This is a genomic window from Sphingomonas sp. STIS6.2, from assembly GCF_000732685.2.
In the GTDB taxonomy this organism is placed as follows: domain Bacteria; phylum Pseudomonadota; class Alphaproteobacteria; order Sphingomonadales; family Sphingomonadaceae; genus Sphingomonas; species Sphingomonas aerolata.
Genome location: NZ_JPDP02000006.1, coordinates 28,050 through 82,986, shown reverse-complemented (window position 1 = coordinate 82,986; position 54,937 = coordinate 28,050). Strand labels below are relative to the sequence as shown.

62 protein-coding genes and 2 pseudogenes (1 of these 64 running past the window's edge) are annotated in these 54,937 nt (G+C 65.9%); 24 read left to right on the top strand and 40 right to left on the bottom strand.

Going from position 1 to position 54,937, the window contains the following annotated elements; genetic code table 11:
• From sphst_RS01345 to sphst_RS01225, 26 genes are all read right to left on the bottom strand, one after another.
• A protein-coding gene (locus tag sphst_RS01345; RefSeq protein WP_267895097.1) for a phage tail length tape measure family protein crosses the window boundary here: on the bottom strand, positions 1 to 1,684 show its 5' portion. Its footprint begins 1,274 nt before the window's first position; 1,684 of the gene's 2,958 nt are visible here — the first part of the coding sequence; its start codon is at positions 1,682 to 1,684; its stop codon lies beyond the left edge, outside the window.
• 182 nt (positions 1,685 to 1,866) lie between these two features.
• Entirely contained in the window at positions 1,867 to 1,992 is a 126-nt protein-coding gene (locus sphst_RS21600; RefSeq protein ID WP_159043449.1) for a phage tail assembly chaperone, read from the bottom strand.
• Positions 1,992 to 2,414, bottom strand: coding sequence for a GTA-gp10 family protein (locus sphst_RS20160; protein ID WP_159043448.1), 423 nt, complete (start codon positions 2,412 to 2,414; stop codon positions 1,992 to 1,994). Before sphst_RS20160 ends, sphst_RS21600 begins: the two co-directional genes overlap by 1 nt.
• Positions 2,414 to 2,701 (bottom strand): hypothetical protein, encoded by a 288-nt coding sequence (locus tag sphst_RS01335; protein ID WP_031392993.1) that lies wholly within the window; start codon positions 2,699 to 2,701, stop codon positions 2,414 to 2,416. The genes sphst_RS20160 and sphst_RS01335 overlap by 1 nt, the downstream gene beginning before the upstream one ends.
• Before the next feature lie 49 nt (positions 2,702 to 2,750).
• Positions 2,751 to 3,176 carry a hypothetical protein gene (locus sphst_RS01330; protein ID WP_031392992.1) on the bottom strand — a complete coding sequence of 142 codons (426 nt, stop codon included), beginning with the start codon at positions 3,174 to 3,176 and terminating at the stop codon, positions 2,751 to 2,753.
• A 67-nt stretch (positions 3,177 to 3,243) separates the two neighbouring features.
• A complete protein-coding gene (gene gp17 / locus sphst_RS01325) occupies positions 3,244 to 3,633 on the bottom strand; it encodes a tail completion protein gp17 (protein WP_051916184.1) in 390 nt (129 codons plus the stop codon).
• The gene (locus sphst_RS01320; protein WP_159043447.1) at positions 3,626 to 4,063 is read right to left on the bottom strand and encodes a hypothetical protein; all 438 of its coding nucleotides are present in this window, start codon (positions 4,061 to 4,063) and stop codon (positions 3,626 to 3,628) included. Before sphst_RS01320 ends, gp17 begins: the two co-directional genes overlap by 8 nt.
• 44 nt (positions 4,064 to 4,107) lie before the next feature.
• Positions 4,108 to 4,464, bottom strand: coding sequence for a head-tail adaptor protein (locus tag sphst_RS01315; protein ID WP_031392990.1), 357 nt, complete (start codon positions 4,462 to 4,464; stop codon positions 4,108 to 4,110).
• Positions 4,464 to 5,000: a hypothetical protein gene (locus sphst_RS01310; RefSeq protein WP_031392989.1), complete on the bottom strand. Its 537-nt coding sequence runs from the start codon at positions 4,998 to 5,000 to the stop codon at positions 4,464 to 4,466. Before sphst_RS01310 ends, sphst_RS01315 begins: the two co-directional genes overlap by 1 nt.
• A 2-nt stretch (positions 5,001 to 5,002) precedes the next feature.
• Complete coding sequence (locus sphst_RS01305; protein WP_031392988.1) at positions 5,003 to 5,572, bottom strand: hypothetical protein; 570 nt, start codon at positions 5,570 to 5,572, stop codon at positions 5,003 to 5,005.
• A gap of 50 nt (positions 5,573 to 5,622) precedes the next feature.
• On the bottom strand, positions 5,623 to 6,858 hold the full coding sequence (locus tag sphst_RS01300) for a phage major capsid protein (protein WP_031392987.1): 1,236 nt from the start codon (positions 6,856 to 6,858) through the stop codon (positions 5,623 to 5,625).
• A gap of 13 nt (positions 6,859 to 6,871) precedes the next feature.
• Positions 6,872 to 7,591 carry an HK97 family phage prohead protease gene (locus sphst_RS01295; RefSeq protein WP_031392986.1) on the bottom strand — a complete coding sequence of 240 codons (720 nt, stop codon included), beginning with the start codon at positions 7,589 to 7,591 and terminating at the stop codon, positions 6,872 to 6,874.
• Complete coding sequence (locus sphst_RS01290) at positions 7,591 to 7,866, bottom strand: hypothetical protein (RefSeq protein ID WP_031392985.1); 276 nt, start codon at positions 7,864 to 7,866, stop codon at positions 7,591 to 7,593. Before sphst_RS01290 ends, sphst_RS01295 begins: the two co-directional genes overlap by 1 nt.
• Positions 7,867 to 7,868: 2 nt before the next feature.
• Positions 7,869 to 9,254 carry a phage portal protein gene (locus tag sphst_RS01285; RefSeq protein WP_107045040.1) on the bottom strand — a complete coding sequence of 462 codons (1,386 nt, stop codon included), beginning with the start codon at positions 9,252 to 9,254 and terminating at the stop codon, positions 7,869 to 7,871.
• Positions 9,254 to 11,023, bottom strand: coding sequence for a terminase large subunit (locus sphst_RS01280; protein WP_031394127.1), 1,770 nt, complete (start codon positions 11,021 to 11,023; stop codon positions 9,254 to 9,256). Before sphst_RS01280 ends, sphst_RS01285 begins: the two co-directional genes overlap by 1 nt.
• 11 nt (positions 11,024 to 11,034) lie before the next feature.
• Positions 11,035 to 11,514, bottom strand: a complete 480-nt coding sequence (locus sphst_RS01275; protein ID WP_031394126.1) for a hypothetical protein — start codon at positions 11,512 to 11,514, stop codon at positions 11,035 to 11,037.
• Between the two features lie 78 nt (positions 11,515 to 11,592).
• Complete coding sequence (locus sphst_RS01270; protein WP_031394125.1) at positions 11,593 to 11,949, bottom strand: HNH endonuclease; 357 nt, start codon at positions 11,947 to 11,949, stop codon at positions 11,593 to 11,595.
• A 164-nt stretch (positions 11,950 to 12,113) separates the two neighbouring features.
• Entirely contained in the window at positions 12,114 to 12,596 is a 483-nt protein-coding gene (locus sphst_RS01265) for a hypothetical protein (protein ID WP_043156851.1), read from the bottom strand.
• Between the two features lie 286 nt (positions 12,597 to 12,882).
• On the bottom strand, positions 12,883 to 15,642 hold the full coding sequence (locus sphst_RS01260) for a phage/plasmid primase, P4 family (protein WP_234387250.1): 2,760 nt from the start codon (positions 15,640 to 15,642) through the stop codon (positions 12,883 to 12,885).
• 140 nt (positions 15,643 to 15,782) lie between these two features.
• Positions 15,783 to 16,268, bottom strand: a complete 486-nt coding sequence (gene ssb, locus sphst_RS01255; RefSeq protein WP_031394122.1) for a single-stranded DNA-binding protein — start codon at positions 16,266 to 16,268, stop codon at positions 15,783 to 15,785.
• Positions 16,268 to 16,513 (bottom strand): DUF2312 domain-containing protein, encoded by a 246-nt coding sequence (locus tag sphst_RS01250; RefSeq protein WP_031394121.1) that lies wholly within the window; start codon positions 16,511 to 16,513, stop codon positions 16,268 to 16,270. The genes ssb and sphst_RS01250 overlap by 1 nt, the downstream gene beginning before the upstream one ends.
• Before the next feature lie 233 nt (positions 16,514 to 16,746).
• Complete coding sequence (locus sphst_RS01245) at positions 16,747 to 17,445, bottom strand: hypothetical protein (RefSeq protein ID WP_081877553.1); 699 nt, start codon at positions 17,443 to 17,445, stop codon at positions 16,747 to 16,749.
• Positions 17,446 to 17,501: 56 nt separating this feature from the next.
• Complete coding sequence (locus sphst_RS01240) at positions 17,502 to 18,074, bottom strand: hypothetical protein (protein WP_031394119.1); 573 nt, start codon at positions 18,072 to 18,074, stop codon at positions 17,502 to 17,504.
• Entirely contained in the window at positions 18,071 to 18,370 is a 300-nt protein-coding gene (locus sphst_RS01235; RefSeq protein ID WP_031394118.1) for a hypothetical protein, read from the bottom strand. Before sphst_RS01235 ends, sphst_RS01240 begins: the two co-directional genes overlap by 4 nt.
• Positions 18,367 to 18,840, bottom strand: a complete 474-nt coding sequence (locus sphst_RS20155; RefSeq protein WP_031394117.1) for a hypothetical protein — start codon at positions 18,838 to 18,840, stop codon at positions 18,367 to 18,369. Before sphst_RS20155 ends, sphst_RS01235 begins: the two co-directional genes overlap by 4 nt.
• Entirely contained in the window at positions 18,837 to 19,082 is a 246-nt protein-coding gene (locus tag sphst_RS01225; RefSeq protein ID WP_031394116.1) for a hypothetical protein, read from the bottom strand. The genes sphst_RS20155 and sphst_RS01225 overlap by 4 nt, the downstream gene beginning before the upstream one ends.
• Positions 19,083 to 19,084: 2 nt before the next feature.
• Between sphst_RS01225 and sphst_RS01220 the strand changes: the two genes are divergently transcribed.
• The 7 genes from sphst_RS01220 to sphst_RS01190 all read left to right on the top strand — a co-directional run bounded on the left by sphst_RS01220 (position 19,085) and on the right by sphst_RS01190 (position 23,703).
• Positions 19,085 to 19,894: a S24 family peptidase gene (locus sphst_RS01220; RefSeq protein WP_031394115.1), complete on the top strand. Its 810-nt coding sequence runs from the start codon at positions 19,085 to 19,087 to the stop codon at positions 19,892 to 19,894.
• 90 nt (positions 19,895 to 19,984) lie between these two features.
• Positions 19,985 to 20,359: a hypothetical protein gene (locus sphst_RS01215; RefSeq protein WP_031394114.1), complete on the top strand. Its 375-nt coding sequence runs from the start codon at positions 19,985 to 19,987 to the stop codon at positions 20,357 to 20,359.
• Positions 20,359 to 20,760 carry a hypothetical protein gene (locus sphst_RS01210; protein ID WP_031394113.1) on the top strand — a complete coding sequence of 134 codons (402 nt, stop codon included), beginning with the start codon at positions 20,359 to 20,361 and terminating at the stop codon, positions 20,758 to 20,760. Before sphst_RS01215 ends, sphst_RS01210 begins: the two co-directional genes overlap by 1 nt.
• A complete protein-coding gene (locus tag sphst_RS01205; protein WP_159043446.1) occupies positions 20,757 to 21,071 on the top strand; it encodes a hypothetical protein in 315 nt (104 codons plus the stop codon). Before sphst_RS01210 ends, sphst_RS01205 begins: the two co-directional genes overlap by 4 nt.
• Positions 21,071 to 21,472, top strand: coding sequence for a hypothetical protein (locus sphst_RS01200; protein ID WP_159043445.1), 402 nt, complete (start codon positions 21,071 to 21,073; stop codon positions 21,470 to 21,472). Before sphst_RS01205 ends, sphst_RS01200 begins: the two co-directional genes overlap by 1 nt.
• Complete coding sequence (locus tag sphst_RS01195) at positions 21,469 to 22,002, top strand: hypothetical protein (RefSeq protein ID WP_031394110.1); 534 nt, start codon at positions 21,469 to 21,471, stop codon at positions 22,000 to 22,002. Before sphst_RS01200 ends, sphst_RS01195 begins: the two co-directional genes overlap by 4 nt.
• 120 nt (positions 22,003 to 22,122) lie before the next feature.
• On the top strand, positions 22,123 to 23,703 hold the full coding sequence (locus tag sphst_RS01190) for a recombinase family protein (RefSeq protein ID WP_031394109.1): 1,581 nt from the start codon (positions 22,123 to 22,125) through the stop codon (positions 23,701 to 23,703).
• A gap of 29 nt (positions 23,704 to 23,732) precedes the next feature.
• Here the strand turns inward: sphst_RS01190 and sphst_RS01185 are convergent, their stop codons facing one another.
• Both sphst_RS01185 and sphst_RS01180 read right to left on the bottom strand, forming a co-directional pair.
• Positions 23,733 to 23,972, bottom strand: coding sequence for a hypothetical protein (locus sphst_RS01185; protein WP_031394108.1), 240 nt, complete (start codon positions 23,970 to 23,972; stop codon positions 23,733 to 23,735).
• Positions 23,973 to 23,974: 2 nt separating this feature from the next.
• Positions 23,975 to 24,304, bottom strand: coding sequence for a hypothetical protein (locus tag sphst_RS01180; RefSeq protein ID WP_031394107.1), 330 nt, complete (start codon positions 24,302 to 24,304; stop codon positions 23,975 to 23,977).
• A gap of 430 nt (positions 24,305 to 24,734) precedes the next feature.
• On the opposite strand from sphst_RS01180, the pseudogene sphst_RS01175 reads away from it, so the two are divergent.
• From sphst_RS01175 to sphst_RS01155, 5 genes and pseudogenes are all read left to right on the top strand, one after another.
• Positions 24,735 to 25,493, top strand: a pseudogene (locus sphst_RS01175) (glycosyltransferase family 2 protein); the annotation flags it as partial.
• Complete coding sequence (locus tag sphst_RS21015; RefSeq protein ID WP_234387249.1) at positions 25,459 to 26,676, top strand: hypothetical protein; 1,218 nt, start codon at positions 25,459 to 25,461, stop codon at positions 26,674 to 26,676. The pseudogene sphst_RS01175 and the gene sphst_RS21015, both read left to right, overlap by 35 nt.
• A 43-nt stretch (positions 26,677 to 26,719) precedes the next feature.
• Positions 26,720 to 27,634 (top strand): sulfite exporter TauE/SafE family protein, encoded by a 915-nt coding sequence (locus sphst_RS01165; protein ID WP_037529957.1) that lies wholly within the window; start codon positions 26,720 to 26,722, stop codon positions 27,632 to 27,634.
• Positions 27,635 to 27,672: 38 nt separating this feature from the next.
• Positions 27,673 to 28,392 carry a TIGR02186 family protein gene (locus tag sphst_RS01160; RefSeq protein ID WP_052149151.1) on the top strand — a complete coding sequence of 240 codons (720 nt, stop codon included), beginning with the start codon at positions 27,673 to 27,675 and terminating at the stop codon, positions 28,390 to 28,392.
• A gap of 96 nt (positions 28,393 to 28,488) precedes the next feature.
• Positions 28,489 to 30,180, top strand: a complete 1,692-nt coding sequence (locus sphst_RS01155; RefSeq protein WP_107045036.1) for an ATP-binding protein — start codon at positions 28,489 to 28,491, stop codon at positions 30,178 to 30,180.
• A 43-nt stretch (positions 30,181 to 30,223) separates the two neighbouring features.
• Here the strand turns inward: sphst_RS01155 and sphst_RS01150 are convergent, their stop codons facing one another.
• Entirely contained in the window at positions 30,224 to 30,868 is a 645-nt protein-coding gene (locus sphst_RS01150) for a BLUF domain-containing protein (protein ID WP_159043444.1), read from the bottom strand.
• Positions 30,869 to 31,075: 207 nt separating this feature from the next.
• A complete protein-coding gene (locus sphst_RS01145) occupies positions 31,076 to 32,614 on the bottom strand; it encodes a M23 family metallopeptidase (RefSeq protein WP_234387248.1) in 1,539 nt (512 codons plus the stop codon).
• Positions 32,615 to 32,847: 233 nt separating this feature from the next.
• Between sphst_RS01145 and sphst_RS01140 the strand changes: the two genes are divergently transcribed.
• From sphst_RS01140 to sphst_RS01115, 6 genes are all read left to right on the top strand, one after another.
• A complete protein-coding gene (locus sphst_RS01140) occupies positions 32,848 to 35,340 on the top strand; it encodes a helicase-related protein (protein ID WP_107045035.1) in 2,493 nt (830 codons plus the stop codon).
• A 7-nt stretch (positions 35,341 to 35,347) separates the two neighbouring features.
• The gene (locus sphst_RS01135; protein ID WP_081877494.1) at positions 35,348 to 35,650 is read left to right on the top strand and encodes an RNA-binding S4 domain-containing protein; all 303 of its coding nucleotides are present in this window, start codon (positions 35,348 to 35,350) and stop codon (positions 35,648 to 35,650) included.
• Between the two features lie 119 nt (positions 35,651 to 35,769).
• Positions 35,770 to 36,111: a ferredoxin FdxA gene (gene fdxA / locus sphst_RS01130; RefSeq protein WP_031393648.1), complete on the top strand. Its 342-nt coding sequence runs from the start codon at positions 35,770 to 35,772 to the stop codon at positions 36,109 to 36,111.
• Between the two features lie 218 nt (positions 36,112 to 36,329).
• Positions 36,330 to 36,863 (top strand): CarD family transcriptional regulator, encoded by a 534-nt coding sequence (locus sphst_RS01125; protein ID WP_031393647.1) that lies wholly within the window; start codon positions 36,330 to 36,332, stop codon positions 36,861 to 36,863.
• Positions 36,864 to 37,010: 147 nt separating this feature from the next.
• Complete coding sequence (locus sphst_RS01120; protein ID WP_031393646.1) at positions 37,011 to 37,742, top strand: head GIN domain-containing protein; 732 nt, start codon at positions 37,011 to 37,013, stop codon at positions 37,740 to 37,742.
• Positions 37,743 to 37,794: 52 nt separating this feature from the next.
• The gene (locus sphst_RS01115) at positions 37,795 to 38,487 is read left to right on the top strand and encodes a GIN domain-containing protein (RefSeq protein ID WP_159043443.1); all 693 of its coding nucleotides are present in this window, start codon (positions 37,795 to 37,797) and stop codon (positions 38,485 to 38,487) included.
• 9 nt (positions 38,488 to 38,496) lie between these two features.
• On the opposite strand, the gene sphst_RS01110 is transcribed toward sphst_RS01115, so the two are convergent.
• The gene (locus sphst_RS01110; RefSeq protein WP_031396430.1) at positions 38,497 to 38,913 is read right to left on the bottom strand and encodes a DUF1489 family protein; all 417 of its coding nucleotides are present in this window, start codon (positions 38,911 to 38,913) and stop codon (positions 38,497 to 38,499) included.
• 43 nt (positions 38,914 to 38,956) lie between these two features.
• The gene (gene mgtE / locus sphst_RS01105; protein WP_031440994.1) at positions 38,957 to 40,366 is read right to left on the bottom strand and encodes a magnesium transporter; all 1,410 of its coding nucleotides are present in this window, start codon (positions 40,364 to 40,366) and stop codon (positions 38,957 to 38,959) included.
• 109 nt (positions 40,367 to 40,475) lie between these two features.
• Here mgtE and sphst_RS01100 point away from each other — a divergent pair, with 109 nt between their 5' ends.
• On the top strand, positions 40,476 to 40,931 hold the full coding sequence (locus tag sphst_RS01100; protein ID WP_056406711.1) for a peptidylprolyl isomerase: 456 nt from the start codon (positions 40,476 to 40,478) through the stop codon (positions 40,929 to 40,931).
• Positions 40,932 to 41,113: 182 nt separating this feature from the next.
• On the opposite strand, the pseudogene sphst_RS01095 reads toward sphst_RS01100, so the two are convergent.
• A pseudogene (locus sphst_RS01095) lies at positions 41,114 to 41,997 on the bottom strand (LysR substrate-binding domain-containing protein).
• A gap of 276 nt (positions 41,998 to 42,273) precedes the next feature.
• Between sphst_RS01095 and sphst_RS01090 the strand changes: the two are divergent.
• Positions 42,274 to 44,547 (top strand): CDC48 family AAA ATPase, encoded by a 2,274-nt coding sequence (locus sphst_RS01090; protein WP_031396435.1) that lies wholly within the window; start codon positions 42,274 to 42,276, stop codon positions 44,545 to 44,547.
• Positions 44,548 to 44,852: 305 nt separating this feature from the next.
• A complete protein-coding gene (locus tag sphst_RS20150; RefSeq protein ID WP_156360363.1) occupies positions 44,853 to 45,137 on the top strand; it encodes a hypothetical protein in 285 nt (94 codons plus the stop codon).
• Positions 45,138 to 45,164: 27 nt separating this feature from the next.
• Here the strand turns inward: sphst_RS20150 and sphst_RS01085 are convergent, their stop codons facing one another.
• Complete coding sequence (locus sphst_RS01085) at positions 45,165 to 46,487, bottom strand: MFS transporter (RefSeq protein ID WP_056406713.1); 1,323 nt, start codon at positions 46,485 to 46,487, stop codon at positions 45,165 to 45,167.
• Positions 46,484 to 46,807, bottom strand: coding sequence for an antibiotic biosynthesis monooxygenase (locus tag sphst_RS01080; protein WP_031394391.1), 324 nt, complete (start codon positions 46,805 to 46,807; stop codon positions 46,484 to 46,486). The genes sphst_RS01085 and sphst_RS01080 overlap by 4 nt, the downstream gene beginning before the upstream one ends.
• Before the next feature lie 181 nt (positions 46,808 to 46,988).
• Between sphst_RS01080 and sphst_RS01075 the strand changes: the two genes are divergently transcribed.
• Positions 46,989 to 47,603, top strand: coding sequence for a class I SAM-dependent methyltransferase (locus sphst_RS01075; RefSeq protein WP_031394390.1), 615 nt, complete (start codon positions 46,989 to 46,991; stop codon positions 47,601 to 47,603).
• On the opposite strand, the gene sphst_RS01070 is transcribed toward sphst_RS01075, so the two are convergent.
• Positions 47,582 to 48,169 carry a septal ring lytic transglycosylase RlpA family protein gene (locus sphst_RS01070; RefSeq protein ID WP_082446884.1) on the bottom strand — a complete coding sequence of 196 codons (588 nt, stop codon included), beginning with the start codon at positions 48,167 to 48,169 and terminating at the stop codon, positions 47,582 to 47,584. The genes sphst_RS01075 and sphst_RS01070 overlap by 22 nt on opposite strands.
• Positions 48,170 to 48,289: 120 nt before the next feature.
• Here sphst_RS01070 and sphst_RS01065 point away from each other — a divergent pair, with 120 nt between their 5' ends.
• A complete protein-coding gene (locus sphst_RS01065) occupies positions 48,290 to 50,299 on the top strand; it encodes a putative bifunctional diguanylate cyclase/phosphodiesterase (protein WP_107045033.1) in 2,010 nt (669 codons plus the stop codon).
• Between the two features lie 19 nt (positions 50,300 to 50,318).
• Here the strand turns inward: sphst_RS01065 and sphst_RS01060 are convergent, their stop codons facing one another.
• On the bottom strand, positions 50,319 to 51,245 hold the full coding sequence (locus tag sphst_RS01060) for a crotonase/enoyl-CoA hydratase family protein (RefSeq protein WP_042466417.1): 927 nt from the start codon (positions 51,243 to 51,245) through the stop codon (positions 50,319 to 50,321).
• Positions 51,246 to 51,456: 211 nt separating this feature from the next.
• Between sphst_RS01060 and sphst_RS01055 the strand changes: the two genes are divergently transcribed.
• The gene (locus tag sphst_RS01055) at positions 51,457 to 52,854 is read left to right on the top strand and encodes a hypothetical protein (RefSeq protein ID WP_043158442.1); all 1,398 of its coding nucleotides are present in this window, start codon (positions 51,457 to 51,459) and stop codon (positions 52,852 to 52,854) included.
• A gap of 15 nt (positions 52,855 to 52,869) precedes the next feature.
• Here sphst_RS01055 and sphst_RS01050 read toward each other — a convergent pair whose 3' ends face one another.
• The 3 genes from sphst_RS01050 to sphst_RS01040 form a co-directional block, all read right to left on the bottom strand.
• The gene (locus tag sphst_RS01050; RefSeq protein ID WP_043158438.1) at positions 52,870 to 53,892 is read right to left on the bottom strand and encodes a lactonase family protein; all 1,023 of its coding nucleotides are present in this window, start codon (positions 53,890 to 53,892) and stop codon (positions 52,870 to 52,872) included.
• 73 nt (positions 53,893 to 53,965) lie between these two features.
• Positions 53,966 to 54,238 carry a CsbD family protein gene (locus sphst_RS01045; protein ID WP_031396253.1) on the bottom strand — a complete coding sequence of 91 codons (273 nt, stop codon included), beginning with the start codon at positions 54,236 to 54,238 and terminating at the stop codon, positions 53,966 to 53,968.
• A 119-nt stretch (positions 54,239 to 54,357) separates the two neighbouring features.
• Positions 54,358 to 54,937 (bottom strand): TonB-dependent receptor domain-containing protein (locus sphst_RS01040; RefSeq protein WP_159043442.1); only part of this gene is annotated, 580 nt, incomplete at its 5' end.

Sequence of the window (54,937 nt, the reverse complement as noted above, 5' to 3'; positions counted from 1 at the left end):
CGCTGTCGTCGGTCAGTACCTTCTGCCGGGCGCTCTCTTCCCGCTTGGCGACGGTCTCACGAGACGGGCCGGCCTTGCCGAAGGCGACATGGATAACGCGTTGCGCCGGTTCGTCGATAATCTGCCGCAGGGAGACGCCCTGCTTGCGGAAAGCCTCGCGCAGGCTGGCAATGCTGATCCCGGGACCATAGGCGACATCGACGGCCTGTCCGCGCTCGTGGTCGCTGGTACCGGGCTTCGCTACTGGACCCTTGTGCCGACCAGCGAGGAAGTCGGCATATAGCTGTGACTGACGTTCGGTGCTGCGGGTACCGCTGGTAACACGGCCCCCGATCGATGCGACGATCGAGCGCGCCTCGTCGACATTGACCGTGCGGCCCAGCTGGTTGTTGTTCGGCGTGCGCTTCGAGGCGCTCTCGCGCGCCTGGGCAGCTTCGACAGCCGTCTTCTTCTCCGCCTCCAGTTGGCGGAGGCGGAGTTTGGACTCCGCACCGATCTGTCGACCTAGACGCGCCTCTTCGCGCTGCTGATCCTTCAGCGCCTTGATACGATCGTCGTAAAGCTTGGTGACGCGCCGGATCGGGTCGATCGAGATCGCCGCCTGTTCGGCTGCCAGATCAACGCGAGTGACGTTCAGTTGGCGCTCGGCGTCCGCAACTGCCTTGTTCGCCGCGACGCCTTGCTTGCGCAGATCGACGACGCGCGCCGCCTCTGCCGACTGCTGGATCGATACGGACGATGTGCCGCCCGTGGTGATGCTGAAGCCGTCGCGTGCAGCGATGGCATCAGCGAGGCGCGCGGCGGTCGTCTGCCTGATCGCCAGCGCCTCGTCGCGCTTTGCCCGTGCCGCGATGTTCGCGCGTTCGGCCGACGAGCGTTCGTTTGCCGCGGTATCGCGCAGCGCCTTGTCCTGATCTTTCAGCGCAGCTGTCAGGCCGTCTACCGATTCGGCGAACCGCTTTTTGGCGCGCGCCGTGATCTCGCTCTCCGCAGCGTCCTCTTTCAGCTTGTCGACCGCCTTGTCGGTCGCATCCCCGAACTCGAACATGCCCTTGGTCACCGGCCCCAGCACGAGGAGCGCGGCAGTGAGGGCGAGACCGTAAGGGCCGATCATGAAGCGGGCGAAGCTGCCCGCCTTGCCTTCGATGTTGGCGAACTGACCGGCCAGCTGGCCACCTTGGATGGCGACAACCGACAGGACATTCGCGCCCATGCTCAGCTGCGTGAAGGTGTCCTGGACCTGATAGGACACGCCCTGCATCGCCGACCGCATTGCGCCCGCGCTGTTCGACGCGCCGCGCTGGCGAGTGGCGAGCAGCTGCGCCCCGGCGCCCGCCTGGTTCAACTCGATTTCGACGCGCTCTAGCGCCCCGGCCTCGCGCGCCAGTTCAGTGGCATGATGATCGGCTTCGAGGGCAGCGGCCCGCGCGGCCTGGACGTAAAGGCGCGTTCGCTCGGTTAGTTCGCCTTGGCCGACCGACGCGCGCTCCGCGGCTTCCGCCACCAGCCGGGTCGCAAGCGCCTGCCGCTGCGCATTGTCAGCAGCCGCACGCGCATCAGCCGCACCGATGTTGACGCTCCCGCGAACGGTGGGCGCCTCGATCGCCTTTGCGGCCAGCTTCTGGATGTCGCTGAAGCTTTCCTCGAACGCACGCTGCGCGCGATTCGCGGACTCCTCCGCCATCTTCGCAAACGGCCCGAACCGCTTGCCCATGTCATTGACCGAACGGTCGACATTGTCCGCCATCTTGGCGGCACGCTGTTCGAATTTGGCAAGCGGCTGCTCGCCCTCGGCGAGGTGGCGCCGCAACAGTTCGGTCGCAGCGTCCACCTGAAGGAGGAGCCGTTCGGTATTGTCCGCCATGGCTACCCTTCTTCATCGGGTACGCGGTTCATCCGCTCATACCCATTCATCGCGTCCCAGAATTCGGGCGGGGTCGCCGCCCAGAATTCACGCGGCCGCCACCCGAGAGCAGCGGACGCGGCGCCCATCAGCCGCCGGCGGGGGCTTCGTCGGTCGTCGTCGTCGTCGCCAGCGGCTTCAGGTTTCCCTCGGTGTCGTACCCGCCGTTGACCGCGATCGCGAGGACGCCCCCGACCGTCTTCATGGCCTCCAGCAACCCGCCGTCGCTCGCCATGATCAGCTTGGTCACGCGCGGAGCATTCGAGCGGGCGGCACCGTCGTTCTCGGTCTCGCGGCCGAACGCGCGGATAAGTTCGCATGCGATCTGCCCCGTTTCCGACATCGAAAGTTCCTTACGGATCGCGGCGCCGGCAAGGTCGACGAGGCCGCGACCCAGCGTCTTCTCGATGGCGTCGAGCGCCTCGAACGACGGCCGCAGCCCCATCACGGTACCGTCGAACACGAGCGATGCTTCGCCCCGGTCGCTGACCGGGGCACGATTGCCGTCCATCACTCGCCTTCGCCACCCGCTGGAGCCGCCTCGTCAACGGGTGCCGCGTACAGCTGCCGGATGGCGTCGATCGCGGCCGGATCGGCTGCGATGGCACGCGGCAGTTCCGGCCCCGGCAATACGCCGTCTTCGAGGAAGGGCCGCAGCGCGCGTGCGGCCCGATCGGGGCCGGCGCTCAACAGCATCTCGATTTCCTTCTCACCGCAGCCCGTTGCCGCGATGAGTTGCTTGTCGAGATCGTTGGGACGGGTCGTCTTGCGGGACTTGCCCGCCAGTTTGATCGGCATCGGTGTTTCCTAGGTTGAAAAGCGACGGGGGAGGGTGGTCAGGCGCGGATCAGGTCAGCGCGTCGACCGTTGGCGCTTCGGCGAGCGTCAGGGTGACACCGACGGTCACGCTCGTGCCCTGATTGAAGCTCGTGTCGTCGAGGCCGGTGTACATGACCGCTTCGAACACGACGTCGCCGCTCGCGAACGGCTTCTTGCGGATCTGGTACATCTCGGTGCCGTTCGCTTTGTCGAGCGTCTCCATCCGGGTGTAGCCGGTCGGATCGGGCAGGGACGGGATCATGTCCTGCTTGAGCGTCAGCGTCCGGAGACCCGGCTGCTGCGTGTCATAGCCCTCGGTGTCCTTCGTCGCGTTAGACGAGAAGTTCTTACCGCCATTGCGGGTCAGGTTGCCCTGTCCGGCCGGCTGACTGAACGTGGTGCCGTCCGCTCCGCGAACGAACAGTCGATAGTCATTGCCGAGTTTCTTCGCCATGCGTCTTCTCCCATACGAAAAGCCGCGCCGGCGAGAGCGCGGCGGGCTGTTGAAAAGTTGTGAGCGCTCAGTCTGCGAGCGCGAGAAACGTGAAAGACGACAGGCCCGAATAGGTGCTGCCGTCATCGGCGAGCACTGCCTCGTCGTCGTCAAACGAACCCGACAGCGTCCAGCCATCGGCCTCGAAGGTGACGCCGTCGAGCGCACCCTCGATCTCGTCCATCAGCGCCAGCAGCGGCGCGCGCTCCTGCGCCTCGATCAGCGTGACGATCGCGACGGTCACTGAACGGTCCGGCGAGGCAGCCTTACCGCCGAGGCGCGCACTGCGCATGTCACCGATGACGACGATCGGCAGCGGAGCATTGTCTGGTGCGTCCTGATACACCGTCGCGGTGCTGACCGCTTCAGCCAGGGCGCGAAATACCGCTGCCTCGACTACGGATTTCGCGTCACTCATCGCCACCACCTGCTGCGTTTGCCAGCGCGCGACCGAAGATCCCGCGCAGGTTCTGATTGAGGGTGCGGCGAAGTTCCGGGAAACGGCCCGTCACGAACCGTTTCCCCTCGCTGCCGCGCACCTTCATCCGGTACCGTTTGGTCAGTTTCGAGCTGGCCCGGCGCAGGCGACGCTGCACAAGCACGACCTGCGCCTTGCGGCCAAGATCCTGAATACGCCCGTAGAACAGCGGGTCGGCGCCGCGACGGGTTTGGAGCAGGCCGATTTGCAGGCGCAGCGTCCGCGGAAAAACTTTGTACGACTCTCCAGCGACGAGCCGTCCCGACTTGCGCGGCGTGCGTGCCGCCATCACCGCGGCGATCTGCCGGCCTGTGACGTTGAGTTCGACGATGATCTCGCCGCGCACCGTACCGGGCAGCTTCTTGAGCAATCGCCGCGTACGGATCAGGCCGCGGATGTTTGGACGGCGTGCCATCAGACTTTCTTCGCCTCAACGGTCATCACCAGCCCGTCGCGTTCCTCATTCGGCGCGAGGCTCCGGATGTTGCCTACGACCTTGCCGATCAGCGCATCGGTCCATGTAATGCGCATCTCAGTCGTCAGGCCGGGGCGGGCGCGAACGGTGACGCGCCAAAGCTGGGTCGAACGCTCGACGAGGTTTGCCAGCGCCTCGCCGCCACGCAACGCGATGCACTCCGCCCACACGGTTCTGACCGGCTTCCATGCGTCCTGACCGGTCGCCTGCGTCCGGCCCCCGCGGCCGTTGTCGATCAGATTGGCCTGTTCGAACGTCACGCGGGTGCGCAGCGTGCCTTCGTCAAGCCCTGCCATCAGCGATAGACCTCGAAGGACGAAAGCAGCATTTTAGCGGCTGCGAACGATGCCTCGCCGGAACCGCGGTTCCGGTAAAGCTCGGATGTCATCATGAGGATCGCGGTGCGGATTGGCGCCGGGACATCATTATAGCCGGCACGGTACCGGATGCGCAGACCCTCCGGTGCGGCAGCTGTCAGCGTGGTCGAGCGGTACCGGAAACTGACGGCGATGCCACTGAGCGAATAGGCAGCCGGCTCCATTGCTTCCCATCCGGCGCTCGCCTGCGTTTCAACCGCCAAGAGATCGACGATCGGTCGGTAGGGAAGCTGGACGACGGCACAGCGCAACGGCATCGGCAGATAGGCTTCTAGCGTCTGCATGCCGATGGCCCGGCCCAGCCAGCCCTCAGGGCCGTCGAGCAACCCCGTCGCCGTTGCGATCAGGCCCTCGACATAGTCCTTCTGCGTATCGTCGCCGTCGAGCTTCAGATGCTGTTCAGCCATCTCCCAGGTCACAACTGGGGCAGGGGCTTCGACGACGACGACACGCATGATCAGCTCTTCGTCTTCGGGGCGGGGGCCTGCTTGTTATCGTGCGTTGGGGCCTGCTTGCTCTCCGGCGCAACGGCTTCCTTCTCGCCACCGGCAGGCGAGGTCGACGTTTCGACGGGGACCGCGGCCCGCGCCTGATCGCGTTCTTGGGTAAGCTTCACGATGTTTTCCTCATGCTGCTTGTTGAGCCCGACGACCGTGCCAAGCTCAGCCTTCAGGCGTTCGATCTCGACGTTGGCGCCCTTCAGCAGGTCGACAAACTCGACCACACGAGCGCGGGCGGCGTCGCGTTCGTCAGTCAGCACCACGATCGTGTCGGTGTGCTTCGTGACCGACTCGCGAAGCGATTGCAGGTCAGCGATGTCGACGACGATGGTGCGGACGGGATTTTCGTCGGCCTCGGCTTCGAAGCGGGGCTTCCACTCCTTGATCTCGGCAGCAGTGGCGGCGCGGACGATACCGACCTTTTCCAGATCCTCGAACCGCTGCGTCGTCAGGTCGGGGATGATGTCACCCTCGTCCTTGCGTCCCCGATCGCCGACATGAGCGACCAGAACATAAGCCGTTTTCATTTCACGTTTCTCCCGAAGGAGGGGGGCGCATTGGCGCCCCCCTCGTCAGATCACAGCAGGGTGCCGCGAACCATTGCCGCCGCACGCTTCACCGCCATCGCGAGGCGCTTCTCCGCGCGGATGGTGAGCATGTTGCGGATGAAGTTGTCGCGGTCCTGATCCGAGATCCGGACCTCGGTCTCCATCCGATCGAAGATCTGGGCGGCGAGCTTGAATGCGCCGACCAGGAAGTTTGCCGCGCCGATGCCCTTCGTCGGCACGACGGGACGGCCCCAGAGCGTCGGACCGGCAATCCCCTGCGGGTTGGCGAAGATATACCCGCCAGCCGCATCCTTGGTCAGTTCGATACCCGTCCATGCGGCCGGGTGCAGCACGATGCCGTCCGGATCATAGTCGGCCAGTTCGACCTGAAGGATCGCGAGGCGAAGCTGATCGATGCGGGTCGCACCGGCGACCGTGATCGGTGCCGAGTAAGGCGTCGCCTGCGGATAAAGCCCGTAGACGTTCTGGCCCTGACCATCGCCGAGCAGCAGCTGCAGATCCTCGGCGTCGTCGAGACCGTAGCGCAGATCGCCATCGATCAGGCTTTCCAGCTGCGGGATGTCGTCCATCGCCTGACGCGATGCCGGCACCCAGTGCGCGATGGTGCGAACCGGCGCGTTCGCCACTTCCCAGGCATAATTCGACTCGGGCTTCAGCGCGCCTTCGGCGACAGGCGCGGCACTGTTCGTGCGCGTGATCTGGCGGGCGTACTCGATCGAATTGCTGGTCGTACGGCCGGGCGTCAGCAGATCGCGGATCCGCAGCTTGCGCTGTGGCATGCCGACGATCCCGGCCTGACGATCGGGCACGATGAGGGCGGCGCCCGAACCGGTCGCGCTGGTCACGGCCTTGACCGACAGAGTGACAGTGCCTGAGGCACCATTGTCAGCGAACGACTTCAGTTCGGGGCTTTCGCCGACCTGCTGACCGATCGACTTGTAGCCGTGATCTTCGTCGTTCGGGCGGCGCGCATCGAACTTCTGCGCAAGTTCGGTGACCTCGGCACGGATACCGGCCAGATCGACCAGCGCCTTGTCAGCCTTTTCCTTGGTCTCGGTCGAGATCTTCTCGCCGGCTTCGCTCTTGGTTTTGAATTCGGTCGCGAAGCCCTTCACCTCTTCGAGTGCGCTGGCGAGACGCTGATCGAGCGTCGCACCGGTGCCGGGACCTTCCTTCTTGCCGAACTCGCGGGCGAGCGGGATCGAAGCCGCGGTCATGGCCGCAGCGGAAGTCATCATGTTCATGCGGTAATCCTTGTTAGGCGGACTTCAGGGAGAAGCCGGCCAGGGTGTCCGTCAAAGCCTTGAGCTCTGGTTGTTCGTCTGGTTCGCGATCGGACTCCCTCCGCCGCAATTCGGTCAGGCCGTGGGCGACGACGCCCGCGGCTCGAGTTTTGGAGAACCCTAACTCCCTCAGGGCCTTCTCCATTTCGCGCTCGGTCGGCAGTTCGCCGTGGGCGAGCTTGAATTTGACGGCTTCGACGCGTGCGTCGTCGTTCGCCGGGAACGTCACGAGGCTGATCTCGACGAGGTCGAGTTTGGTCAGCGTCCGGATGCCGGTCTTCTCGTCGTAGCTGCTCTCGCGAACCCAGTAGCCGATGCTCAAGCCGGTCACGATCTTGCGCTTGACCAGCGCATGCGCCTCGCGAGCTTGGGCGACATCAGCGATCAGCAGTTCGGCCTTGCCGGCGAGGCCCTTCTCGTCCTCGCGCAGATTACTCCATGCGCCGATCGGCTCGCCCGCGCGATGCTGCCACAGCACCGGGACCGGCCGGCCCTTCGCCTCCAGTTCCTTCAGGCTGTCCGTGAACGCACCGGGTGCGACGATCTCGCCGTAGCTGTCGACGACGCCCCAGACGGAGCCGTAACCGTCGAACGTGCCGTCATCACCGATGGCCTTGGTCGTGAGATCGAAGTCGCGGACCTTCAATGCTCCGCTATGTTTACGCCCGAAGGCGGCGGGAGTGTGCAGCAGCATCAGTTGTTCTCCGAACGAACGAAGGGATCTGTACCTGTGATCCACATCGGGGAATGAGTTGCGCCCCAGCAATTGAACCAAAGATCGCCGCCACTGGCGACAACCGCGGCCAACTCTTCCGGCGACAGCCGCCACTTGCTCAACACGTTGGTTTGACCGTCTAGGTCGCGATAACGGTGAACATAGAGATCATAGACCGTTCCGGCCGCCGCATCCTCAGGCGTGGGCGCGGTCAGAACAAGGTTGGCCTCGGGAAACGGTATGGCGACGGCCATTGTCAGCTCTCCACTTGCGGGCCGCTGATCTGACCCAGCATCAAATTGACCTTAGCCGCGATCAGCGACTCCAGATCGCCGCCCTGGACGCCAAGCATGCCGAACAGCGCCGATCGCAGCTGCTGCTCGGACGAACTCCCGCCGCCCGCGCCCAGCTGATCGAGCCGGACGAGATTGGATTGCACCGTGAGGAACTCGCCGCCTGGACGATGATCAAGGTTCTCGCGCGACCGCATCTCGTTGCGGTCCATCACGCCATTCTGCCCGAAGGCTGAATAGAGGGCGGCACGGGCAGCGCTGTCCGCCGCCAGTCCGGCCTCACGATTGAACTCGGGATACACCTTGCGGCGTTCGGCGACCGGCAGCAGCTGCTTGCGCGTTTCCTGCTCGATGCGGCGCAACAGCGGGTTGAGGCGCAGCGTCTGCCAGCCGAGCAGCAGCTGCTCGATGCCGGATCCCCACATCGTCTGCCCTTGCGCGGCGTGACCGATGAGGACCGGCAGCATACCGAACCAGCGACACATTTCCTCGACGTCCCAGCGACGGCTTTCCAGCAGCTGCGCATCGGCGGGCTTCATGGTCAGCGGGACGAATTTGAAATCCTTCTCCAGCGGCAGGACCTTGCCCGCCATGTCGCCGCCGGTGAATTCGCCAAAGATATCGACCAGATCGCGGCGCTGCTCGGGCGTCAGCTTTGCGGCGCCGGTCTCCATGAAACCCGAGACCTGAAGGCCGTTCGAGAATGCCGAGTTGGCGACCCGGTTCGCTGCCAGGGCGGCACCGATCGTCCTGCGCCCGAATTCGACCGCCGACAGGCCAACGTCACCGCCGAAGTTCATGCCCTTGATGTGGAACACCTTCTCGGCAGGCAAATCCTCGGTCCGGCCACGATCCCGGTACCGGTACATCTTCACGCCGTCTTTGCGGAATGGCTCCATCTGAGCCGGGTGGACCCGCAACAGCGACGTGACGCGCTGACCTAGCCGCTCGATCAGCGCGTAGCTGTTGCCCCACAGGTCGATCGATGCCGTCTGCCCGGCCCAGAAGTCGAACGGCGTCTGATCCGCGTTCGGCGACTCATGCAGGAGATCATAAAGCCAGTGATCATCACGCGATACACGCCCGCCGGTCGGGCTCTTGCTGTACACGCCGCAGCCCATCGAACCGACCAGTTCGGACTTTAACCCAATGCAGGCCCATGCCGTCGACAACCCTAATGTGGTCTGCGCGTTGACCGAGCCTCCGCCAAGATCGCGTCCTAGCTCGATCTTGATGCGCGTCGGCTCGTCTTCCGGTGCGCCGCTCAACTTCGCGGATTCGCCGTCCGAGATATACGCGGATGACGCACCCGTCACATACGACCAGGCGGTCGAAAGCCAGCTACTCATCAGGCCGCTTTCAGCGCGGCAATAAAGTCGTCCACGCCGTCGCCTCCTATAGCTTCCGGATTAAGTATCATGAGCGTCGCGGCCGACATCATGGCCGCGAACGGGTCGATCTTGGCACTGGCCGACTGCTTCGTGATCGCCACGCCGCTCGTGCCGCGCGGCTCCTGCTTCACGTTGCCGATGCACCACGTCATCAGCTTCGATCCGCCATGCCGGACGGTCCGCGCTGCGCACTTGCGCGCAAGCCCCTTGATCACGCTGGTGAGGCGCCAGCCTTGCTGGATCGCCTTCATCTGCGCGTCCTCGAAACCCTCGCTCGCAAGTTTGTCGACGATCGCCGCGACCCCGGCGGGATCAAGCCCGACAGCATCACGGTCAGGCAGCAGACCAGCGTCACGCACCGCCACGAGAACGGCGACGACACCTTCAACATCGGCGCTAAGGTCTTCTTCCTCGGTCTCGTCGTCGCCCTCGCCAATCAGGCCAAGGTCGGCTTCGTCGGGCATCTCGCACCGGGTTAACGTGCCCTCGGCGACAAGCTCGTCGAGGATGGTGACGATATCAGGCCGACGTTTCCATACGATCGACCATGCCCACGCATGACACCAGATCAGCCAGCGCTTGCTGCCCTTCTCCCGGCCGATCAGGCACAGGCCCAGAAGATCGTCCAAACCGCCACCATCGACGCCCGCAACGATGACCTCGCTACGGGCGATAAGGTCGTGGAGCGAGAGCGCCGGTACCGCGCAGCGCGGCCAGAACTCGGCACCCTGCCAACGATCGCGAGAGAGCCGCTGACCGATCTCGACGTTAAGATACTTCGCCAGCACGATTTGCAGCGAGGTATCCCCGTCCTCACCCCGGCCCTCTTTGACCTGCTGGATTTTGCGCTGGATGAAACCGACCGACTGCGACCGGCCCAGGTTGGGGTTCGTGACGTAGTAATTGGCAGGATCGAGATAGGACTCGTCATCGCGCATCGCCTCGGGCCACTCGTAGAGCATTCCGAAGCTGCGCGGATCCTCGATCTTCCCGTCACGGATCCCGCGAAAATAGTCGAGCTTATCCTTGAAGACGCCGCGGGGCCTCTCGTCGCTATGCGTCGTCAGGTAGATGACGAAGCCTTCGGGCCGCGACGCAAGGCCACCGGTGCCCTCTTCGAGCATCGACTCCGCGTTGTTCTGCTTGCCGAAGATCCATAGCTCGTCGACGAGCACGAACCCGGCCTTGCTGCCGCCCACCGTGCCGGTGTCGGCCGCGATCACGCGGAGTTCGGCGCCGGTGACCCGGTGCTTGATCATCCGCTGGTTGTCGACGACGTGCAGCAGCTTCTTCAGCTTCGGGTCGATCCGCACCATGGCAGCGGCCGGGCCAAAACTGTTCGCAGCAACCTTCTGCGTAGGCGCAAGGATGCTTAGCGCCGCGTCATGCCGCCAGTTGCGAATGAGCGCGGTGAGCATGATGCCTGCGGCGATCGTCGACTTACCGTTCTTCTTGCTGATCAACAGCAGGAATTCTTCGATCAACCGCTGTCCGGCGTTCGCGTCGTAGGCCCCGAAGATCGCCCCGACGAGGTCGAAGACGAACTGTTCGCATGCCTCGCCGAACGTCGGCTGGCCAGCCACGTCGACCATGCGGAGCGACTTGAAGATGTCGAGCGCCGCTTCAGCCTCAGCTGGGAACAACGGCGCGAATGGCACGAGCGTTTCTCGCTCGACGATGCGCCTTTCCCAGTCAGGGCATGCCGTCGTCCAGAGCGGCGGTGGCAAGATTAGACTGCTCAATTGAGCAAGCCGGGCGGCGGGGCAGGCGGTTCATACAACCCACGAACGTTCTGCGCATCCTCCAACGCCTCTTCCTTTTTGCCGCGCGGCTTCACGCGGGGCGGACGGGCGTGGTTCGATACGCGATCCGACAGGTCGTCGAGGCGTGCCTTCTCCAGGCGGCGGGCCAATTCCTTCTCAGCCGCCACGCTGCCGGACTTCGCCAGCTCATTGAGCCGGCTGAACTGGACCATCTCATAGCGGATGGCGGCAGCTTCCCGTTGTGCAAGCTCGGAAGAATAATGCTTGCGCAAAGTGGGGACCGACACCCCGATTGCCGTTGCCGCCTGTTTGACCGTCAGACCGCGCACGAATGCCAACAGCACCTTGTTGGAGTTCGCAGCGGACCACGAATGTTCGGGCCGCCCACGGCCTTCCTTGGCCGGAAGAACGGCGTCGCCAAATAGGTCGACCTCCGAAAACTTCGCTGCGGCCAAAAAAAACCTCCAAATGAGAACGATAGCGGTCTAGCGGCCGGCGCCCTTGGCGACTTTCGACCCCCCCCTTCCCTCGGATCAGGCGAGGCCGCGCCGCTCCTGCCGCTGCTTCGTGCTGTCGTGGCACGGCTTGCACAGGCACTGGAGGTTGCCTTCATCCCAGAACAGCCGTTCGTCACCGCGGTGCGCACGACGATGATCAGCGACCAGTTGCGACGTGTCGCCCTCGACCTTGCCGCATCCCGCCATCTGGCAGGTGAACATATCGCGGACGAGCACCGACATGCGCAGCTTCTGCCACCGCGCCGTCTTGTACCACCTGCGCCAGCCCTGCCGATCTCGATCCCGATCGAACGCCTGACGATCACCCGGCAGGTACGTCAGCCGGGAGGCAGGCGCGGACAAACGCGGGGGCAGGCTCTTCAGTCGGCCCATGCGCTTGCACCTAAACAGCGAAGGGCGGCGAGACCGAGGTCGCGCCGCCCTTCGAGGGAACCGGTAGGGATGCTACGTTGAACCCGAAGGCCCAACCCAGCGTGTCAATAAATAGGTGGTTTTGATGCGATAGGACCACAAAAGAATGTTGCCGCTACGCACTTTCAGCCGGTTGACACACCAACACTAGGGTTTCTGCGGTTCACAGCGTGGCAAATGGCAGTGATGGTGCGCGAATAGCGCATCTGGACGCCAGTGACCCCCATGCGGATGCCCAACAGCGGCATAAGCGAGCGCCATGGTATCTCCCGACGCCCGCGCGCCAGTTCACGGATAGCCAGCCCGATCAGCTTGCGATCGTTTGGCGCGACCGCATCGAGCCAGCCGAAGGCTTCGTCCATCTCGGCGATCTCAGCGCGCGTCTGCGATGCAGGCCGAAGCGTGACGTCGCCACTGGTCCCGTCACCACCGCGCGCGTCATAGTCGCCAGCCCAGACATCGCGACTGATCTCCGGCCAGGCGCAACGCAGCGTCTGCCAGCCGCGTTCGCGATCGGGATAGCGCCAGCATGTCAGCATCGCCTCGACCAGCCGGTCCTGCACGTCATCGAACGACATGAAGCCCTGTGGAAGGACGGCTCCTTCCATCGGAGAGATCGTGTCATGCCTCGGTCCTTCCATTGCAACGGTCCTTTGTGTTTGCAGAAACGGCGGATTTCCGCCGTTTGATGATTGTCTGAAGTAAGTAGTGAGAGAGATTGGAAGGGTTGGAAGGATAATTCAGGGTCTTTCGTGTGCGCATGCGCGCACACACGCGCACATGACGGGGGGACCAAGCAAAGTCATTCCACCCCTTCCAAACCCGCACAAATCCGCCATTTTCGTCCTTCCAATCGTACTTCCAGCTGGAAGGCAAACCCCTTCCAAATGTAGCCTACAGCGGCATATCGTCCGGGTAGGGTCCGGGATCGCCGGCATATTGCGAACGCCCAGCATCCGTATCGGCATAGTCAGCAGGCGATTTCGTCATCTCGATGTCGAGCCACTGCATCCCGTTCGACGCTTTCTTCTCGAAACCGCGATCCTCCATCGCCTTCGAGAAGCCCACTGTCTGCCATTCGGCCGCGCCCGTTTCCTTCGACCATGCCTTGAACAGTTCGAAGAGCGTCGACGACTTGGACCGCGCGCCATCGACCGGCTTGGTGCACTCATCCAGGAAGCGGCCCAGCTGATCGCTCTGCTCGCGGTATTTGGCCGTAGCGGCCAACACGCTTTCAGGCTCGACCAGCCCGTGCGCGCGCCAGTCCAACAGGCCCTCGATCAGCCGATTCAGGATGCCGGAAGCTTCTCTTTTCAGTTTCTCCGGTAACGCTTTGTCGACCGCCTCTTTCGCGATCTGCACGTCCCACGGCACAAGCATGACGCGCCGCCAGATCCCGTCGTCATGACCGGTGATCTTCGGTTTGTGGTTGCCAGAGATCGTTACCTTGAAAGAGGGGAGGAACGAGAAGAAGCCCTTGTTCAGATGCCGCGCGTCAATGAGTTCGCCGCCCGTGATCAGCTTGATCAGCGCCTCAGCAAGCTTCGCCCCCTTTTCGGGTTCCGACGTCCGCAGGAAACGGATGCCGGGCAGGCGCGCCAGATCGGGCGTCGCCTCGCCGCCTTTGCGGCCACGGCCCTGATCGAGGAACGTCTCGATCCCGACCGAACCGCCATAGTCGCCGGCGATGTAACTCCACGCGTCGACGAGCGTCGATTTACCGTTGCGGCCCTTGCCGTGGAAGAACGCCAGCTTCTGCTCGCTGATGTCACCGGTGATGCTCAGACCGCCCCACTGGTGAAGGAAGCGCCGCATTTTGTCGTCGGGCTGCACCACCGCCAGGAAGGTATCGTAATCCGGGCAGAGTGCCTTCGGATCGAACACGACATTGGCGATCTTGCTGATCAGATCCTCCGGGCGATGATCGTCCATTCGCATGCCCCAGCGATCACCCGTCGTAATCGGCTTGAGGACACCTTCGACCATCACCCATCGCTTGCCCTCTTGGGTCAGTCGCAGCGTGCCGTTGAGCAGGTTGATAGCCATGCGGTCGGCGTCCATTGCATCTGCGCGAATCGCCACGTCGACGAACGATTTGACGAGGCCGGCTATGCATCCGAGGCGCTGCGAGCCTTCGCTCGATTTGGCGTGGTCGCGCAGCATGTCGCTGTAATAGATCGGCACCTTGTTATCGCCGCTGCCCTTCCAGCGGACGATGAAGTCGAGCGCGGCAGTGCGCTGCTCGTCGGTAGCATCCTCAGGCAGATCCTCCTTCAGCCCGCTCGCCGCGACAAGATCCGCTTCGTGGCGTATCGAGCGCACGGTATCGAAAACGGCAAGACTGACCTTCCCCGGGATCTTATCCTTTTCCTCGGACAGCAGCTCCCAGCGCTTCCCGTCCCACACGAACCACCCCAGTTCGTTGCAGAAGCGAAAGCGCCATGCGTGCCGCGTCCTAAATCGTTCGGCGTTCCCCAGGTCGGTAGCCTGATACAACGCGCATTGGCGATCCAGCGCATCGTCCTTAGCGGGCGCAATGCGCCCCCCTGACCCCCCAGCCTGTGCCGGGGGGCTGATGGTTCCGGTTTGGAAGGGCTCGGAAATTCCATCTTCGCCGGGTCCGGGCGCGGGTTCGAACTGACCGACATCCTCGGCATAGGCATCGAGAGGCGGAACCTCAGGCGCGTATGGCGATGATGATGCTGCCCGTCCGCTGTCGCGGCCGCGTGCGGTCTGTGCGCCTACGGCGCCGAGATCGCGGGGCTTTGCATTCGCGAAGCCGTTGTCGATCGCCCTCAATGCGCCCGCCAGATCGTCATTCTGCGGCATGGCCCGCACGACCGATTCGAGGCCAGCACGAACGAAGTTCTCGGCGATCGCGCCCGCCATCACCAGACCGCCCATTTTCAGCGCGGCATGATAGATGCCCTGATTACGGCCACCCCAGCGACCACCGCCGATCGGCGTAGCGGCGAGTTCGTCCATCTCCTCCTGAAGAGCGATCTGGGCGTACCGTTTGTGACGCGCATCGACGTCGACCGGGAAGACGTCGCGCGGTACGTAGCCCGACGTCGGTTTGCCGGCATCGGCAGCCTTGCGCTTGCCGGTGGGCGACCGCAGCACGGCGACCAGTTCGACCGGCATCGGCACGATCGCCGCGTCAGCATCACCACGCAGCCAGCGATATGTCCCGGTCGCGTTCTTCCCGTCGCCCTCGCAATGGCTGGGCGGCACGATCGTATAGCCGCCGAGACCGCGGACATCGATGTGATCGGGCAGGTTGCCGCGGTTGCCGATTGGCTCACCTTCAGGCATTTCGAAATAGACGTGAACGCCGCCCGATGGCGTGCGAACCGCAAGGCTGGTTGGCAGCGCACAACCGATCTGTTCTTCGAGATCGGCCTTCAGCTGCTCCAGCGTCCATTCTTCACCGGTGGCGTTATCAATGCGGGGGTCGAAGTCGATCACGATCAGGTTGGCCTTGCCGACCGAGACGCCGATCATCGCCTTGGGCCACTTGCGCCACCAGGCGCGGATCTGATCCTCGTCGCAGGTCGCCTTAGATACGCCGCCCGACCCCTTGATCGGGTTGCCGTCGCTATCGCGGTCCTGCGGTACCAGCGGCCGCTTGTTCTTGACCGAGCACGGAAACACCGGCCAGCCACGGCGCGCGAAAGACAGCGCCGACTCAAGCTGAGACGGCAACGAAGTGGAAACGCTCACAGATCATGCCCCCGGCAGAGTTGGAGGCAGACGACCGATACCGGTCTGCCAGCGGCGCGACGGCGCGTCCGTTAGAAGGGCACGTCGTCGTCCAGGTCGTCGGTGAAGGTACCGCGCGAGCCGCTAGCGCCGGCACCGGCGTTGCCACCAGCTGCGCCGCCACGCGTGTCGCCGTAGCTCGAATAGTCGGTGCGACCGGGATCCGCCTCGCGCCGATCGAGCAGCACCAGCATCGAATTGAATGTGCCGAGCACGATCTCGGTCGACCAGCGATCGTTGCCGGCGCTGTCCTGCCATTTACGCGTGCGCAGGGTGCCTTCGATGTAGACCTTGGAGCCCTTCCGCAAATACTGCTTGGCGATCTTCACCAGCCCCTCGTTCACGATCACGAGGTTGTGCCATTCGGTCCGCTCTTTCTGATCACCAGACGTGCGATCCTTCCAGCGTTCGGACGTCGCGAGACTCATGTTGACGATCTCGCCACCGTTCGGAAACGTCCGGGGCTCCGGGTCCCTGCCCAGGTGCCCGACGAGGATAACCTTGTTCACGCTGCTCATCAGATCATCCCCAGTGCTTGCAGGTAGACTTCGAGGATGGCTTCCTCTTCCTCATACTCTTCCTTCTTCTTTTTGCGGATGGAGAGTATCTTGCGGATGGCTTTCGGGTCGTATCCACGCCCCTTGGCTTCGGCCATGACATCCTTGATGTCGTCGGCGATGCCCTTCTTCTCTTCTTCGAGACGCTCGGCGCGCTCGACGAGCAGGCGGAGTTCATCGGCCGCGATGTTGTCGCCCTCGGGAATTGGATCGTCGCCCTCGGGTGCGTCCGGCCGGCGATAGATGACCGTGCCAGCGCGCGTGCGGCCAGCCTTCCATCCTGCGGCCATGACCGCACGGACGATGGCTTTACGAGAGGGTGCAGCGGACCTGATGTGCGAGGGCAGACCATCGAGGACGACCTCGACCGTTACCTCTTCTTCGCGGCCGTCCAGCAGCTGCTGCACAGCAAGCTCCACTTGTGTGTCGAGCTTCAGCCTCACGACGCGAGTGCCGCCTTGATCCGTGCAAGCGCCGCCTCCGCCGCATCGGCCCGGGCTTCCGCAGCGCCAGCGCGCGCCACAGCTGCCGCGAGTTCGCTGGACTGGTGGTGGCCGGCACGCTGGACGTGCTGCCGGATCATTTGGAACAGGCCATCGAGCGTCGGCGCAGAGTCTGACGTTGGATTCGTCGCCGTTTCGATGGGCGGGGTACTCGGGACAGGCTTTTTCAAGGGAACGGCTACCTTAGTCGGGAGCGTGGCAACCGACGCCTTCGGCGTCGGATTGACCGCAGGAGCTTTGGAAGGCGCAGGTTTCGTCCGGACGGTCTTGAGCGCATCGGCAGCCTGCGCAGCGCGCGCCGATCCGGCATTGCCGCCACGCGCGACGATCGCCGCAATCTTGGCGACGCCCGCGTCAATCACCGGATCTGGCCTTTTCGCAGTCGGCACCGGGCGCGGTGCGGGCGTAAGCGTCGCCTTCGTCCGCCCCAGCGTTATTATACGTGTCTCGCCATAGCCCTTGATCGTGATCCGACCGGCGTCAGCCAACTCGGCAAGCAAAGTGCGCGCACTTTCTGGGCTGTCGAAGCCGAACCGCTCCATGATCTGCGCATCGGTCGGCAGAGCAGTATTGTGCTCGATGTTGCGCTCGATCCAGTCGTACATGCGCGCCACGTTGATTTTAGCGTGGGCCATGACTCAGCGGCGCCCTTGATGCGCGCTGGGCTTCGCGGCGCGGTCGATGTTCATCGTCATGACTTCGCAAATCCCGTGATTGCGCCGGTGCCGAGAATGACGACACGCCGATACGTTGGCGCCGCGCAGCCGAGCACTTTGATCAGGTGAGCGGCGACCATCGCCTCAAGTCCGGCTTTCACCGCGTCCTCGGTCAGCCGCGCTTTGTCAGCCAGTTGCTTGTCGGTCGGGCAGGGGCGGGCATGCGATGCGAACCGCTCCAGCACCGGGAGCAATGCGTCGACGATTGCGGCCTCGTCGTCGACCAGCTTGGCAGACGGCGCGGTCAACACGGTCCGCACCGGCCGCGTCAGCGGCGTCGGCTTGCCAGTCCGTTGCGCTCGATAGTTGAACACGGTCGGATCGATGTTTGATCGCGGACGCGTAAGCACGACCAGCCCGAGCGCTGCGAGGTCGCGCATGCGCTTCGCCCCGGCCGAATTCACGGGCAGGCATAGCCGGGTGGCATACGTGAAGACGTCGCCATGCTTGGCGACTTCCATCCACGCGTCGATCCGGGTCGGACTGGCGACAACGCCAGGAGCCTCGTCATGGGCAGCGAGCATCTGCATAGTTGCCATCGCGATCACGCAGCCCTCCGCTCATGCTCGCGCTGTGCAACTCGATCGAACCAGCCGCCCTCGGGCTTCGCGTCCCAAGCGTTGATAGGTACGGCGCAGCGCGTGGCTGCGAAGATCTGATAGGCGAGCGGCGCATCGGGCACGACGTCGCCCGACATCATGCGCTCCATCGAGATCTGCCCGATACCTGTCTTGCGCATGAGCTTACTCAAAGCGCCGACCGGCTGGTGCTGGATCCAATGGGCAAGACGTCGCGCGCCCTCGTTCGGCACGGCGACGCCGAGCCGCAGAAGTCCCTTTTTCATGCTGCAACCCCTCGTTCGATGCGGTCAATTCGGCCGAGCAGGGCGCCGAGCGCGTCAAAAGCCGCGCGAATATCCGGCTTGGCTTCAAGCAATTCGATGCGGGTCAGTGCCGCACCACCGTCCGATGACGAGGCCGCAGCAACGACCAGCTTGTGAACGGCGCCCGTCATCGCTGGCAACGCATCGGTATCGCAGACCGCATCGGCAGGAACGGAACGCCGACCAAAATGGGCAAGGAAGCCGTCCAGGGCGTGCGGATCGAGCGACAGCAGGTTCGCAGCGGTGTCGAGACATAGCATTGAACGCTCGTCGCGGGCGTTGCGCACGGTCTTTTCATCAATGCCGCCCAGTGCTTTGGCGACACGGGTTGGGCCGTGGTCAGAACAAAGCGCGCGGAGCGGCCGCGACAAGATCTCGCGGGCGTCCTCTTCCGTCAGGAGCGCAACAGGCGGGCGGACAGGAGCGCTCACTGTACCGTATCCATTTCGTTATGGACGACATCACTCATTTCAATCGAACCATCGGCAGCGGCCATAAATTCGCTGATCTTCGTCATCACGCGCAGCGTGGGAGAGCTACCCGCACGAAGCCGTTGCAGCAGACCGGGCTCTCCAGTGGCAGAACGGCCGAACTTCGCTTCACCGATCTCGGGATGGCGGTTGAGGAACGCATCGATCGACGCGATCAGCTGTGCATGCGACGGGACAATCATGCATGATGAATGCGTTAGATTTGTCTAACGGTCAACCGTATTTGTTAGATGCTTCTATCGTTGCCGCACGAGCGGCAATGTTAGAAAATTCTCACATGCCAAAACCTGACAACGACCCGCCAACTTACGCCGCTTTGCTTGCGCTGAAGCCCGACGACCTCGCCTTGGGTCGCTGGGCCTCGGAGGCAAAGCTGGCCCGCAATTATTTTAACGACCTTCGCGGCCATGGGAATCCGGGCGAAGAAACGCTGCGCAAGCTGCTAGCGGTGATCGGCAAAACGATGGCTGATTATGACCGGGAAAAGGCTCGGATTGCCGGCACTGTTTTGTCCGAGGTTGAGTCCATCCCCGGCTCGGCACGATCTGTGTTCCACGGCGAAAGGTTACCCGATTTGGAAGTTCGTGGAACGGCGATGGGAGGTGAGTTTGGCGATCTGGACAGCGATATTGAGCTAACCGAACTGCATATGGACGAGGTGATTGACCGAGTTGCCCGTCCTATCGCTCTTGCAAACGATCCGAGGGCATACGCGCTTAGGATCATAGGCGACTCTATGGCGCCACGGTTCAAGCCTGGCGAACGGGTATCCGTGAATCCTAAAGCCACAGTATCGATCGGCGACGACGTCATCGTCCAGCTGCGCGGGGACGACGGCAACGACGGTGAACGGATCAAGATGGTGCTGATTAAGGAGCTGGTTCGGTTCACATCGACGTTCGTCGAACTTCGACAGCATAACCCGTCCACGGTTTTTCGCGTTGAGAGGAAACGTGTCGCTCACATACACGTGGTGCGGGCCAACTATTTTTGAAGATAGTTTAATCTAACACGATAGTTGACTGTTAGATTGATCTAACGCATCTAGCTTCCATCAGGGCACCCCGCCCGATGGGAGTTGCAAATGCGCCTCGACACCAAACCCGGGCAGGCTGACCAGCCGTGCTCCTTCGCATGTTTTCTCGCGGTTCTTGGTAATCCCGCACCGGCCTTTGCCGGGACACCACAGACCCTGCGCCGCCAGATTGCCGCACGGCCGTTTGCTGCGTTTGACAATGTCTTTGCGATCGAACGGAAAGAACCGAACGATCTGGCACAGCGCGTCGCACGCTTGCGCGCGATCCAAGGCAAGCCCCGGCCTGATTTGCCGCTGCTTGCCCGCGACGGGCAGTCGAGCCGCCAGCGACGCTTGTTGTTCGCGATCGGCGTGACCGCGGCCAGCTTTTGCGCGTGGATCCTGTTCGGCCTTGCGGTCGCCTACATTGCCGGGCGGTTCTGATGCCTTGGTATCATGCACCAGCCGCGGCGTCGGAATTCTGGTTTGGTCCATCGGAAACGCGCGACGCTGCTATCGGGAAGGGCAGGGAACGGCACGGCCCCCGATTCTGGATCGCCGAAGGCAAGCCCTTCGAGAACGACCTCAATGTGTTCGAGCCCAACGTCGCGCCCGTCATCGATCACTTCGACACGCTTAACGAACAGAACTTCGGCGAGGACGGCGAGGGCGGGCCGCTGCATTGGGACGAGGACGCCTGCGCGGATCTCTCGCGCCGGCTGAACGCCGTCTTTGCCGCCTGGGCCACGGAGCACGGCTATCAGCGCGGCTGGCAGCTCGATCTGGGCGACAGCGAAGAGATCCGTCCAGTCCTGACACTCGCGCGTGCAGGAGGCTGCCCATGATCGTGCCGTCTATGGCGACCATGGATCTGGTCGCGCGTCGACTTGGTGCCCCCGACCACAAGACGTTTCTCGCTGTCGCTCCCCGCTCGATGCAGGATTGCTTCAGGCTGGCGTGCGAACTCGCGGAGGCAATTAAGCCCTTCGCAACCGCCCGGATCGACGACGACCACGGTCGGCGTCTCGCCGACTGGCACGCCCAGCACGACAGCGACGGCGTGTCGCTTCGCTGGGACCCGGAGTTCGACGACGGCTCCACACTGACCATCGGTCAATTCAAGCGCGCACGCGCTGCATTCCAAGGAGCGGCATGATGTCTCCATTCATCCACCCGACGATCGCAGAGATGGATGCTGCTCGGCAGATCGTGGACAGCCCTCCCGTCATCTCCACCTACGCCGCTTGCGCATGGGACGAAATGCACGAAGACGGAAGGGTTTGGCTCGCCGCCATCGTGCGGGAAGCAGCCCGCAATGCGGGCGGCAAGTCACCGCGGCATGTCGTCGTAAGTATGGACGCACAGATCAAGTGGTCGGTGCGCACGTTCTTTCGCGCGACACGCAATCACGCAGGCGGCGTCGTCCTTGGCTTTGCACCGACGTTTTTCGCGATCGGCGCGGAGTTGATCACTGGCAGCACGCGCGGGATAGCATTGATGATAGGCCCGTTCTGGCTCGGGTTTGCAGTCAACAGATTTGATCAGGGGCCACAATGATGCGCCCCCGGTTCATCTACGCTGACGCCGAAATGGCGTTGGTCGCCGAAGACGTCCGGAGGAACCGTGCGGAAGGCGATCCCGGGCTCGTAGACGCGGGAAAGCTGACTAGGGAGGCGGCCGCAAACAGGCTGCGCATTTCGACCGCTATCGCCGTCGACTGGAAAGCATATGCGGCCATGGAGCTACCCCCGGTCGATCGAACGACCGACGCGGAGAAGATCGCAGACCTAAAGGCCGTGCTAGCCGGGGCCGAAAAGCGACGTGATCAGGCCCGGGCAGCGATGGCTAATGAGTATGGCCCGTCCGTAGATGCCCTATCGCTCAACGAGCTTTGGACGATCCACGATTCGCACGACACGAGGTCGCTGCGCGTGCTGCCGTATTTGCGCTGGGAGAGCTACGCGGCCGCGATTGAGGCGATGCTATGGTGGCAGGAGCGTCCGCGCTACGAAAGCCGACGCTTCATCACAATGGTCAATCAGCAGCTGCAAGGCATGGGCTATGTTGCGGAGCGTGCCGCCGCGTGAAACACGTTTCGATCCCCCTTCAGCGGTCATCATCGCCGCCGGAACTGATCGAACTGGCGAAGGCGCTTGCACGTCTCGCGGTAAAGCGTGACATAGCAGCTGCTCGCAAGGACAGAATTGGTGCGAACCCTCCTCTACGCCCGCTATAGTAGTCAGCTACAAAACGCCCGGTCGATCGAGGATCAAATCTCGCTTCTCCGCGCCCGCTCCGAGCGCGAGGGCTGGCCGATCGTCGACGTGTTCACCGATTATGCTATCAGCGGCGCTGCCGGCGTCGGCGCCGAACAGCGCCCAGGTCTGCATGCCATGCTCGCGCGCGCTGAGGCTGGCGGGATCGATCAGATCTTCACAGAGTCGACCGACCGCATAGCGCGGCATCAGGGTGATGCGTTTGGCATTCGCGAGCGGCTGCGCTTCGTCGGCTGTCGGCTGTTCACCTTGCTCGATGGCGAGGTCGACGAACTGACCGGCACCATCAAGAGCCTGATGGACTCGCGCATGCGCGAAGATCTCGCCGCGCGCGTTCGCCGCGGTCACCGCGGCGTCGCGACCAGCGGCCGATCGCCAAGTTCGGTCGCGTTCGGATACCAGCGAACTCCAAAGCTGGACGATCGCGGCGAGCTTGTCCGTGGGTTGCGCGAGATCGATGCCGACGAGGCCGCGATCGTGCGCCGCATATTCGTAGAATTCGCGGCGGGACGCAGTGCCATGGCCATATCGCAGGGGCTAAACATGGAGGGAGTGCTTCCACCGCGGCGGGGGTTCTGGCGGGCGGGAACCCTACTCGGCAATGCAGCCCTCGGTACCGGCATCCTTCGGAACCGTTTGTACGTCGGTGAGCTCGTGTACGGCCGAACGATCGGCGTTCAGTCGCCGACCACGCGCAAGCAGACCATACGCCCGGCCGTGGACCCGGTATCGGTCGGCGCCGTGCCAGCGCTGCGAATCATTGACGACGTGTTATGGAGCGCCGTTCAGCTGAGGCTGGAGCAGAACACCGGCGACCGGCCCGAGAAGCATCGCCGGCCCAAGCACGTTCTGTCAGGCTTAGGCTTTTGCGGCGTCTGTGGCGGAAACTGGATCATCACCGGGAACAACGGCAAGGCCGGCGCCCGGCGCTGGGGATGTGCAAGGGCGCACGAGAAAGCCTGCACCAATACGCGGCTGATTTTAGGCCATGTCTACGAGGCCCGCGTGCTGGCGGATCTTAAGGGTCAAATGCTTGCGCCCGACGTCGTGGCCGCATTCGTGCGGGAGTATCACCTTGAACATGCGCGCGAGAGCAAGAAGCTAGGCCGCGATCGTGATCGCGCCGAACGCCAGCTGGCCGAAGCCGGGCGCAAGCTCGACAGGCTGGTCGCTGCCCTGAGTGAGGGTGGATCCAGCTTTCCGCAGATTCGCGCGGCAATGACGGCCGCGCGCGACGATCACGACCGAATCAAGCGCGCTCTAGCGTCTATGGACGCGTTGCCGGTGCTTACGCTTCACCCCGGCCTTGCCGATAGCTACCGTCGCGAGATGGACGATCTCGAAAGGCTGCTGATGGAACCCGACGCCCATCTAGAAGCGATCCCGCAGATCAGGAGCATGATCGACCGCGTCGAACTGCTGCCTAAGGCTGACAAGCTGCGCGGCGTCGACCTCGTCGTGCATCGTCGGATCGACCAGGTGCTGGCCATCGCTACGCGGCAGCGCGCATAAAAAAGGCCCGGCGTTAACCGGGCCTTTTCTCATTCTTTTGGGACCGCCTTGTCGCCCGCTCCAGCGCCGGTCAGCAGAATTCCCTGCCCCCCTGCCTGATGCGCGTCCGCCGTGCTCTCGAACCAAATGCGCGGCGATTTTTTCTGCACACGCATTTTACCCTTTCCCGGCATATCGTACCACAGAAAGTGTTCTTCCTCATGAAGAAGCTCAATGTTAAAGAGCGATAGCACAAAGAGCCGGTCAGGGGCGAGGCGGACCCACGGCACTATCAGGCAGCCTCAGCGAACACAGGCTCAAGGTTTTGCGCTGAAAGGACACGCTCGATTGGCAGCTTTTCTTCGGTTTCCGCGCCCACAATGCGAAAGTCGACTTCAAAGCCGTCCACGTCATGGAAGTGCTTTGCATAAGATCTGAAAGTATCGATCACTAGCGAACGAACCTCATCGATCGAATTCGCGTCATAGCAGAACAGCGGCTCGCTTTCCGTGAACACGGTAAACACGCGCGCATCCGCATCGGTATGTGCAACGGTCACGTTTGTGTCACGAACAAGCTTAGTCAGCCCGTTGTAGTCCAACTTGACGATGTTGTCGGTCATATTTGTTCTCCTGCGCACGCGCAAAAACACACCTCTTTCCTCAAGAGGGTGAAGCACGGCGATGTTTGTTCATTGTGCAGCCGCGATTATGCGCAGCGAAAACCCGGCATGCGATCACGCGTCGTGATGGCGCGAGCCCGGATGGAGCGCATGGGCACAAGCTGTACGACATTCCAGACCATCTGCACCTCCTACCTTCATCGAATTAACAACTGCCTATGATATAGGCGATGTAACCCGTTGCACAAGAAAAGCGCTGATCCCTTGGGACAGCGCAGTCCGAGGTGTAATACGCACGAAAACGTAAAACGCCTAGCAAATTTAAAAGTAGGACGATTTAGCCATGCTTTTAACGGTAGCGCTCGGAAAGAGCTGCCTCGCATAGCAGGCTACGAAGGGCTGTTAGCACGCTAGTTGTGGTAACGCGCAGTTAGGCGAAGCGCATATGAAGCAGCTGGTCATCCGTACCGCGCTCGGTGCGGGGATGCCGCTCGCGGGGACGGGGTGTGCGATGTCCACCGCGATCCTCGATACCGTGGCGGCGACCCGCGACGGCGATCCGTTCGACGCGTCCAGCCTGACCGAGGATTATGAGCTCGGGCTGCGGATCGCCCAGCTCGGCGGGGCCGGACGGTTTGCCCGCATCGTCGACGATGCGGGCGCGCTGATCGCGGTGCGGGCGTTCTTCCCGGCGACCTTCGACGCCGCCGTCCGGCAAAAGGCGCGCTGGATGACCGGGATCGCGCTGGCCGGCTGGGACCGGACCGGCTGGGCTCGTCCGCAGGCGCTGGCCGACCACTGGATGCGGATGCGCGACCGGCGGGCGCCGCTCAGCATGGTCGTGCTGGCCGCCGCCTATGTCGGGCTGACCGCCTGGATCCTGACGTTCCTGGTTCATGCGATGGTCCCCGCCGCGCAGGGCTGGCCGGCGATGCCGGTCGTCTGGCTGGCGGGGGCGAATATCGGGCTTCTCGTGTGGCGGCTCGGCATGCGGATGGCCTTCACCGCGCGCATCTACGGCTTGGCCGAGGCATTCTGGTCGCTGCCCCGCTTCGTCGTCGGCAATGTCATCAGCCTGATCGCCGCGCCGCGCGCCGTGGTCCGCTATATTGCGATGCTCCGCGGCGCGGCGCTGGTCTGGGACAAGACCCGGCATGAATTTCCCGATCTCCGATCGTCGGGAGGGTGAGCGGGACGCGCACGCTGCGCTACGGGTGAAGGGCGGGCGGCCGCTGCGGTTTCTCGCCGCCGCGCTCGGCGGATGGGTCGCGATGCGGATCCTGGTGCTGTCACCCTATGCCGCGGGAGTGCTGACGCCCGGCGGATCTGGCAGCCTGCAGCGTCCTACTGTCGTGGCGGGCACGCGGCACGGTCGGCAAGCTTCGCCCGCAGCCCGCGCCGTCGGTATCGCCGCTACCGACCATCGTCGCGCCACCGCCGATGCGAACATCACTGCTGCCGCGGCCCACCGCCCCGACCGGCGTGTCACGCCGCCGCAACCGCCTTACGGGGCCATCGGGCACGGTCCCCGCGCGTCGCCCGGTCATGCCCGCGCCGCGCCGATGCTTGCTGCGGTCATCCTAAAACGGCCTGCGCGCGCTGCCTACGTTCGCATGAGGCCCGCAGACCGTGACGCCACATTCGGGATGGACGTCCAGCCCGACCTTGCGCTTGACCGGCAGGGCCGGATCGCGATGCTCCCGCCGCTCGGTCCGGCCGCGATCGGCGCGACCCGTGCAACTTCGCACGCGCCGCTGAGCGTCAGCGGCTGGCTGCTCGCGCGCGGTGGCGCGTCGGGTACGGTATCGGGGGGGCAATTGGGCGCATCGCAGGCGGGGGTGCGGGCCGTCTACGGAATCGACCCATCGCGGCGGCTCGGGCTGACCGCGCGGCTCGCGGCGCCGCTCGAGGGGCGCGGACGCGAGGCGGCCCTCGGCATCGAATGGCGGCCGACCCGCTGGCCCGTCCGCCTGATCGCCGAACAGCGCTTCGTCCTCGACGGGGGCCGCGGCGGCCCGACGGTCGGCGTGATCGCGGGCTACGGCCCCGCCGAGATCGCACCTGGTGCGCGCATCGAGACCTATGGTCAGGCAGGGGCGATCATGCGCGACGGCGTCGAAGGGTTCGTCGACGCCGGTGCGCGCCTGACGCACGGCGTCGCGGAACGCGGCAGGCTCCGCCTCGACGCGGGGGTCGGCGCATGGGTGAGCGCTCAGCGGGGGGCGACACGGGGAGATATCGGTCCGTCGCTCGGCCTAGCAGCGCCGCTCGGCCGACGATCGGTCCGTCTCGCGCTCGACTGGCGCCAGCGTATCGCCGGCACCGCCCGCCCCGGCTCGGGTCCCGCACTCTCGGTCGGCAGCGACTTCTAGCCGGCCGCTAGCCCCCGCGGCCGGTTTGCGTATAACGACGCGCGTGGACCTGTATCTTCCCATCGCAAACCTGTCGGTCAATGCGCTCGTCATCATCCTGCTCGGCGGCGGTGTCGGGCTCCTGTCGGGGATGTTCGGGGTCGGCGGCGGCTTTCTGACGACGCCGCTGCTGATCGTCTATGGCATCCCGCCGACCGTCGCCGCCGCCTCGTCTGCCAGCCAGGTCACGGGGGCGAGCGTGTCGGGCGTGTTCGCGCATTTCCGCCGCAACGGCGTCGATGTGAAGATGGGCGGCGTCCTCGTCGCAGGCGGCATATTGGGCGCGTTCTTCGGCGCCTGGCTGTTCCGGCTGCTCCAGCAGAGCGGCCAGATCGATACCGTGATCGCGATCGTCTATGTCGTGATGCTCGGCTCGATCGGCGGCATGATGGCGAGCGAATCGATCGGGACGATCCGCCGCGCCCGGACCGGCCGCCCCGCCAAGCCGCGCAAGCGACGCCATCACCCGCTGGTCGCCGCGCTGCCGCTGCGGACCCGCTTCTACGCCTCGGGCCTGTATATCTCGCCGCTGGCGCCGCTGCTGCTCGGCTTTTCGACCGGGATCCTGACCATGTTGCTGGGGATCGGCGGCGGGTTCATCCTGGTACCGGCGATGATCTACCTGCTCGGCATGGCGACGTCGGTGGTGGTCGGGACCTCGCTGTTCCAGACGCTGTTCGTCACCGCGGTGGCGACGATGGTGCATGCGACGACGACCAAGGCGGTCGACATCGTGCTGGCCGGGCTGCTGCTGATCGGATCGGTCGTCGGTGCGCAGATCGGTGCGCGGTTCGCGACCAAATTCCGCCCCGAATATCTCCGTCTCGGGCTCGCCGTGATGGTCCTGCTTGTCGGCGCGCGGATCGTGCTCGGGCTGGTGTGGCGGCCCGAGGAGATCTTCTCGGTCACGCTGTCGTGAAGCCGGGCGCGCCGCTTCTCCTGCTCGCGCCGCTGCTGATGGCACAGGCCAAGCCGGTGCTCGTCCCCGACGTGTCGCAGCGCAATATCGAAATCGCCTACAGCTTCACCGGCGCCGAACTGCTGCTGTTCGGCGCGATCCTCTATCCCGGCGGGCGCCTGCCGAGCGGCGAGAGTCCCACCGACATCGTCGTCGTCGTTAAGGGGCCGACCCAGTCGATCGTGATGCGCGAGAAGGAGAAGGTCGCCGGCATCTGGGTCAACACGTCGCGGCTGCGCTATCGGTCCGCGCCCAGTTTCTATGCGATCGCCTCGTCCAAGCCGATCGGGCGGCTGGTCGACGACCGCACCCGGGCGATCTACGAACTCGGCCTCGACAGCCTGCAATTGTCGCCCGCCTCGAGCGCGCCGATTCCGACGCAGGACCGATTCCAGCGCGGCCTGGTCGACCTGAAACGGCGTGCCGGGCTGTATTACGAGGCGCCGGGCGCGGTCGAGATCACTGATGACGTGCTGTACCGTGCGCGGGTGTCGGTGCCCGCGCGCGTACCGGTCGGGCGCTTCACCGCGGAAACCTTCCTGATCCGCGATGGCCGCGTGCTGGCCGCGGCGGTGCGCGACATCGACATCCGCAAATCGGGGTTCGAACGTTTCGTCGCGCGCGCGGCCGACCGGTCGGCGATCGCCTATGGCTTGGTCGCGGTCTTTCTCTCGATCTTTCTCGGCTGGGCGGCCGGCTGGATCGCACGCCGGGTCTGAGGCCAGCACGCGCGCGGGCGCTCACGCATTCTTTACCCGTGCGCGGCATGGATGCGGACATCTGGCAAAAGCCGGAGGATCGAGGACCGACCGCCTATGACCGACATGCCCGCCGCCCATCTGTTCCAGCGGGCGATTGCCGCCGCGGCGATCGTGGACGGCGCGGGGCCGGACGCATCACCGGGGGGACAGGCTGACGCCCCGATCGGCGTCATATCCGCGATTGCCGGTGCCAGCAGCCGGGTCCTGCTCGATCGGGCCGCGATCGCGCCGCTGCTCGCGCACCCCGACGCGGTGCTCGCCGCCGCCGGCCAGGTCGGCAGCCAGGTCAAGATCCGGGTCGGCACGTCATGGATCATCGCCAATGTCCGCTCGCTCGCGCTCGAGGCGGCGATGGGCAGCGTCATCGCGGGCGAGATCGATTTCCTTGGCGAGGGGGACGAGGACCGGGCGACTGGCGCGTTGTACGGATTCCGCCGCGGCGTGACGCGCTATCCCATGCCGGGCTGCGAGGTGTTCGCGGTCACGACGCGCGACCTGCGCGAGGTCTATGCCGCCGAGGACCGCGCGAACATCGCGATCGGCACCGTCTATCCGACCGCCGACGTTCCCGCCGCGCTGTATGTCGATGCGATGCTGGGCAAGCATTTCGCGCTCGTCGGCTCGACCGGCACGGGCAAGTCGACCGCTGCCGCGCTGATCCTGCACCGGATTTGCGACCTTGCGCCGCAGGGGCATATCGTGATGATCGACCCGCATGGCGAATATGCCGCGGCCTTTGGCACGAACGGCGCGATCCACGACGTCTCGAACCTGCAAATGCCCTATTGGCTGATGAATTTCGAAGAGCATTGCGAGGTCTTCCTGACCAGCACCGGGGAACAGCGCCAGTTCGATGCAGACATCCTCGCCAAATGCCTGCTCGCCGCCCGCGCGAAGAGCCGGCTCGGCCAGGCGATCGCCAAGCTGACGGTCGACGCGCCGATCCCCTATCTGCTCAGCGACCTGACCGGCATCATCAGCCTTGAGATGGGCAAGATGGACCGCGCCGGCGACACCAGCCCCTATTTGCGGCTCAAGGGCAAGATCGACGAGATCAAGGCGGATCCGCGCTATGGCTTCATGTTCTCGGGGATGCTCGTCGCGGACACGATGGCGGCGTTTCTCCAGCGTATCTTCCGCCTGCCGGGCGACGGCCGGCCGATCTCGATCATCGACGTGTCGGGCGTGCCGTCGGACATCACCGCGGTCGTCGTCGCGATGCTCGCACGGATGACGTTCGACTTCGCGATCTGGTCGCGCAACGAGCCGCAGCGACCGATCCTGCTCGTCTGCGAGGAGGCGCATCGCTATATCCCGAACGATCGTCAGGCGGAGAGCTCGGTCGGGCGGATCCTCGGACGGATCGCCAAAGAGGGTCGCAAATACGGCGTTTCGCTCGGGTTGATCACGCAGCGCCCGTCCGATCTGGCGGAAGGCGTCCTGTCGCAGTGCGGGACGATCGTCGCGATGCGGCTCAACAACGAACGCGATCAGGCCTTTGTCCGCGCGGCGATGCCCGAGGGCGCACGCGGCTTTCTCGAATCCATCCCCGCGCTGCGCAATCGCGAGGCCATTATCTGCGGGGAGGGCGTGACGATCCCGATCCGCGTCGCGTTCGACGATCTCGAGGACACGCGCCGCCCCGCCTCGAGCGATCCGCTCTTCTCGGCGCTGTGGCGCGATGTCGGCGGCGAGGAGCAGATCATCGACCGGACGATCCTGAAATGGCGCGCGCAGGGCAAGTGAGCCGGCTGTCGGTCGTCGTGGCGGGTGCTACTCGCGGCGGCGCCTAGGCGGCGTAGTCGGTTTCGGTGATCTCGTTGTCCGCCATCAGCCGCAGCCGGTTGATCAGGCGGCATGCGATCTCCGGCTTGCCGGGCCCGTTCGGGGTGGCGAGCATCGGGATGAGCTGCTGGTCGACGAACGTGTCGGGACCCGAATAGGCCAGTGAAAAGCGCCGGAACCCCCGGTCGAGGCCGATCATGTCCGTGATGATCGTCACGTCGCTATGGCGCCGGTCGGCGCTCAGCCGCGCGAGCAGATTGGAGATCGCCGGATCCGGTCCCTCGACCAGCTGGACGAAGTGCAGATCGGTGATGATCAGCGCACCGGTGATGCCGGCCTGCGCGTTGCGCGCGCGGGAATCGTTGACGATGTCCATCAGCGCGCGCTGATCCATCGCGATATCGGGCTTGATCTTGCTCAGATACAGCACCGTCCGCAAGGCCGGCACGGGCGTCGCGCGGGCGGGCCGGATCGCGGTGACGGGTGTCGGGCGCGGTTGCGGTCGGCTGGCACCGCGCAGGGCCCAGTCCTGCTCGCGGCGCATCGCGCGTCCCGGAACATAGCCCTGGATCGAGATCAGCCGTCCGGTCGCGGTCGAGGAGAGCCCTGTCTGCATGATCGTCACATATCCGGTAAAGCGATGGTGCATCTCGCCTAGCATGGTGCATGACAGCACTGTAATATCGTAGAACTACGAACCGGACTTTAGTATGGGCGCCGCATCCGTGATCAGGATCGACAGCGGCCTAGTCTGCGAGAATTTGAAAAGATGATCGATCAATAGTGCGCGCAGTTGGTACGGCCATCTGCGGGGACTCGACGCCGGGTGCAGACACGTACGGCGCGGCGCGCGTCGCTAGGTGCCGGTGCGGACCGCGAGCAGGCGGGCGACCCGCGCCTTGAACGCGCGCAATGCCGGGCCGGACAGCCGTGCCGCGCTCGCCAGCGATACCGATCGCGGATTGATCGCGCCGCCGTTCCTCCACACTTCCCAGTGGAGATGCGGCCCCGTCGACATACCGGTCGAGCCGACATAGCCGATGACCTGGCCCTGGCGTACGCGCGTGCCCGATGCGACCGCGATCCGGCTCATATGGCCATAGCCGCTCGCCAGACCGCCGCCGTGGACGAGCTTGACGAAATTGCCATAGCCGCCGGTCCGGCCCGCGAAGCTCACCACCCCGTCGGTCATCGCATGGATTGGCGCGCCCCTCGGCGCCCCGATGTCGAGTCCCTTGTGCATCCGCGTGAAGCCGAGCAGCGGATGCACGCGCAGGCCGAAACCGGACGTGATGCGGCCGATCACCGGCATGCCCGACACGGCGCGGCGTTCGGTCTGGCCATTGGCATCGAACCAGCCGCCGCGACCGGCGTCTTCGCCCTCTGCAGTGGCGAGATCCGACTGGTTGTTGGTCGCAGCGGCCGGTGCGAAGCGGACGAGTTGCAGCGTGCGCCGTCCCTGGTCGATCCCGGCGAACAGCAGCGCGCCGATCCGCGTTTCGCCGGTCGCGGCGCGTTCGCGGGCAACGATCAGGTCGAAACGGTCCGTCGCGCTGACGTCGCGACCGATCGACAGCCGCGTCGCGATCGCCTTGATATAGGTCTCGACCGCCTTGGCGGGGACACCGGCGGCGCGCATCGACCGGTAGAGGCTCGATCCGGCGAGCCCCTGGATCCGCAGCGGGGTGCGATCGACCGCGATCGCCGCGCGCGTCATCGCCAGACCCGCTGCGGTGCGGTGCAGTGATACGTCGAGGTCGAACCGTGCGCGCACCGCGAGCGATTCGAGTGGGCGGGCTACCGTGCGATCCGCGCGCCGGCCCAGCGTCAGCGCGATCCGCGTGCCCGCCGGGATCGCGCCGGGATCGACCGTCTGCGCGATCAGCGCCGATGCAGCACTGGCGTCACGCCGGCTGACGCCCGCGCGGATCAAGACCCGGTCGAACGCATCGCCCTGACCCAGTGTCGCGGCAAGGTCGACGCTTGGCCGTTCGGGGGCCTGCGCGAGCGGTACGACAAGGTCGTTCGCCGCCATCCGCCGCCCCGTATCCGCGCCCTGGCCGAGCGGCGCGATCGCCAGTGCCCGCGCCTGCTCGCGTGCCGAACCGGCCAGCGGTGCGGGGACGCTGCCGGTCAGCGGACGAAAGCCGGGGGCGAGCATGACGGTTGCCGCACACAGCGCGGTGCAGGTCGCGAGGCCGCGCCACCACGTCGCACTACCGATCGCGCTGCCCAGATCGGGCACCCAGTCGATCCGTGCTGCGGCGTCGTGCAACCGCGTGACGCCCCGGGGAATTGCGTCGGAACCGGTGGCGGCGGCGCGCCCGAAACCTCGGGCGTCGATGCCGCCTGCCAGCCCCAGTTCCTGCTCCGTCCCTAGATACACGTCGCGCACCTCGTGGCCCAAATTCCTGGCGCACATTTCCGGCCAGGCTCGCCGTTCCCCCCGGCGCGGGTCGGAGTCCTGTGCAGCAAGGGTCCTAAAGTCAAATTAACCCGCCGCACGCCCGCCACGCGTGGCGACGAGGCGTGGTGCGGCGGGGGCGGACGGAAATCCGTGCGCGGAATACGGCGAACTTGTCCTGCCGGTCATTGCGCCGCGCGGCCTTACGCCCGATGTTCTGGGCTATGAGTGACGATGTGTCCGGCGGCGTGACCGCGGTCCTGGGGCCGACCAACACAGGCAAGACGCACCTCGCGATCGAGCGGATGTGCGCGCATTCGAGCGGCATGATCGGCTTCCCGCTGCGCCTGCTCGCGCGCGAGGTCTATGACCGGGTGGTCGCGATCAAGGGTGCGAACCGCGTCGCGCTGGTCACCGGCGAGGAAAAGATCATGCCGCCCGATGCGCGCTGGCTGCTCTGCACCGCCGAATCGATGCCCGACCGCGACGTCGCCTTTGTCGGGCTGGACGAGGCGCAGCTGGGCGCCGATCCCGAGCGCGGCCATGTCTTCACCGACCGGCTGCTGCGTGCCCGCGGACGCGAGGAGACGATGATTCTCGGCTCCGAGGCGCTGCGACCGATGATCAAGGCGCTCGTGCCCGGGGCGGAGATCGTCAACCGCCCGCGCTTCTCGACGCTCACCTATGCGGGCGCCAAGAAGATCAGCCGCCTGCCCAAACGGTCCGCGATCGTCGCCTTCTCGGCCGAGGAGGTCTATGCGGTCGCCGAGATGCTCCGCCGGCTGCGCGGTGGTGCGGCGGTGGTGATGGGCGCGCTGTCACCGCGTACCCGCAACGCGCAGGTCGCGATGTTCCAGGCGGGCGAGGTCGATTATCTCGTCGCCACCGACGCGATCGGCATGGGGCTCAACATGGACGTCGCGCATGTCGCGTTCGCGAGCCTCAACAAATTCGACGGCAAGCGCCAGCGCCGCCTGACGGTGGCCGAGATGGCGCAGATCGCTGGCCGTGCGGGCCGGCATCAGCGCGACGGGACGTTCGGCGCGCTGTCCGATGACGGGCCGGGCGCGTTCCTGCCCGAAGAGGTGCTCGCGATCGAGGAACACCGCTTCCCGCGTCTCGAAAATCTCTACTGGCGGCAGGGCGAACCCGATTTCGCCAGCATCGACGCGCTGGTTGCCAGCCTCGAGGCGCGTCCGCCCGCCGGCGTCCTGCGTGCCGCACCCCAGGCGCTCGACCTCGGCGTGCTCAAGCGGCTCGCCGAGGAGGGCTGGGTGCGCGAACGGACGCGGCATCCGAAGATGGTCGCGCGGCTCTGGGCGGCGTGCGGCATCCCCGATTTCCGCAAGGTCGGGCTCGACCCGCATGCGCGCTTCGTCTCGCGCGTGTTCGGGCATCTCAGCGAGGGGCGGGGGCATATCCCGCACCAATGGTTCGCCGACGAGATCGCGCGGCTCGACACCGTCGCGGGCGACGTGCCGGTCATCGCGGGCCGGATCGCGGCGACCCGGATCTGGGCCTATATCGCGCAGCGGGCCGACTGGCTCGCCGAGCCCGCGCACTGGGCCGCGCGCACAGCCGCGCTCGAGGAGCGTTTGTCCGATGCGCTCCATGCCAGTCTGACGCAGCGCTTCGTCGACAAGCGCACGACCGCGCTGATGCGTCAGATCGGCGCGGACGCCGCGTCGCTTCCCGTCGTGATCGGTCCGGAGGGCGAGGTGATGGTCGAGGATCACCCGATCGGCCGCCTCGATGGATTCCGCTTCACCGTCGCCGCCGACGCGCGCGCCAGCGACAAGCGCCTGCTGCTCGCCGCCGCCGAGAAGCGGCTGGCGGGCGAACGCACGCGGCGCGGCCAGTCGCTCGTCGATGCGCCGGACGCGGATATCACGCTCGACGAGTCGGCGCAGATCGTCTGGGCGGGGCATCCGGTCGCCCGACTCGGCGCTGGCCCGTCCTTCGCCCGCCCGAAACTGATCCTCGATCGCGCGCTCGACTGTCTCGACAAGGCGGCGCGCGAGCGGATCGAGACGCGCCTGTCGCGCTGGCTCGCGGCGATGCTCAAGCGGCGGCTCGCGGTGCTCGTCGATCTTGCCGCGCTCAGCCGCGACGCGGACGCGACCCCGGCGCTGCGCGCGGTCGCCAGCGCGATCGAGGAAGCGGGCGGGATCCTGCCCCGCCTGCCGATGCGGCTCGCGCTCGACGCGGTCGATCCCGACGAGCGCAAGCGGTTGCGCAAGATCGGCATCATGGTCGGCGCGCTCGACCTGTTCGACATCCGCCTGCTCAAGCCCGAGCCGGCGCGCTGGCGCCGTATCCTCGCCGGCATCCGCGGGACGGTGATCACCGCGCCGCGCGACGGGGCGACCGTGCTCGCACGCGGCAGCGACGGCGCGACGCTCGAGGCCGGGTTCCGCCCGCTGGGGCTCCAGGCGGTGCGTGTCGACCTGATCGAGCGTATCGCCCGCGCCGCGCATGATTCGCGCACCGGCCGCGCACCGTTCGCGCCCGACCCGGCGCTCGCGACCTCGATCGGGCTCGAGCCTGCGTCGATCGAGCGGCTGATGGCCGAGCTCGGCTTCAAGGCGCTGGCGGGCGACACGCCGCGTTGGGTCTGGCGCGGCCGCCCGCCCGCGCGCGCGGTCCCTGCGACGCCGATCGACCCGTCGCGGCAGAACGCGTTTGCCGGGCTCGCCGCACTGGTCCGCCATGGTTGAAGGCGCGATGCGGATCGATCGGTTCCTGTGGTTCGTCCGGCTCGCCAAGACGCGCAGCGCGGCCCAGGCGATCGCCGAGAAGGGGCATCTGCGAATCGACGGCCGCGCGATCGACCGCGCACACTGTCCCGTCCGGATCGGCAACGTCCTCACCTTCGCCGCCAACGACCGCGTCCGCGTAATCCGCATCGAGGCACTGCCGACACGCCGCGGTCCCGCCCCCGAAGCGCAGGCGTGCTATCAAGACCTGATCGCCGGCCAGACCCCCGCCCTCGACCAACCGAATCCTCCCCCTGGCGGGGAAGGATAAGCCAGCGGCAAAGCCTGATAACGTCTCGCAGAAGGCTTGCTATGATTGACGCGACGGGCCTGCGCGCATAGTCGCAGGCCGTTCGTCGCCGGGAAGGAATCCGGCCCAGGAGTTCTGCAATGACCTACGTCGTCACCGATGCCTGCATCCGCTGCAAGTACATGGATTGCGTGGAAGTGTGCCCGGTCGATTGCTTCTACGAGGGCGAGAACATGCTGGTGATCAATCCCAGCGAGTGCATCGACTGTGGCGTGTGCGAACCCGAATGCCCCGCGGAGGCGATCCTGCCCGATACCGAGAGCGGGCTGGAGCAGTGGCTTGAGCTCAACACGACCTTCTCTGCGCAATGGCCCAACGTCACTCGCAACGACAACCAGACGCCGCCCGATGCGGACGCGATGAAGGGCGTTGAGGGCAAGTTCGACAAGTATTTCTCGCCGGAGCCCGGCGCCGGCGACTGAAAATCGCACGAAATTCGTGTCTTTATGGCGGATTGGGGCACGAGGGCTGCCACGATCGGCTGGTAATTTTGTTGCAAAGATGGTAATTGGGTCCGTGACGGGCGCGATATGTCAAGTCGTCCGCCTGGAGTATGTTCGAACCCTATTCCTCCACGGTGCAATCCGGCGAACGCGTCGCTGTGGCACCGCGTGGAGGCATTGATCCGGAAAGGCCCCCAATGGCTGCCAAGGCACTGTCCTTCGACGTCGGTGATTTCGTCGTTTACCCAAAGCACGGAGTCGGCCGTGTGATCGAGCTGCAACGCTCGGAAATCGCCGGCATGACGCTCGAACTTTACGTCCTCCGTTTCGAGAAGGAGCGCATGACGCTCCGCGTTCCGACCAACAAGGCCGAAAGCGTCGGCATGCGCAAATTGTCCTCGGACAAGACCATGCGCGAGGCGATGGACACGCTCAAGGGCAAGCCCAAGGTCAAGCGCACCATGTGGTCGCGCCGCGCGCAGGAATATGAGGCGAAGATCAATTCGGGCGACCTCGTGTCGATCGCCGAAGTGGTCCGCGATCTGTTCCGCGCCGACGACCAGCCCGAGCAGAGCTATTCCGAGCGTCAGATCTTTGAAGGTGCGACCAGCCGTCTCGCCCGCGAACTCGCCGCGATGGAAGAGATTGACGAGCCCAAGGCGCAGGAGAAGATCCTCGACATCCTCCGCGCCGCCGCCGCGATCTACAACAAGGACAAGCTGCCCGCCTGACCGCTGGCGCTTCGTTCGATGACGCAAGGGCGGTCCCGCGGGGCCGCCCTTTTGCGTTTCTGGCCCGCCGGCCGATGACCACCACGGATTCCGCTTCCGCCTCTCGCCGATCGGGTGTATTGTTTGGGCAATACACAGGAGGATGCCATGAAGTATCTCGCGCTCGGTCTGATGATGCCGCTTGCCGCCTGCTCGTTCGGCTGGTCGGGGGACGATGACGGGGCGGGGGCATCGCCGAGCGGCACCGGCACGACCCGCACCTATATGGTCAGCGATTTCAGCACGATCGACCTGCGCGGTGCGAGCGATGTCGATGTGCGCGTGGGAACTGGCTTTTCGGTGCGTGCGCAGGGGCCTGCCGAGGCGCTCGACCGGCTGACGATCGAGCGGGACGGCGACACGCTCGAGATCGGGCGGCGCAAGGGCGTCAATCTCAACTGGGGGCGATCGGGCAAGGTCAAGGTCTTCGTCACGCTGCCGCGGCTGGCGGCGGCGGCGATATCGGGATCGGGGGACATGACCGTCGACCGGGTCGAGGGAACGCGATTCGCAGCCGATGTCGCAGGGTCCGGCAGCCTGGGCGTCGCGGCAGTGAAGGTCGACGATCTCGCCGTCTCGATCGCGGGCTCGGGCAGCGTCTCGGCGGCAGGATCCGCGCGCGCGCTCGCGGTCGAGATCGCCGGCTCGGGGGATGTCGACGCAGCCGGGCTCAAGGCCCGGTCCGCGCGGGTCGAGATTGCCGGCTCGGGCAGCGTCCGCGCGGTCGTCGATGGCCCTGCCACCGTCGACATGATGGGGTCGGGCGATGTCGACCTGGGCAGCGCGGCGCGGTGCACCGTGTCCAAGATGGGCTCCGGCTCGGTCCGCTGCGCACCGTGACCCGCTGCGCGCACGGCTTGCGTCGGTGCGCCGAAGCGGCAACGATCTGGCGATGATCCGTTTTCTTGTCCTGCCGCTCCTGTTTGCCTGTCCCGTTGCCGCAGCCGCGGCCGATCGTAGCGTGTCGGTGGGCAGCTTCGAGCGGGTCCGGATCGACGGTCCGTTCGACGTGCGCCTCGTCACGGGATCGCCCGGCGCAAAGGTCTCGGGGGATCCGCATGCGACCGAGGCGGTCGACATCCGCGTTGACGGTGCGACGCTGTCGGTCCGGCGGAGCACGAGCCGCTGGGGCGAGCGCCCCGAGATGGGGGCGCAGCGCCCGGTCATCGTGACGCTGTCCACCCCGCGTCTTGCCTTTGCCAGCGTCGTGGCGGGGGGGCGGCTGACGATCGATCGCATGAAGGGGCTGCGGCTGGATCTCGCGGTCAGCGGTGCAGGCAGCCTTGCGGTGAACGATGCGCAGGCGGACCAGCTGAACGCCACCGTCATCGGCACGGGGCGGATGACGCTGGCAGGGCGCAGTGCGCGCGCGCGTCTGACCGTCAGTGGTCCGGGGCTGATCGACGCGACCGCACTTGCCGTCGATGATCTCGTCGTCATGCAGGACGGCGTCGGCGAAACCCGCGCCTCGGCGCGCCGCACCGCGCAGGTGACGAACGGCGGGGCCGGATCGGTCACGGTCGCGGGCACCGCCGCCTGCACGGTCCGGGCCGCGGCGACCGGCCCGGTGATCTGCGGCCGCTAGCCGCGCAGGCTAGATCAGCGCGAGTTCGGCGAGCTTGGTCATCAGCGCGGGCGGCATGATGTCGAGCCCGGTCGCGTCGCCGCCGAGGTCGAGCGGCGCATCGGCGCCCTCCAGATACCGCCACCCCTGATGTGCGCGCTTCGGCCGCGCTTGAACGAGCACCAGTCTGGGGTCGATATGGATCGCGACGCGTCCGCCCTCCGCCTCGCCAAAGCCCAGGATCGGCGACCGCGCGATCAGCTGGTGCTTAAGGATCCAGTACATCGAACCGCCCTCGCCGACCGGCCCCGCCACCTCCTCGTGCCGCTTGGGCAGGTAGCGAGTGGTGAGGAACACGGGGCCCTCTTCGCCGCGCAGCCGCAGGCGCTCCGCCAGATGGTCGACGCTGTCCGCGCCGAACGCGACTTTGGTGAGGTGAAGCGGCATCCGTCTGGAAATGGGCGCTAATCCGCGCCAGTCAACCGGAACGTCAACCGTGCAGCCCCCACAGGCTGGCAAGGCCGAGGAACGAGAAGAACCCCATCGTGTCGGTCATCGTCGTCACGAACACCGCCGACGAGACCGCGGGATCGATCCGGAACTTGTCGAGCGTGATCGGGACCAGCACGCCGGAAAGCCCTGCGGTGATGTTGTTGGTGAGCATCGCCGCCGCGATCACGATCGACAGATCGGTGTTGCGGAAGATCACATAGGTGCCAAGCCCGATCAGCGTGCCCAGCATGACGCCATTGGCCGTGGCGATCCGGAATTCGCGGACGATCATCCGCTTGGTGTTCGAACTCGTCAGCTGGTTGGTCGCGAGCGCGCGGACCACGACCGCGAGCGTCTGCGTCCCGGCATTGCCGCCCATCCCCGATACGATCGGCATCAGCACCGCGAGCAAAGCAAAGCTCGCGATCGTCCCCTGGAACAGTCCGACGACCGACGACGCGACCATCGCAGTGCCCAGATTGACCACCAGCCAGGTGAAGCGCGTCCGCACCGTCAGCCGGATCGGCTCGTTGATGTCGCCGTCGCCTGCACCCGCCAGGCGCAGCGTATCCTCGCCCGCCTCTTCGGAAATGATGTGGACGATGTCGTCGACGGTGATCATGCCGACCAGCCGGCCGCCATGATCGACCACCGCGGCGGAGATCAGCGCATATTTCTGGAAGCGGAGCGCCACCTCTTCCTGGTCCATGTCGACCGGGATCAGCGTCTGTTCGCGCTTCATCACGTCGGCCATCGCGATCCCGCGCGGCGTGCGCAGCATCCACGACAGCTGGCACGTGCCGATCGGCTTGTGCGCGGGGTCGACGACAAAGATTTCCCAGAAATCGGTCGTCAGCTCCTCGTGACCACGCAAATAATCGATCGCGTCGCCGACGGTCCAGTGCTCGGGCACCGCGATCAGCTCGCGCTGCATCAGGCGGCCCGCGGATTCCTCGGGGTAGCTCAGCGCCTCTTCGATCGCGGCGCGATCATCGGGATCAAGCGCGCGCAGCACCGCGCGCTGCTCGTCCTCGTCCATGTCCTCGATGATCGCGACCGCGTCATCGGTATCGAGTTCGGAGGCAAGGTCGGCGACCTGGTGCGGCTCGAGCGCGTCGATCAGATCCTCGCGGACATAATCGTTCATCTCGGCGAACACGTCGCCGTCGAGCAGATCGGTGACCGCGCGCGCCAGCGCCGCACGATCCTCCTGCGGCGTCAGCTCGAACAGATCGGCGATGTCGGCAGGGTGCAGCGGCTCGACCAGCGCGCGCGCCGCCGCATTGTCGCCGTCCTCGACCGCGTCCAGCACGGCGCGGACGAACTCGGGCCGCAACCGGTCGTCGCGATCAAGCTGGGTTTCGGGCTGGGTCTCGGTTTCGACCTCGGGAAGCTCGAGTTCGCTCATGGCTGCCTCCCTTAAAAGCGTGCGCCTTGGGCCCTAACGCGCCGCGCATGCATTTGCCAGTCGCGGGGTGGATCCCTATCTGCCGCGCATCAATTCAGGAGAAGACCCAATGGCCGATACCCCCGAAACGCTGACGCTGACCCTCGACGGCGGTGACGTGACGATCAAGCTGCGCCCCGATCTGGCCCCGAAGCATGTCGAGCGCATCGTCGAGCTGGCCAATGACGGCTTCTATGACGGCGTCGTGTTCCACCGCGTGATCCCGGGCTTCATGGCGCAGGGCGGCGATCCCACCGGCACCGGCATGTCGGGCTCGGACAAGCCGAACCTCAAGGCGGAATTCTCGGCCGAGCCGCATGTCCGCGGCGTGTGCTCGATGGCGCGCACCAACCAGCCCGACACGGCGAACTCGCAGTTCTTCATCGTGTTCGACGACGCGCGCTTCCTCGACAAGCAGTACACCGTCTGGGGTGAAGTCACCAACGGCATGGAGCTGATCGACGCGCTCCCCAAGGGCGAGCCGCCGCGCGCACCCGGCAAGATCGTCAAGGCACGCGCAGCCTGAGCTGAAGACTGCACCGGCGCAGCCAAGCTGCGTCGGAGACAGTCGAAGCCGGCCGGCGGAGCAACGCTCCGTCCGACGGCGCGGCTTAGCCGCGACGCGCTTCAAGTCAGAAGCGCGTCGCGGTTGCTACCCTGACCCTCTCTCAACCGTACATCCGGTATCCGAGCGGAGGCTGCGCCTCGCTAAACTTCCGCTAGCGTCTTGATCAGCCAGTCGTGGAACAGCTTGACCGGCTTGCCCTGCAACGCGCGCGGGCGGCAGACGAACCAATAGCTGTACGGGCTCTCCACCTCGATTTCGAACAGCCGCACGAGCCGCGGATCGTTCGCATCCTCGAAATGGCTGGCATGCATGAACGCGACGCCCAGCCCCTGCGCCGCCGCCTCGAGCATCAGCGCACCCGAATCGAAATGATCGATCGCCAGCGGCTCGATATCGTCGAGCCCAGCCGCCGTCCGCCACGCGGTGAACGTATCCGTCATGTCGCGGTGGACCAGCGCGGTCAGCGTCGAGAGCTGTTCGGGTCGGGTGATCGGATCGGCGCGGTCGAGCAGCGTGCGCGCACCGATCACATAGACCGAATTGCGATCGAGCCGCCGCGCATAGAAGGCCGGATCGATCTCGCGCGACAGGGCGATCACCGCGTCCAGCCCGTCGCCCAGCCGCGATACCAAATGCGCCGCGGTATCGATGTCGAGATGCAGTTCGGGATGCGACGCCCGCAGTTCGCCGAGCCGCGGGAACAGCTTCTGCGACGCATAGAGCGGCAGGATGCCCAGCCGCAGCCGCTGTCCTCGGTCGTGCTCGTCATCGACTCGACCGCATCCGACAGCGAATCGAGCACCGGCGCGATCTGCGCGAGCAGGCGTTCGCCGTCGGCGTTCAGCACCATCGCCTGATGCCGGCGTGCGAACAGCGGCTTGGCGATGAACCGTTCGAGGCTCTGCACGCGCCGGCTGAGCGCGGGCGCGGACAGCGCGAGATCCTCCGCGGCGGCCTTGATCGAGCCCAGCCGCGCGACCTGGACGAACGCCTCGATAGCCCCGAGTGGCGGCAGCCTCCGCATGATTCCTCCCCGACTCCCTTATCCGACTCGATGCATGTGATCCGCATCATTGGCCGCATTGAAGCCTACGATTGCAGTTAGCGCAATCGTAGCGGATCCATTCGCACTTGCAACATGAACCGCCTCGACGCAAAAAGACCTCGCCTTTCAGGCATCCTCTCCTAAAAACTTTCATGGGCTGGCCTTCATTGGCCGGCCCTTTTTTTGTCTTTTCAAGTCCTCGCAAGCCCGGCGGCGGCCCCCCATCTGACACGCTTCGAGTTTGAAGGAGTCGAGATGCCCGATAGCGAAACCCCGACGCGGAAAATCCAGGTGGCGAACGCGCGTCCCGAGGACAGCGGCCGCGGCTTGGCGCATCTGCCGCGCGCGCTGATGGCGACGCTCGGCATCGGCGAGGGCGACGTGATCGAGATCCTTGGCAAGCAGAACACGCCCGCGCGTGCCGTCGGGCCGTATCCGGAGGACGAGGGGCTCGACATCCTGCGCATCGACGGGCTCCAGCGCGCGAATGCGGGTGTGGGCTCGGGCGATTTCGTGGAGGTGCGCAAGGCCGAATCGAAGCCCGCGACGCGCGTCGTCTTCGCACCCGCACAGCAGAATCTGCGGCTTCAGGGCTCGACCAACGCGTTGAAGCGCACATTCCTCGGCCGGCCGATCTGCCAGGGCGACATCGTCGCGACCGCGGGGCATCAGCGCGTCGGCAACATGCCCGCGGGCGTCCAGCAGTTCATGAACGCGCCCGCCTATGCACTGCAGGAGATCCGCCTCGCGGTGATCGCCGCCAGCCCCAAGGGCGTCGTCCATATCGACGAGAATACCGAGATCGAGCTGCGCCCCGAATATGAGGAGCCACAGGACGCACGCCGCGCCGACGTCACCTATGACGACATCGGCGGCATGGCGCAGACGATCGACCAATTGCGCGAGATGGTCGAGTTGCCGCTGCGCTATCCCGAGTTGTTCCAGCGCTTGGGTGTCGATCCGCCCAAGGGCGTGCTGCTGCATGGCCCCCCCGGCACCGGCAAGACGAGGCTCGCGCGCGCGGTCGCCAACGAATCCGACGCGCAGTTCTTCCTGATCAACGGCCCCGAGATCATGGGGTCGGCCTATGGCGAGTCCGAGGGCAAGTTGCGCCAGGTGTTCGAGGAGGCCGCCAAGGCCGCACCGTCGATCGTCTTCATCGACGAGATCGATTCGATCGCACCCAAGCGCGGGCAGGTGTCGGGCGAGGCGGAAAAGCGTCTCGTCGCGCAGCTGCTGACGCTGATGGACGGGCTGGAGGCACGCGCCAATCTCGTCGTGATCGCCGCGACCAATCGTCCCGAGGCAATCGACGAGGCGCTGCGGCGTCCCGGCCGGTTCGACCGCGAGATCGTCGTCGGCGTTCCCGACGAGCGCGGCCGTCGCGAGATTCTCGGCATCCATGCGCGCGGCATGCCTTTGGGCGACCGGGTCGATCTCGACGAGCTGGCGCGCACGACCTACGGCTTTGTCGGTGCCGATCTTGCCGCGCTGGCGCGTGAGGCGGCGATCGAGGCGGTGCGGCGGATCATGCCCAAGCTCAACCTTGAGGAACGCACGATCCCGCCCGAGGTGCTCGACGACCTGTCGGTCACGCGTGAGGATTTCCTCGGTGCGCTCAAACGCGTCCAGCCATCGGCGATGCGTGAGGTCATGGTCCAGGCGCCGACCGTGCGCTGGGCCGATGTCGGCGGACTCGACGACGCGCAGATGCGGCTGAAGGAGGGCGTCGAGCTTCCGCTCAAGAATCCCGACGCGTTCCGGCGGCTTGGCATCCGCCCGGCCAAGGGCTTCCTGCTCTACGGCCCGCCAGGGACCGGCAAGACGCTGCTCGCCAAGGCGGTCGCGCGCGAGGCGGAGGCGAATTTCATCGCCACCAAATCGTCCGACCTGCTCAGCAAATGGTATGGCGAGAGCGAGCAGCAGATCACCCGGCTGTTCCAGCGCGCGCGTCAGGTCGCACCGTGCGTGATCTTCATCGACGAGCTCGATTCGCTGGTGCCCGCCCGCGGCAGCGGCGCGGGCGAGCCGCAGGTGACCGAGCGCGTCGTCAACACGATCCTCGCCGAGATGGACGGTCTGGAGGAGCTCCAGTCGGTCGTCGTGATCGGCGCGACCAACCGCCCCAATCTGATCGACCCGGCGCTGCTTCGCCCGGGGCGGTTCGACGAGCTCGTCTATGTCGGCGTGCCCGACAAAGCGGGGCGCCGGCGGATCCTCGGCATCCAGACGCAGAAGATGCCGCTCGCGTCCGACGTCGATCTCGATCGTCTCGCGGACCGCACCGACCGGTTTTCGGGTGCGGATCTGGAGGACGTCGTCCGCCGCGCAGGCCTGGTCGCGCTGCGTCGCTCGATCGATTCGACCGACGTGACGATGGCCGATTTCGACAATGCGCTGAAGGAATCGCGCGCAAGCGTCACGCCCGAGACCGAGCGTGAATATGAGCAGATGGCCGCCCGCCTGAAACAGGACGCGACCGCCATCCAGCCGATCGGCTTCGCCTTCCCCAGCAAAGGCGCGGCGTGATCATCGCCCCTCTCCTTGGCGGGAGAGGGGCTACCGCCAGCATGGTTCCATTCGGCGGTCGATAGTCGACTGGCCGAATGGCCCTGATCTTGTGCCATGTGTTGACATTACCGGGCACGGGTCCAATGTAACTTTCATGTACGCATCCGCGACACATAAGCGTTTCCTCGATCACGCCGGCCAACTCGCCGCACGGGGTTAGCCCGAGCTCGCGGCTATAGGCCGCTGGAGTTCGGGCTTTATTCGATCTGACCTTTGGGACGTGCGCTGCACGCCCATGATCTCGAATATACGGAAACCACGCAATGTCAGGCCCAGCCTCTGAATCTGGCGATCACTCGCCAGCGCGCCGCGACGTCGATGAAGACGCCCTGTCTCCGAAAGCCTCGTTGCGGATGCGTCCGAGGAGTTTCTTTTCGAAACAATTCGATATGGAAATCGTCGAGGATTATTCGAAGGAAGAGGCCGATCGGGACTCCGCTGGGCAGCCGAAATGGCTCAACCGACTGATCCAGATGAACTTGTTACTGATGATCCTCTTGATCGGGGTTCCGCTGCTTCTGTACTGCATCGGAATGTCGGCGAAATAGCGGAACCGCGGCCTGATGAATCCCGGGTCAGCCGCCCGACGCGTCCTTCGCCTCATTCAGCGTCACCCAGGCATAGCCGATCAACACCACGCACGCTGCGCCCGCGACCAGATAAGGCAGCGAATGTTGCGCCTCGTACAGTCCGACGCCGATCGACGGCCCGAGCACGAAGCTCGCGCCGTTGATGCTGGTCACCTTGCCCGCGACCGACCCTTGCGCATTCGCGCCGACCGCGAGCGAGGCGCCCGCGGTGAAGCCCGGCCGTGTGAAGCCGAAGCCGAGGCTCGCCAGCGCATAGGCGGTCGCGATCGTGTAGAGAGATGTCGCGATCCCCGTCAGCGCGGTGCCCGCCGCCGCCAGCACCAGCCCGGTCAGCACGAGCTGGCGCGGGGTCAGGTTGAGTCGCGGAATGATTCCCCATTGCGCGAGCAGCGCTGCACCTGCGCCCATCATCAGCACGATCCCCGTGGGCTCGAGCGCGAGTGCGGGCGCCAGGTTGAGCCGGTCGATCACCAGGAACCCGATCGCCTGCCCGGTCATCGCCTGCGCATGCCCCATGACCAGCCCGGCGATCATCCAGGCGCGGATGCGCGGATCGGTATAACCGACCTGCTCGACATGCGACTGGGTCGCGGCGGTGACCGACGCGCCGCTCGGCGCGCCGCCGATCGACGGATAGGCCGAACTCGCGCCGTGCGTATCGTCATGCGGCGCGACGATCCGGTCATCGGGCAGCATCCGCCGCACCGTGATCCACACCGCCACGCCGAACAGCGCGAACAGGAAGGCGGGGCCCGCCAGCCCCACCTCCAGCCCGCCGACCGACCCGAGAATCAGATAGGGCGCGATCGCCGGCCCCAGGATCGTGCCGAGCCCGAAGGCGGAAGCGAGCAGGGTCAGCGCACGCGTCCGCTCCGCGCGCGTCGTTTCGCCCGCGACCAGCGCCTGCACCGCGGGCGGCGCGGCGGCCCCGAACGCGCCATAGATCAGCCGCCCGGCGATGAAGCAGCCGAACGCCGCGGTCCCGCCGATCCAGTGGTTGATCCCTGCCATCAGGAACAGCCCGCACAATGTCAGCGACACGCTGAACCCGCCGATGCCGAGCAGGATCATTGCGCGGCGCCCATGTCGGTCGGACCGGTTCGCCCAGAACGGCGCGGCGATCACCCACAGCAGCGCGGACACCGAAAACGCGCCGGCCACCGCGCTGTCGGCGACGCCCAGCGACCGGCCGAGCGCGGGCAGCACCGATTGCAGCGCGGTATTGCCCGCCGCGATCGTCAGCATGACGAGGAACATCAGCGCGAAGCGACGATCGATCCGCGCATCGTCGCGATCGATGCCGGTCATGGCCGCGCCCAGTCATAGTCGCGCTCGACCCGTGCGACGGTGACGCGGTAGCGGTCATACCAGAGCGCCCGCCCGCGCTCGCGAATCGCGGCATGGTCGGGATCGTCGCGCCACGCGATCGCCGCGGCGTCGTCCGCCCAATAGCTGATCGTGATCCCCAGCCCGGCTTCGTCGCGCACGCTGTCGATCCCGCGATAGCCGGGCTGAGTCGCGGCGAGCGCCTCCATTGCGGCGGCTGCCGCGGCATAGCCGGCGGGGTCGGTGCCGTTACGGTTCGACATGAAAATGACCGCCGTCTGGCCCGTCCGATCGTCGTGCATGCCCAATGCTTAAGCCAAGCCCGGGGGTTGGCAAGCGCGGGTTGCGGCACCGGGCACTGATCGCGTTCGGCGCGGTTCGTCGCGTGATGCAACCCGCAGGCCTTGAAACACGTTTGGAATCCGTGCGACGGGGGGCTCAAAGCCTCGCGTGCGCGCGGGATCCCTGATCGTAAGGAACACGATGCCCAGTCCGACCACAGCCGCCCGGCGCGCGCGCACCCGCCCCGCCGGCGTGCCCTCCCCGTGGCAGATGTTCTTCACCGAATTCCTGAAACACCCTGTCATGGTCGGCTCGATCGTGCCGTCCTCGGACAAGCTGATCCGCAAGATGCTCGGTCGGGTCGACTGGGACAACACCAAGGTGTTCGTCGAATATGGACCCGGCGTCGGCACCTTCTGCCGCCCGATTCTCGACCGGATGGCGCCCGACGCGACGCTGATCGTGATCGATACCAACCCCGATTTCATCCGCTATCTGCGCCACACGATCACCGATCCGCGGTTCTCGGCGGTGCTCGGCTCGGCGGCCGATGTCGAAAAGATCGTCGCCGATCACGGCTTCGAATCGGCCGACTATGTCCTTTCGGGCCTGCCCTTTTCGACGCTGCCCCCCGGCGTCGGTCCGGCGATCGCGGCCGGCACGCATTCGGTGCTGCGCAGCGGCGGCGCGTTCCTGGTCTATCAGTTCAGCCCGAAGGTGAAGGACTTCCTCACCCCGCATTTCGAATCGATCGATCACGACATGGAATGGTGGAACGTGCCCCCGGCACAGCTCTACTGGGCCTGGAAGGACTGATCCGTCAGCCGCGCGCGCAACGCGGCGAGTTCGTCGGGCGAGGCATCGGGTCTCGCCGATGCGGGCTTGCCGGCCCGTAACCGCGCGCGGTCCTTGGCGTCGGGCTCGACGCGGCGGACGCGGACCGCGGCCCGGCCGAGGCGCTCGATCCCGAGCAGCCGGGCGGCGCCGCGTGACAGGTCGATCAGCCGCGAGGGCGTGAACGGCCCGCGGTCGTTGATCCGCAGCAGGATCGTCCGGCCGGTGTCGAGCGCAGTGACCTCGACATAACTCGGCAGCGGGAGGACGGTATGCGCGGCAGAAATGCCCTTCACGCGAAACCGTTCGCCGTTCGCGGTCTGGTTGCCCGATTCCCGGCCATACCAGCTCGCCATGCCGACCGCGTCATAACCCGGCAGATCGGCGGGCCGGTAGGTCGTGCCGCGCACGCTGTAGGGGCGGCCGATCTTGACCGGATAGTCGCTGACCGGGCGGTAGCGCGTCGTGCCGCAGCCGGCGAGCATGGCGCACAGCGCGAGGGCGGCCAGCAGGCCGGGCGTATCGGAACGCGGTGCGATTGGGATCATTATCCCTGCTAGCGGACACCCGGTCGAAGCTGAACCCCATTGCGGCGAACCGCCCGCGCGCGGGATCGTAGCGTTTGCTTAACCGCTTTACCCTACGGTTACAGTCTGTTCGAAGGTGCCATGACGCATTTCATTACCCGGTTGAGGCAGCTTCGCCACTCGGATCACGCGGTCGCCGCGGACGTCCGGGCGACTCTGGTCACCTCGCTCTATGCCTCACCCAAGTCGCTGGTGATCGGTGCGCTGACGAGCACGGGTATCGCCACGGTCGTGGCCGTCACCAGTGGCGATCGCTGGCTTGCCGGCTTCGCGGTGCTGATCGGGCTGGTCGCCGCACTGCGGATCATCGGCATCGTCCAGCGCGTGCCCGATCAACAGGCCGCTGACGGATTTGCTGTTGATCGGGGTGCCGCCGAGCGCCCGCGGGCAGGACAGTGGGAGTTTTACTACCGCATCGGCGCCTTCGCCTTTTCCGCGCTGCTCGGCATGTTCGGGCTGCTGACGCTGACCCGGACCGCGGACGGCGTGCTTCATCTCCTCTCGGTGACGACGGCGATCGGCTATGCGGCGGGGATTGCCGGACGCAATGCGGGTCGGCCGACGATCGCGCTCGCACAGCTTTGCCTCGCGTCGCTGCCGCTCGCGGCGGGGCTCTTGTTGTCGGGCGAGCCGCTCAACGCCGTGCTCGCGATCGTCATCATCCTGTTCGTGCTGGCGATGATCGACATCACGCTGCAGACCTATGAGGCCATCCTCGGCGCGACCATCGCGGCGAGCGAAAAGACCGCGCTCGCCGAACATCACGCCGCATTCGCGCGGCGCGACGACCTCACCGGAGTCGCCAACCGCACCGCGTTTCGCGAATGGTTCGAGCGGCGGCTGCACCGACTGGAATCGACCGGTGAGCTCCTGTCGATCCACTGGATCGATCTCGACCGGTTTAAGGAGATCAACGATTCGCTCGGTCACCTGGCGGGCAACGTGCTGCTGACCGAGGTTGCGCAGCGGCTCCAGACCGCGTTCGTCACCGATGGCGGCACCATCGGGGTGGCCGGTGACGCGATCGTCGCGCGGCTGGGCGGCGATGAGTTCGCGGTCGTCTGCGCGATCGGCGCGCGCGACGATGCCCGCACGATCGCCGATCATATCCTCGACCTCGTCGCACAGCCTGTGGCCTATGCCGGACGCCGGCTGACGGTCGGCGCCTCGCTCGGCGTGGCGATCGCACCGATCGACGGGCGCGACGCGGACACGCTGCTCAAACATGCCGACCTCGCGCTCTACCGCGCCAAGGAAAGCGGCCGGGGGGCCTTCTGCTTCTACGAGCCGGTGATGGACGAGAAGATCGAACGGACGCGCGCGCTGACCAGCGACCTGCACGGCGCGATCGCGCGCGGCGAGCTGTGGCTCGCCTTCCAGCCGATCTTCGATCTGGCGACGCACCGCATCCTGTCCTGCGAGACGCTGCTGCGCTGGGACAGCCCGTGCCACGGCAGCGTGTCGCCCGCCGAATTTATCCCGATCGCCGAGCAGAGCGGGCTGATCGTCGAGATCGGTGCCTGGGTGCTGCGCGAGGCCTGCCGTCACGCGCGCGACTGGCCGGACACGGTGCGCGTCGCGGTCAACCTGTCGCCGATCCAGCTCCTGTCGCCCGGGCTCGCCAAGGTGCTGAAGGACGCGCTCGATGCCAGCGGGCTCGCGCCGGGGCGGCTCGATCTCGAAGTGACCGAATCGGTGTTGCTCGACGATATCAACGCATCGCTGGCGGCGCTGTCGGCGATCAACCGGATGGCGGTCGGCACCACGCTCGACGATTTCGGCACCGGCTATTCGTCGCTCGGCTATCTTACCAAATTCCCGTTCCAGACGCTCAAGATCGACCGGTCGTTCATCACCGCGCTCGACGACAATCCTGCGTCGATGGCGATCATCCAGACGGTGGTCGATCTCGCCGCGACGCTCGGCATGCAGACGGTCGCCGAGGGCATCGAGACGCCGACCCAGCTTGCGCAGCTGCGTCGCACCCGCTGCACCGCGGTGCAGGGGTTCCTGCTCGCGCGCCCGATGTCGGCAAGCCAGGTGGCGAACCTGCTTGCCGACGAAACCCCCAGGATGCGTGCGCTGTCCTGAGGGCCGGGGGCGATGTCCGTCAGCCTTTCGGCTTGTCGAGCAGACGGGTCTGCGCCGCGACGAGCCGCCGCATCAGCTTGAGATCCCCCTCGCTGAGGCGCAACGCGGCGTCCGCCCACAGGTCGACCACCGCCTCGAGCTCATCGAGCGTCAGCGGATTGACCGCGCGCGACGCCTCGTAGATCGCGCAATGCCCGCTGTGGCGACGCCGGTTCTGGCGGATATAGTCCTCGACCACCCGGCGGCCCTGGCCGGGGTCGGCGAGTGCGTGGACGATACCCAGATCATAGAGCTCCTCCGCGCTGTAGTTGCGCCCGCTGAGGATCATCTGCTCGGCCCGCGCCGCGCCCAGACGCCGCGACAGGAAGCAGTGCGCCCCCATGCCGGGGAACAGTCCGAACACGGTCTCGGGAAGCCCGAAACTCGCGCCGCGTTCGGCGACGACGACGTTGAACGACAGCAGCGCCTCGAACCCGCCGCCCAGCGCATCGCCCTCGACCAGACCGATCGTCACGATCGGCAGATCGAGGCCGCGCAGGTTGCGGTGCAGGATCTGCACGCAGGCGCGGCCATATTGGACCAGCGCCTCGCGGTGACCGGCACGGATATGCTGTGCGAACAGGTCGAGATCACCGCCGAGCGAGAAGACGCCGGGGAATCGCGAGCCGAGCACGAGATAGCGAATCGGCATCGCCCCGGAGGTGTGGGCGCTGTGGATATCGGCCTGCCACTGACCAAAGTCCGCGAGCAGCGCAGGGTTGAAACTTGGCCGCGTCCTTGGCCGCATATAGGTCCACAGCGTGTCGGCCTGCGGGTCGAACGTCACCTCGAGCTGGTCGAGCGCGAACAGCGGTGGGGTTGGGGCGGGGGCCGCGATCCCGGCTGTGGTCGCGGTTGCGGGCCGCGGGGCCGGCGAGAAATGTCGGGCGGGTAAAGCAAGAGTCACTGTGGCATTCCTTTGTAATCGCAGCGCAGTGCTGCACCGCCGAACCTAGGGCACAATGGCGGCGATCCCGCGGGGGCGTGCGCGCGACGCGCGTTAAATTCCGTCTCGCGCGACACCGCGCCGGTGCGCTAGGCGGGGTCGGGGTCAGGGGCGGTCATGGCGCACGGTCCGCGACCCGGTGCTGGCCCCCGAAACTGGACGTTTGCCGATCATGACAGCGAAATGGATAGAGGCTGGGCTGGCCGGAGCGCTGGTTGCGGGATTGTGGCTCCCGGCACCATCCGACGCGGCGCAGACCGGTGTCGCGCCGCCCGTCCCATTGCCGATCGCCCCGTCACCGATCGCGCCGGTCGACGCCCCCCAGCTCCAGCTCCCCGTCGACGCGGCGATGCAGGACGCGGCGGAATATGCGCGGCGGTTCGGCGTGCCGCTCGATGTCGCGCTCCATCGGATGCGGGCGCAGGCGGCGACGATTCCCGTCACCGACGCGCTGCGCCTCGAATTCGCGGATCGACTCGCGGGCATCGCGGTCGAGCATGACCCGGCCTACCGGATCGTGGTACTTCTGACCGGCACCGACCCGGTCGCGGACCGCGTCGTCGAGGCGGGGGGGATGAGCGTCCCGCTGGTGTTCCGGACCGGCGCGGCGGCGACACTCGACCGGATCCTCGGCCAGATCCGCACCTTTCAGGCGGCGATCCGCGCTGCGCTTCCGCATCCCCCCGGCATCGGTGCGGATCAGCGGACGGGTACGCTCGTCGTGATGGTCGCGACCGCGGACCTTGCACTCGACCGGGATGGCGCACTTACCGCCAAGTTCGCCGATATGACCGGCGTTCCCGTGCGGATCGAAGCCAGTGACCGCCCGATGCTGCCGATGGCGCTTCAGACGAGCGTAACGGCTACGCCGGGCGCCACAGTGCCCGGGATCCCCGTGGCGATGATCCCGCGTGCCGACGCAGTGACCGTGATGCCGGACGTCGCGGGCGGGGGGCGGGTGGTCGGGACGGTCGACGGCCGGCGCTATATCTGCACGACGGGATTCGTCGTCACCGATGGCGTCGCGGATGCGATCGCCACCGCCGCGCATTGTCCCGACACGCTTGATTATGTCGGGCGGCCGCCGGCGGGCACGGAGCGGCGGGCGATCGCGCTGCCCTATATCGGCCAATGGGGCTGGGGGTATCAGGACGTCCAGATCAACCGCGCGCCCGCGCTGCCGGCGACTGCGCCACGGCTGCCCGCCTTCTTTGCTGATACCGCCAAGACCCGGCTCAGGACCGTCGCGACATGGCGCAACCGGACCAGCACGCGCGCGGGCGACTTCGTCTGTCACCGCGGCGAGCGCACCGGCTATAGCTGCGCGCCGGTCGCGATGGTCGATTTCGCCCCCGCGGGCGATCTGTGCGGCGGCGCGTGCCTGCCGACCTGGGTCGCGGTCGAAGGGCCGACATGCAAGTCGGGTGACAGCGGCGCGCCGGTTTTCGAAGGGCAGGTCGCACTCGGCCTCGTCAAGGGCGGCACCTACCGCGCCGATGGCAGCTGCCTCTTCTATTATTACATGTCGACCGACTATCTGCCGCCCGGCTGGGCGCTCGCCTATCGCTGAGTGCAGACGCGCAGCCTAGAGGGGCAGGACGAACGCCGCGCCCGGAACCGCGACCCGGGCGACATGCGGCCCGAGCAGCCCGTCCGCGTCGATCGGCAGCAGTGTCACGCATTCGTCCTTCTCGTTCGCGACGACCATCAGGCCCTCGTCCTCGATCAGCACGAAATGTCGTGGATAGGCCGCCCCGGCCGGTGCATGCTGGACCAGCCGCGGGTCGCCTTTCGCGTCGAGCGCAAAGACCGCGATGCTGTCATGCCCACGGTTCGAGACGTAAAGCCGGTCCCCGGCCGGGTTGATCGCCAGATGTGCGACGATGCTCGGACCTTCATACTCCTCGGGCAGCGTCGACACGGTCCTGGTCGCCGAGAATCGACCCTCGCCGCCGACCAGCACGGTCAGCGTGTTCGCAAGTTCGTTGGCAAGATACGCCACGCGCTGCACGTGCGGATGCAGCAGCAGATGACGTGGCCCTGATCCTGCTGGTGCGTGAAAGGCTGTGCCGGCCGCCCGTACACGGTTGCCGCCGGGCGACGGCGCCACCGAGAAGGCGCGGATCTCGTCCGTTCCCAGATCGGTTGTATAAAGCCAGCGATCCTCGGCATCGAACCCGACCCAATGCGCGTGAGGGCTCGCCTGACGCTCGCGGTTCGGACCAGATCCGCTATGCGCAAACACGTGCGCTGGCGCGATCGGCAGGCCGTCGGTATCGAGGTCCAGGACCGACACGCTCCCACTCGCATAATTGGCGACGGCGAGCAGGCTCTGGTCGTTGCTCAGCGCGAGATGACAGGGCGCGTCCCCATCGACCGCCACGCGGGCGATCTGTCGCCAGCCGTCGGCGGTGGCGCGATACACGCCGATCGCGCCGTCATCGCGTTCGTCGACGAGATAATGAAGATCATAGCGCGGCGAATGGACGCCGAAGGACACGTTCACCGCGTCAGGATAGGGCGTGCCGGTCGACCAGCCATCGCCGTGTCGTAGCGGATGGAGCCCACCACGATTGGTGCCGATCCAGAGGCCGGCGGGTCGACTCACGAGGCGGTCACCCCATGCCGACACCGCCGGGATCCTCCGACCAGCGGGGCCGCGCGGACGCGGCCCCGGGCGATCACTTGCCGCGCAGCGTGTTGAGCAGCGCGATGCCGACGACGCCGACCAGCGCCGCGGTGGCGAACGGACGATCCTTGGCAAACGCACGCGCCTTGTCGGCGAGCGGTGCGACGGTGTCGGTCGCGGTGCCGATCGCCTTGTTCGCGGTGCCTGCGATCTGGTCGGCGACGCCGCCGGCCTGAAGCGAGCTGTCGCCCGTTGCATTGCCTGCTGCCTGCTTCACCGAACCGAGCAGATCCTGGCCTTCACCCTTCAAGGTCGTCGTGTTCATGCTAAACTCCTATGCTGGACGGCATCCGGAACGAATGCGCTCGGACCGCTGAACGGCCGACACGCCAAGATGTGCCATCGACCTGCGTATAAACCGCCTGCGCAGGGTCGAGCGGCCCGTTACCAGCGATATCCGATCGTCGCCTGCACGGTGCGGCGGTTGCCGTACCAGCACCAGGCATAGTTGGCGAAGCAGCTCGTCAGATACTTCTTGTCGAACAGGTTGGTCGCGTTGACGCCGAGATCGACATTGGCGAGCCGTGGGCTGAGCTTGCCCAGATCGTAACGCAGCAGCGCGTCGAATACCGTATAGGCGGGTGAATAGCGCGCGACGCCGTCCGAATAGAAATCGGCATAGGTCTTGTCGACGTGCCGCACCGCGCCGCCGATCGCAAAGCCCGATGCCGGCCCCTCGGTCGGCGCCCATTCGAGGTTCGCCGAGATTCCGCCGCGCCCGACCGTCGCGAGCGGCAGGCCGATATTGGCGGCAACGACGTCCTCGACCTTCTTCACGCGCTGGCGGCTATAGGCGAGCTTGGCGTTGAAGCCGTAGGGCAGCGGCGCGCTCGCCTCGACCTCGACACCCTGCGACCGGACCCTGCCGATCTGCTCCGCCGTGAAATCGGGATAGGACACGACGACATTGGTCTGCTCGATCCGGAACCAGGCTGCGGTGACGAGGATCGATGTGCCGGTCGGC

Bases quoted from the DNA above. Each gene is read 5' to 3' on its own strand.
- sphst_RS01305 (WP_031392988.1), bottom strand. From the start codon at position 5,572: ATGAAAACGGCTTATGTTCTGGTCGCTCATGTCGGCGATCGGGGACGC.
- sphst_RS20160 (WP_159043448.1), bottom strand. From the start codon at position 2,414: ATGGACGGCAATCGTGCCCCGGTCAGCGACCGGGGCGAAGCATCGCTC.
- sphst_RS01195 (WP_031394110.1), top strand. From the start codon at position 21,469: ATGATGCGCCCCCGGTTCATCTACGCTGACGCCGAAATGGCGTTGGTC.
- sphst_RS01120 (WP_031393646.1), top strand. From the start codon at position 37,011: ATGAAGTATCTCGCGCTCGGTCTGATGATGCCGCTTGCCGCCTGCTCG.
- sphst_RS01125 (WP_031393647.1), top strand. From the start codon at position 36,330: ATGGCTGCCAAGGCACTGTCCTTCGACGTCGGTGATTTCGTCGTTTAC.
- sphst_RS01150 (WP_159043444.1), bottom strand. From the start codon at position 30,868: ATGCACCATCGCTTTACCGGATATGTGACGATCATGCAGACAGGGCTC.
- sphst_RS01155 (WP_107045036.1), top strand. From the start codon at position 28,489: ATGACCGACATGCCCGCCGCCCATCTGTTCCAGCGGGCGATTGCCGCC.
- sphst_RS01290 (WP_031392985.1), bottom strand. From the start codon at position 7,866: ATGGCCGTCGCCATACCGTTTCCCGAGGCCAACCTTGTTCTGACCGCG.
- sphst_RS01070 (WP_082446884.1), bottom strand. From the start codon at position 48,169: ATGATCCCAATCGCACCGCGTTCCGATACGCCCGGCCTGCTGGCCGCC.
- sphst_RS01220 (WP_031394115.1), top strand. From the start codon at position 19,085: ATGATGAATGCGTTAGATTTGTCTAACGGTCAACCGTATTTGTTAGAT.
- sphst_RS01160 (WP_052149151.1), top strand. From the start codon at position 27,673: ATGGCACAGGCCAAGCCGGTGCTCGTCCCCGACGTGTCGCAGCGCAAT.
- sphst_RS01210 (WP_031394113.1), top strand. From the start codon at position 20,359: ATGCCTTGGTATCATGCACCAGCCGCGGCGTCGGAATTCTGGTTTGGT.
- sphst_RS01300 (WP_031392987.1), bottom strand. From the start codon at position 6,858: ATGAACATGATGACTTCCGCTGCGGCCATGACCGCGGCTTCGATCCCG.
- fdxA (WP_031393648.1), top strand. From the start codon at position 35,770: ATGACCTACGTCGTCACCGATGCCTGCATCCGCTGCAAGTACATGGAT.
- sphst_RS01045 (WP_031396253.1), bottom strand. From the start codon at position 54,238: ATGAACACGACGACCTTGAAGGGTGAAGGCCAGGATCTGCTCGGTTCG.
- sphst_RS01135 (WP_081877494.1), top strand. From the start codon at position 35,348: ATGCGGATCGATCGGTTCCTGTGGTTCGTCCGGCTCGCCAAGACGCGC.
- sphst_RS01080 (WP_031394391.1), bottom strand. From the start codon at position 46,807: ATGCACGACGATCGGACGGGCCAGACGGCGGTCATTTTCATGTCGAAC.
- sphst_RS21600 (WP_159043449.1), bottom strand. From the start codon at position 1,992: ATGGGCGCCGCGTCCGCTGCTCTCGGGTGGCGGCCGCGTGAATTCTGG.
- sphst_RS01335 (WP_031392993.1), bottom strand. From the start codon at position 2,701: ATGCCGATCAAACTGGCGGGCAAGTCCCGCAAGACGACCCGTCCCAAC.
- sphst_RS01265 (WP_043156851.1), bottom strand. From the start codon at position 12,596: ATGGAAGGAGCCGTCCTTCCACAGGGCTTCATGTCGTTCGATGACGTG.
- sphst_RS01140 (WP_107045035.1), top strand. From the start codon at position 32,848: ATGAGTGACGATGTGTCCGGCGGCGTGACCGCGGTCCTGGGGCCGACC.
- sphst_RS01315 (WP_031392990.1), bottom strand. From the start codon at position 4,464: ATGGCAGGGCTTGACGAAGGCACGCTGCGCACCCGCGTGACGTTCGAA.
- sphst_RS20150 (WP_156360363.1), top strand. From the start codon at position 44,853: ATGTCAGGCCCAGCCTCTGAATCTGGCGATCACTCGCCAGCGCGCCGC.
- ssb (WP_031394122.1), bottom strand. From the start codon at position 16,268: ATGAGCAGCGTGAACAAGGTTATCCTCGTCGGGCACCTGGGCAGGGAC.
- sphst_RS01180 (WP_031394107.1), bottom strand. From the start codon at position 24,304: ATGACCGACAACATCGTCAAGTTGGACTACAACGGGCTGACTAAGCTT.
- sphst_RS01310 (WP_031392989.1), bottom strand. From the start codon at position 5,000: ATGCGTGTCGTCGTCGTCGAAGCCCCTGCCCCAGTTGTGACCTGGGAG.
- gp17 (WP_051916184.1), bottom strand. From the start codon at position 3,633: ATGAGTGACGCGAAATCCGTAGTCGAGGCAGCGGTATTTCGCGCCCTG.
- sphst_RS01330 (WP_031392992.1), bottom strand. From the start codon at position 3,176: ATGGCGAAGAAACTCGGCAATGACTATCGACTGTTCGTTCGCGGAGCG.
- sphst_RS01115 (WP_159043443.1), top strand. From the start codon at position 37,795: ATGATCCGTTTTCTTGTCCTGCCGCTCCTGTTTGCCTGTCCCGTTGCC.
- sphst_RS01110 (WP_031396430.1), bottom strand. From the start codon at position 38,913: ATGCCGCTTCACCTCACCAAAGTCGCGTTCGGCGCGGACAGCGTCGAC.
- sphst_RS01200 (WP_159043445.1), top strand. From the start codon at position 21,071: ATGTCTCCATTCATCCACCCGACGATCGCAGAGATGGATGCTGCTCGG.
- sphst_RS01100 (WP_056406711.1), top strand. From the start codon at position 40,476: ATGGCCGATACCCCCGAAACGCTGACGCTGACCCTCGACGGCGGTGAC.
- sphst_RS01055 (WP_043158442.1), top strand. From the start codon at position 51,457: ATGACAGCGAAATGGATAGAGGCTGGGCTGGCCGGAGCGCTGGTTGCG.
- sphst_RS01075 (WP_031394390.1), top strand. From the start codon at position 46,989: ATGCCCAGTCCGACCACAGCCGCCCGGCGCGCGCGCACCCGCCCCGCC.
- sphst_RS01090 (WP_031396435.1), top strand. From the start codon at position 42,274: ATGCCCGATAGCGAAACCCCGACGCGGAAAATCCAGGTGGCGAACGCG.
- sphst_RS01235 (WP_031394118.1), bottom strand. From the start codon at position 18,370: ATGAAAAAGGGACTTCTGCGGCTCGGCGTCGCCGTGCCGAACGAGGGC.
- sphst_RS01295 (WP_031392986.1), bottom strand. From the start codon at position 7,591: ATGCTGCTGCACACTCCCGCCGCCTTCGGGCGTAAACATAGCGGAGCA.
- sphst_RS01245 (WP_081877553.1), bottom strand. From the start codon at position 17,445: ATGGCCCACGCTAAAATCAACGTGGCGCGCATGTACGACTGGATCGAG.
- sphst_RS01085 (WP_056406713.1), bottom strand. From the start codon at position 46,487: ATGACCGGCATCGATCGCGACGATGCGCGGATCGATCGTCGCTTCGCG.
- sphst_RS01205 (WP_159043446.1), top strand. From the start codon at position 20,757: ATGATCGTGCCGTCTATGGCGACCATGGATCTGGTCGCGCGTCGACTT.
- mgtE (WP_031440994.1), bottom strand. From the start codon at position 40,366: ATGAGCGAACTCGAGCTTCCCGAGGTCGAAACCGAGACCCAGCCCGAA.
- sphst_RS21015 (WP_234387249.1), top strand. From the start codon at position 25,459: ATGAATTTCCCGATCTCCGATCGTCGGGAGGGTGAGCGGGACGCGCAC.
- sphst_RS01065 (WP_107045033.1), top strand. From the start codon at position 48,290: ATGACGCATTTCATTACCCGGTTGAGGCAGCTTCGCCACTCGGATCAC.
- sphst_RS01285 (WP_107045040.1), bottom strand. From the start codon at position 9,254: ATGAGTAGCTGGCTTTCGACCGCCTGGTCGTATGTGACGGGTGCGTCA.
- sphst_RS01215 (WP_031394114.1), top strand. From the start codon at position 19,985: ATGCGCCTCGACACCAAACCCGGGCAGGCTGACCAGCCGTGCTCCTTC.
- sphst_RS01225 (WP_031394116.1), bottom strand. From the start codon at position 19,082: ATGATTGTCCCGTCGCATGCACAGCTGATCGCGTCGATCGATGCGTTC.
- sphst_RS01270 (WP_031394125.1), bottom strand. From the start codon at position 11,949: ATGGGCCGACTGAAGAGCCTGCCCCCGCGTTTGTCCGCGCCTGCCTCC.